This window comes from Cupriavidus sp. 01L43 (genome assembly GCF_056399925.1).
In genome coordinates this window covers 1-56,694 of sequence record NZ_JBFTSH010000005.1, presented here as the reverse complement: position 1 = coordinate 56,694, position 56,694 = coordinate 1, and the positions used below count along the sequence as shown (strand labels likewise).

Below are 56,694 nucleotides of genomic sequence, written 5' to 3'. Positions count from 1 at the left end.
CGTGGTGCTCTACGGCACCCTGAGCAGCGTGCGCCAGCAGGGCATCAACGCCAAGCGCGTGGTGATCCTCGGCTACGGGCCGCTCGGGCACGACATGTTCCGCCGCGTGGCGCAGATTCCGGGCGCCGGCTACGAGGTGGTGGGCATCTACGACGAAGCCGGCACCGACGACCTCCCCGAAGGCGTGGCCCCGCTGCGCTCGCTCGATCAGGTCTGCACCTTCGTACACGCCCACCGCGTGCGCGAGATCTGGCTGACGCTGCCGATGGCGGCCTGCCGCGACCTCTACGACGTGGTCTTCCACTTCCGCAACGATCTTGTCGATATCCGCTGGGTGCCGGACATCATGTCCGTCGAGCTGCTCGGCCATCGCTTCTCCGAGTTCATGGGCCTGCCCGTGATCGACCTCAACAGCCCGCCCGACTCGGGCGTGACCGGCCTGGTCAAGGCCAGCTTCGACCGCGTGTTCGCGCTGGCGGTGCTGCTCGGGTTGTCGCCGCTGCTGCTCGCCATTGCCCTCGCCGTGCGGCTGTCCTCGCCGGGGCCGGTCCTGTTCCGGCAGGCGCGGCTCGGCATGGACGGCCAGCCGTTCCACGTCTTCAAGTTCCGGTCGATGGTGGCGCACACCGATGCCGGCGTGACGCAGGCCGCGCCCGGCGACCCCCGCGTGACGCGCGTGGGCGCCTTCCTGCGCCGCACCAGCCTGGACGAGCTGCCGCAGTTCCTGAACGTGCTGCGCGGCGAGATGTCCGTGGTCGGCCCACGCCCGCACGCCATCGAGCACAACGAGCTCTACAAGGAGATCGTGGACCGCTACATGCTGCGCCACCGCGTGAAGCCCGGCATCACGGGCTGGGCGCAGATCAACGGCTGCCGGGGTCGCACCGACACGGTGGAGAAAATGCGCCGGCGTACCGAGTTCGACATCTTCTACATCCGCAATTGGTCCTTCGTCCTGGACCTCCGCATCATCGGCCACACCGCCGTCTACGGCTGGACCGGCCGGGACGCCTACTGACGGCTGACCCGGCGCGGCAATGTGACCTGTCGCGCGTGCCCCGGGGAGTTTGTTGGACACCGCACCGAAGCCGTGCCCCCGCTGCGGCCCAATGGCACCGTGAGCAGGAACCGATCCTAAACAGGCGCCCGCCACGGCCGCCGCCACACCTGCCTTCTGACCAGGAGATATGCCATGAAGGAAACCATCCGACAGATCCTTGCCGAAGTGGCCCGCCTCGACGTCCCCATCGAGACGCTGGACGATCAGGCCGACCTCTACCAGGCGGGCCTGTCGTCGCTGGCCACGGTGCACGTGATGCTGGCCATCGAGAACGCGTTCAACATCGAGATTCCGGATCACATGCTGACCCGCCAGCTCTTCAAGAGCGTGAACTCGCTCGCGGCGGCGGCCTCGCAACTGCAGGAGGCTGCGTGATGAACCCCGTTCTCGCCGCGGTGGACCAGGCGTCGCCGCATCCCGCACCGGCGGACCCCGCCGCCCTGATCGCCGCCGCCCAGGCTGCCGCCGCCGTCGCCGCCACGCATGCCGATGCGGTGGACCGCGACGCGCGCTTCCCGGATGAAGCCTTCGTCACGCTGCGCGAGCACGGCCTGCTCGGCGCGATGATCCCGACGCACCTCGGCGGCGCCGGCGCCACGCTCGATACCGTGGCCGCCATCTGCCGCGTGCTGGGCGGCGCCTGTGCCGCCACCGGCATGGTCTACGCGATGCACCAGATCCAGGTGGCGTGCGTGCTCGAGCACGGCATGGGCAGCCCGTGGCACGAGGGCCTGCTGTCCCGCGTGGCGGGCGAGCAGCTGCTGCTGGCCTCGGCCACCTCGGAGGAAGCCATTGGCGGCGCGCTGCGCAACAGCGGCTGCGCGGTCAACGCCGAGGGCGAGCGCTTCCACCTGCTCAAGATGGCGCCGACGATCTCGTACGGCGCGCACGCGGACGGCATCCTGATCACCGCACGCCGCAGCGCCGACGCCGCGCCGTCCGACCAGGTGCTGGTCTGCGCGCTGAAGGCTGACTACACGCTGCAGAGCCTGAACACCTGGGACACGCTCGGCATGCGCGGCACCTGCAGCAATGGCTTCCGCCTCGAAGCGGCGGGCGACGTGGCGCAGATCCTGCCGGTGCCGTTCGGCCAGATTGCCGACGAGACCATGACGCCGGTGTCGCACATCGTCTGGAGCGCACTCTGGCTCGGCATTGCCGGCGATGCCGTGCAGCGCGCCAAGACCTTCTTCCAGGGCCAGGCGCGCGCGCGTCCGGGCTCGATGCCGCCGTCCGCGCCGCGCGTGGCGGAGGCCGTGAGCCTGCTCCAGATGATCGAGGCCCGGCTGGACCTCGCGCTCGCCCACCAGCGCGCGCGGCATGTGGCCCAGGGGGTGTCGTCCTTCACCCTGGCCGCCGAGATGAACGGGCTGAAGACGGCCGTCTCCACCATGGCGCTCGAAGTCGTGCAGCAGGCCATGCTGGTCTGCGGCATGGCCGGCTACAAGCACGGCACGCCGTTCAGCCTGGGGCGCCATCTGCGCGACCTGTGGTCGGCGCCGCTGATGATCAACAACGATCGCATCCTGTCCAACACGGCCAACCTGCTGCTGGCCGACCGGACCTGAGAGAAGTCGAAACAAGGAGCTTCCATGGACGCCCAAACCGTAACGGCAGACGCGCAGGCCATCGGCGGAGCCGGTGGCAGCGCGGCTGCGCCCACCTTCCTCGAGCAGCTGACCGAGGCCGGGCTGCTGATTCCCAGCGGCGTGCTCGGGCTGTATGGCCGTAGCGAGACCTTCGAGGCCATCGCCGAAAGCCTCAACCGCATGGTGATGCGGCTGGGCGCGGATCACCATGCCGAGACGCTACGCTTCCCGCCGGCCATCGGCCAGCACGACTTCGAGACCAGCGAGTACCTGAAGAGCTTTCCGCAGCTCGCCGGCACCATCCACAGCTTCTGTGGCGACGACCGCGGCCATCGCCGCCTGCTGGCCCGGCTCGAGGACAAGGAAGACTGGACCGACCAGCAGCAGCCCACCGGCGTGGTGCTGACGCCGGCCGCCTGCTATCCGGTGTATCCGGTCGTCGCTCGGCGCGGGCCGCTGCCGCCCGAGGGCAAGATCATCAACGTGATGTCCTACTGCTACCGGCACGAGCCGTCGCTGGAGCCCACCCGCATGCAGCTGTTCCGCCAGCACGAGTTCGTGTGCATGGGCTCGCCCGAGCAGATCATCGCGTTCCGCCAGTTGTGGATGGATCGCGGCCAGGCCGTGGTGCAGGCGCTGGGCCTGCCGATGGAGGTGGAGGTGGCCAACGACCCGTTCTTCGGGCGCGGCGGCAAGATCGTGGCGGACAGCCAGCGCGAGCTGAAGCTCAAGTTCGAACTGCTGATTCCGGTGAACGACGGGCTGGGGCCCACCGCCTGCGTGAGCTTCAACTACCACATGGACCACTTCGGCGCGCTGTGGGGCATCCGCACCGCCGATGGCGGCACGGCGCACACCGGCTGCGTGGGTTTTGGCATCGAGCGTCTCACCTTGGCGCTGCTCAAGCATCACGGGCTGGATCCGGCCCGTTGGCCGCAGTCGGTACGGGAAACGCTCGGAGGCCAGTAAATGTACGGTGACGGCAGGCTTCGGCCGCGGGGCGGCCCGGCATTGCATGGTGGCAATCCGGTGTGGGCACACGCCAATCGCCATATCGATCTCTGGGTCGAGCTGCTGCATGGATGGGAGCTGGAGCCCGTGGCGGCCCTGCCGTTCGCCGTGACACAGGATTTCGAGGGCGACCAGTTCACGCTGTCGAGCTTTCCGCCTGGGGATCTTGAGCGCCTGTACGGCATCCACACCAACGAGTTGTCCACCTACGACAAGCTCGAGACCCACGTGGCCGCGCAGACCTGCCGGGGCAACGTGGTGCTGCTCGAAGTGGACGGCTTCTACCTGCCGCAGCCGCCCAATGCCTACCGCCGCCAGCACACGCGCTCGGCCATCGGCATCGACGTGCTGGTACCGGAGGCCAATGCCGTGGGCTTCTATCATGGCGATGGCTACCACACGGCCAGCGGGGACGACTACACGGCCATCTTCCGTCAGGCGACCATCGCCCCCGAGTGGGAGGCGCCCGCGTTCCCCCATGCCGAGGTCGTGCGCCGGCGCTTTCCGGCGCAGGCGGGGGAGGCGCTGGTCGCGGCCTCGCTGGAACTGCTGCGCCATCATCTGGCGTGCCGGCCCCGCCAGAACCCGATCACCGCGTTCCGCAGCGCGTTTCCCGCGCACCTGGAGCAACTGATGGCGCGCGGCGAGCCGAACTTCCAGGTCTACGCGGCCAGCGTGCTGCGGCAGCTTGGCGCCAACTTCGAGCTGCTGGGGCGCTATCTGCGCTGGCTCTCGGAGCACGGCCAGCCGCAGCCCGACGCGATCTGCGAAGCCTGCTACACGATGGCGTCCGAGGCGATGGTGATGCAGTTCCGCCTGATGCGCGCCGTCATCAGCCACAAGCCGGACCCGTGCCAGGACTGCCTCGACCAGCTCGAACTGTCGTACGAAGGCACCGTGCCGGCGCTGGCCGCTTATTTCGGGGAGACCGTCTCATGACTGCGCGTGATCCGGAACCGGCGCTGCAACCTGTCCTGTGGTCCGGCGTGGCCGTGGGCGATGCGCGGCTGGAGGGCGACTGGACCTTCCTGGAGACGCTGGCCGGCGCGGCCACGCATCCCCGTGAACTGGGCGAGGACGGGCACTGGCTGCCCGCGCCGGTGCCGGGCACGGTGGCCAGCGCGCTGCGCGCCGCCGGCCGGTGGGACGAGTCCGCCCCGCCCCCGCTGCACCAGCACGACTACTGGTACCGGCTCCACTTCGCCGGCAGTGGCCGCCGCGTGCTCCGCTGCAACGGGCTGGCGACGCTGGCCGAAGTCTGGCTCAACGGCGTGCAGGTGCTCACCACGCGCCATATGTTCGTGGCGCACCAGGTGGCGGTGCAACTCCAGGGTGCGGACAACGTGCTCCATATCTGCTTCCGCGCGCTGCATCCGTGGCTGCGCACGCAGCGCGGCGCGGTGCGCTGGAAGCCGCGCATGATCCAGCCGCCCACGCTGCGCGCGGTGCGCACCACGCTGCTCGGCCATATGCCCGGTTGGTGCCCGCCCGTGCACGCGGTGGGCCCGTGGCGCGACATCGAACTGCTGCACCCCGAAGGCGCGGACGTCGTGCATGGCGCGCGCGCCGTGCTGGCCGGTCATCTCGATGGCCGCGACGGCGTGGTGGCACTGCAACTCCACTTTCCCGGCCCGGCGCCGATGCAGGGCAGCTTCCGGGCCGAAGGGTCCGATGGCGGGGTCTGGCAGGGCGAACTGCGCCGTGTGGGCGCGCATTCGCTGGCCGGCACCCTGCGCGTGCCCGATGCCCGGCGCTGGTGGCCCCATACCCACGGCGAGCCGGCGCTGTATCGCGTGCAGGCCGAAGTGGGTGGCCATGCCATCCCCTGCGGCCAGACCGGCTTCCGCACCATCACCGAAGATCGCGACGGCGAGCCCGGCGCGTTTGCGCTGCGCGTGAACGGCGAGCGCGTGTTCTGCCGGGGCGCCTGCGTCTCCAGCCACGACCTGCCGGGCCTGGCCGACACCGACGACGCCGTGGCCAACTGGCTGCGGCTGGCGCGCGATGCCGGCGCCAACATGGTCCGCGTCAGCGGCGTGACCTGCTATCCCGGCGAAGCGTTCTACCGCCAGTGCGATGCCCTCGGCCTGATGGTCTGGCAGGACTTCATGTTCGCCAATTTCGACTATGGCAGCGAGACCAGCGCGTCGCCGGCCCTGATGGACGACGCCGCGCGCGAGGTCGCCCAGTGGCTGGCCGGCACGCGCGCCCATGCCAGCCTCGCCGTGCTCTGCGGCGGCAGCGAGGCCGAGCAGCAGGCGGCCATGCTCGGCACGCCGCGCGGCGCGTGGCGCCAGCCGCTGTTCTACACCCTGATTCCCGCGCTCGTGGCCGAGCATCGCCCCGATGTGGTCTATGTGCGCAATTCGCCCAGCGAAGGCGCCTGGCCGTTCCAGCCCGATACCGGCATCACGCACTACTACGGCGTGGGCGCCTACCAGCGCCCGCTGGCCGATGCCCGGCTGGCCAACGTGCGCTTCACCTCCGAGTGCCTGGCCTTCGCCAACGTGCCGTGCGCGCGCACGCTGACCGAGGCGGGGCTCTCGCAGCCGCTGCACGACCCGCGCTGGAAGGCGCGCGTGCCGCGCGACGCCGGTTCCGCCTGGGATTTCGAGGACATCCGCGATTTCTACCTGCGGGCGCTGTACGAGGTCGATCCGCCCCGCCTGCGCTACGAGCAGCCGGCGCGCTACCTCGCGCTCTCGCGCGCCGTGGTGGCCGAGATCATGACCGACGTCTTCAGCGAATGGCGCCGCGCCGGCTCCACCTGCATGGGCGGGCTGGTCTGGCAGCTCCAGGACCTGTTGCCGGGCGCCGGCTGGGGCATCGTCGATGCCCGGGGCCGGCCGAAATCGGCCTGGCATGCGCTGCGGCAGGTCTGGCAGCCGCTCCAGGTGCTGATCACCGACGAGGGCCTGAACGGGCTGCACGTGCACGTGGTCAACGAATCGGCCACGCCGCGCACCGTGCAACTGACCTTCCGCTGCCTGCGTGATGGCGAAATCGCCACCGTCCACGCCACGCAAACGCTCACGCTGGCCCCGCGCGAGACGCGCCGGCTCGTCGCGGCGGAACTCATCGATCACTTTTTCGATTTCACCTACGCCTACCGCTTCGGCCCGCCCGCGCACGACGTCGTCCTGGCCACCCTGCACGACCCCGCGGACAGCAACGCGTTGCTCAGCCAAGCGGCGTATTTGCCGGACCGCCGCGCCGCCGCGCTGCGCGCGCCAGGGTTGAGTGCCCAGGTGGAACAGGTGGAGGGCGTGTGGTGGCTGACCGTCAGCGCGCAGCGCTTTGCACGCTGGGTGCACATCGAGGACCATGCGTACCGCCCGGAGCAGGACTGGTTCCACCTCGGACCGGGGGAATCGCGGCGTATCCGCCTGATGAATGAGGGCGGGGGAGGGGGCGGGTCGGACGCCATTCCTTCAGGCGAGATCTCCGCCCTGAACGCCGAGCGCCCGCTCTCCTACGACGCCTGATCTCATCCTCTCAACCCCTGCCCGCTGCGCCATATGCGGCGCGGCAGGGCGGCATATCCGCCGGCTCCGGCCCGTCGCGCGTCATCCCCGCGTCATCCCCACCTCTCCGCCGTTTGCATCCTCCTTCCCTCCCAAAGCATGACCGCCGCACCAACCGTCTGCCTACTGTCGATTCTGATCTGCATGGCCCTTAATAGAGTCAACAACGAGATAGCAAAACCGGGGCCCGCGAGGTGCCGGGGGTAAAGAGGGTGGCAGCTACGGGGCTGCCAGAGATCGCCAGAAAACGCAAACGGGTGGAGCGGCGAGATCGGGTCACAGCCTGCATGGAGATTGCCATGCGGGGTGGAGGACCGATGCTGCTCCCGGGTCAGAGGGAGGAGAATCACCATGATTACGCATCGATCAGACTTGCATGTCAATCACCTGCTCAACGCGTTGCCGCGTCACGAATGGGAAACGCTTTCGCGGCATTTCGAACTGGTCCGGCTCCGCGCCGGTGAGCTGCTGACCGACTCGGGCCAGCGCATCGTCCACGTGTACTTCCCGACCACGTCGGTGGTTTCGCTGCTGTCGCTGCTCGAAGACGGCGCCACGGTGGAATTCGCGGCCGTCGGCAACGAAGGACTCGTCGGCATTCCCGTGGTCACCGGCGGCGACACCATGCCGAGCCGCGTGGAAGTGCGCAGCCCCGGCTTCGCCTACCGTATCCCCGCCCGCGCCCTGCGTGCCGAACTGGCCCACATGCCCGCCCTGCAACGCGTGACCCTGCTCTACGTGCAGGCCGTGCTGACGCAGATCGCGCAGACCGCCGCCTGCAACCGCCACCATTCGCTCAACAAGCAACTGTGCCGCTGGCTGCTGCTGGCCATCGACCGCATGAGCTCCAACGAACTGGTGATCACGCAGCAGGTCATCGCCAACATGCTCGGCGTGCGCCGCGAGGGCGTGACCGAAGCGGCGGGCAAGCTCGAGGACCTGGGCCTGATCCACCATAGCCGTGGCCACATCACGGTGCTGGATCGCTGCGGGCTGGAGAAGCATTCCTGCGAATGCTACAAGCTCGTCAAGCGCGAGTACGACCGCCTGCTGCCGGCGCTGGTGCAAGCCTGATTTCCGCAGGGCGATGCGGCGCGGCATCACGCCGCGCCGCATCGCATTCCTGCCGAAGGATCCTTGCGCCAACCGGAGAGCCCGCTATGACGGTCACCTCGCTTGACTTGCCCGACCTCGATGCCAAGCCGGGCGGCGACGCCCAGGCGGCAGTCGTCCCGCTACGCATCGGCCTGCTGCTGGATAGCCCGCAGGCGTTGCATCACCTCTACCAGCTCGTGCTCTGGGCCCGCAAGCAGCCGGGCCTGGCCATCACCCATCTGATCGTGCACGGGCCCGTGCAGGGCGGCGTCTCGCCGTGGGACCGCCTGCTCGCGGCCACGCTGCGCGGCCTGATGCGGGCCGAAGGCACGGTGCTGCGCGGTACCTATCGCGGCCACCTGACCCGCCACGACCTCGCGCGCTCGATCCCCGAGCGCCTGGACATTGCCGCGCCGATGCCCGGCGCCAACGGTCACATACAGTTCGACGTCGCCGCGGTGGAACAGGTACGCGCCCTCGGGCTGGACCTGCTGCTCGGCTTCGGCCCCGCCACGGTCGATGCGCGGATTGCGGCTGCCGCGCGCATCGGCACGCTGTGGATGCGTTATGGCCGGGGCGGCGTGGCGCCAGCCGCCGGTTTCGACGAATGCCGGCACGCCGAGCCGGCCACCGGCTTCGCCATCGAACGCATCGACGGCACGCGCCGCGTGCTGCGCGCGGGCCGGGTGGGCACGCGCGTGAGCTACCTCGAGAACCAGGCCCACCTGTACCGCAAGGCCGATGTGCACCTGCGCGCGCTGCTGACGGGCATCGCCACGACGGGCACGCTGCCCTCGCCGGCCGGCGCGCCGGTTCCCGGGCTGGCCCGGCCCCGTGCGCGCGACCTCGTCGGCTACGCGGGCCGCCTGTTCAAGCGCGCGGCGATCAAGGGCACCCAGCGCGCGCTGCACATGCGGCGCAAGTTCGGCATCTCGATCCTGCAAGGCTCCTGGCGCAACGCCGATCTGCGGCAGGCCGTGGAGGTGACCGCGCCGCGTGGCCGCTTCTGGGCCGATCCCTTCCTGTGGACCGGGCCCGATGGGCGCGTGGTCTGCTTCGTGGAGGACTACCGCTACGCCACCGGCCGCGCCCATATCTCGGCGCTGGAAATCGTCGGCCATCGCGCGGTGGACCTTGGCGCGGTGATCGTCGAGCCGTACCACATGTCGTTCCCGTACCTGTTCTCGTACGAAGGGGCGCTATATATGTGCCCCGAATGCTCGGGGTCCGGACAGATCCGCGTCTATCGGTGCGCCGAATTCCCGCTCAAGTGGGAGCTGGCCGCCGTGCTGATGGACAACGTCTCCGCCGCGGACACCGTGCTGTTCCCGCGCGACGGCAAATGGTGGATGCTGACCAGCATGGACCCCGCCGACGTGAAGGACCATTGCAGCGAGCTGTACCTGTTCTCGGGGCCGTCCCCGCTCGGCACGGACTGGACGCCCTGCGCGGCCAACCCGGTGCGGATTGACCCGGCCGGCGGGCGCAATGCCGGCCTGATCATGGACGGCGGGCGCATCTACCGGCTGGCGCAGCGCCAGGGCTTCGACCGCTACGGCGAAGGGCTGATCGTCAACGAGGTGCTGGCGGTCTCCGACGAGGCGTACCGCGAGCGCGAGGTGCGCCGCATCGACCCGGACTTCGGCCGGCGGCTGATCGGCTCGCACCATATGACCAGCACCGGCACGGTCACCGTGGTGGACCACGTGCGGCGGGAGTTCGTGTTCTGAGTGCCTTGGGCGCCCGGCTACGGGCGCCCGATCGACCGCTGTACCGCCTTGGTTCAGCGCAGCGCCGGCTCCGGATCGATGCCGGCCACGAGGGCCGCGATGGTGTCCGCGTCCTCGCAGAAATGGGTACGCAGGTACTGGTCGAGCATGGCGTAGACCGCCTCGCGCGCCGCGTAGGACCGCAGCGCGTGGTCCACTTCATCCGAAATCACGCACTTCACATGACGATAGCGCCGCAGTTGCCGCCCGCGCGCGCCGAAGTGCGTGGCGAGTTCCCCCAGGCCCGGATCGTAGCCGCCGAAGACGAGCCACACCGGCACGCTGCGTTCATCGAGCCGACGAATGAGGCCGTGCACCTGACGCACTGGCGTATCAGCGCGAGTAATCCACGCGGCCAGTGTCTGCGCCCGCGTGCGCACGCGGGCCACGATGCGGCGGCTCAACTCCATGGCAATCGAGCCGATTTCCGCGTCGCCCTTGAACACGCGTACCCATTTCTGCGTGTCCAGCGCGGCGGTCAGATACACGCGCGTGGCCGCCTGGCGCGGGCTGGGGCGCTGCTGCACCACGTCCTGGATGCCGAGCCCTTCGGGCCACTGGAACTTCTGCACGTTGACCAGCACCGCGCCCGCCACGTGCTCGCTGCCGGTGGCCGCGTGCAGCCCCACGAAGGCGCCCGAGCAGATGCCGAACAGCACCACCCGGCCGAAGCCCTGCGCGGCCAGCCACGCGGCGGCGGCGGTCACGTCGCGGCGCAGGTGGCTGCCGTAGGGCTGGAAGGCGTACTGGGGCAGCGCCAGCGAGACGCTGTCGCCAATCCCGCCCAGATCCATCCGCATCGACGCAATGCCGCGCCGCGCAAGGTAGCGCGCGCAGAGCACGCCCATGCGCGCATCGCCCACATGATGGCCAGCGCCGGTGTTGATGATGAGCACCACCGGCGCGCCGTCGCCGCGCGCGGCGGCAGGCGGCTCGCACAGGATGCCGAACAGGCCGTCGGCGCCGTAGTGCGCGCGGCGCTCCACGAAGCGGTCGCCGTGCAGCACCGGCGCGTCGTCGGCGGACAGGCGGCGCACGCGCGCGTTGTCGGGCTCGCGCACATCGGTCTCGGGTACGCCGGCCAGCCACGCCGTGGTGTGCCGGAACGCCTGCCAGGGCAGGTCGTTCAGCTCGGGGTAGCTGACATAGGTCTCGTATTCGTCGAACGGCGCCTGCGTCACGTCGCAGCCGAGCGCGGCGGCGCTCTCGGCCAGCCGCCCGGCGCCGTCGAGCGTGCTGGCCGACAGGATCAGCATGCGTGCGGCGGGGCGCTGGTGCAGCTGCCCGGGTTTGCCGAGGTCGCACGTCTGGATGGCGTCGATGGTGTCGCGGTAGAAGCGGTTGCCGACCACGGTCATGAAGTCTTCGGTCTCGGCCGGATCGAGCTGGTCGGCCGGGGACGATCGCGCGGTGCTCTGCAACGCGCGCAGTTCGCGCAGATGGTCACGCCCACGCACCACCGGCGCCAGCAGCACCAGCGCGTCGATCGCCTCCGCCTCCATCTCCTGCGTGGCGAGCACCGCCAGCAGCGCGCCGAGGCGGATGCCGCACAAGGCCACGCGCGTCACGCCGGTACGTTCGCGCAGTACGCGCACGGCGGCCACGATGCTGGCCGTCCACGCCTGCAGCCGAGCAGGATCGCTTTCGTCGCCATCGGAATCGCCGGTGCCGTGGTAGTCGAAGCGCAGCGCCGGCATGCCGTTGGCGGACAACGCCGTGGCGAGGTAGCGCCAGCCACGGTGGGTCATGATCGCTTCCTGCCCGAACGGGTTGCACAGCACCACGCCGCAGGGATCGGCAGAAAGGGGGGCAAGGGGGACGATGGGCCGGTGCAGCCAGCCGTAGCACCCGTCGAACAGCAGCGGTTCCATCACCGCGTGCACCATCCCCGGGCCATGCGGCCCGTGGCCGCCGTGTCCGTCCCCGTGTCCGTCCTCGTTCGGACCGTCGCCCGCGCCGCCCATGGCGCCGCCGCCCTCAGGCACCCGCATGGACGTGCACCGGCCCCGCCGCGCCGAACGTGGCCACCAGGCCAGACAGCGTGCGGTCGTAGGCGGACTCCAGCACATCCAGGCAGTCCGAGCAGGCATCGGTCCGGCCGCGCGCCACCGCGCGGGCCAGCCGGAACTGCAGCACCTTGGCTTCCGTGGCGATGCTGTGCGCCGCGTCCACCACAGGCTCGGGCACCTTGTGCCCCTGCCGCGTGAGCCACGTCAGGTAGTGATGCAGCATCTCGAAGTTGGCGCCGAGCTGGCGCGGCACGTTGAAGGTGTACTGGTGGAAGTAGGCATCGCCGCGCGCCAGCATCCGCTCCATATGCGACGGAAACACCGCGCGCAGCCGGCTCACCGGGTTGGCGGCGGGGCGCCGCGCCAGATGCTCGCGCAGCAGCCGCACCGAGGCATCGGCCAGCATGCCCGGCGCCACCGGCGCGCGCACGCGCTTGGCGCACTCGGCGTAGGGAAACAGCAGGTCCGGATTGCCGGAGAGTTCGGGCGTCAGGCGCAGCAGGCCCTCGTAGTCGTCGCCATTGACCGTGTGGTAGCCCAGGCCGTGGTAGTAGCCCAGCCGGCGCGCCTGCGCATCGATCATGTCCACGCCGATCGACGTCTTGACGTGTTTCTGCCGATAGGAAGTGGCCTTGGTGTCCGGCAGGTAGTAGCTGTCCACCTCCACCAGCACCGTGTGGCCGCGCCCGACCTGTTCGACCAGATGCGCCTCCAGCGCATCGTAGAGCGCCATCTCCTGCACCACGGTGCCGTAGAGCCGCTCGATGTCGTTGGTCGGGTATTTGAAGAAGGTGAAGTGATCGCCCTCGAAGTCCTGCGTCACGGTGAACGGCAGCGCGGCGCGCGGTTCGAGCCCCCAGCCGTTGAGCAGTTCGATCCACAGGTCGATGTAGCAGTTGGTCTCCTGCCAGATCACGTCCTCGCCATGCAGCGCATGCGGCGCGGGCTGCGGCGTGCTGCGTGCCAGGGTCGCCGTGACATTCATATGGATTCTCCTCCGCTGTGTAGGCATGCCGCGCAGCCGGGCGCGGCCAGACGGTCTCCATTACAGCCCCAACCGCGCCAAAGATTGGTGCGCGAGGCAACACAGGCGCCGCAGCAAGGTGCACGTTTGCGCGCATGCTGGCGGGGCACCGGCAAGGGGCAGGCCGCGTGCAGGCAGTGGCACTTTTCCCGGCCTTTTCGCGCTCTGATGGGCACGCCACCGCACGCCGGGCAAGGTGTGCGGAAGCGTACAGAGACGGCGAGGGGCCGTTCCTACACTGCAACTCATGGATTGGGACGCGTGCCGCCAGCGTTGCGGCGCGCGCATTGAGAGACAGCGGTGAGCATGGGGAGCGTGAGCGCAGTGCGCAGCGCCGTCCATGCCTTTGGACAGACCAGGAAGGCGGGCATGAACTGGGTGGACAAGGAATTCAGCGAGCTGACCACGCGGGAGCTGTATCAGATCCTGCGCGTGCGCAGCGAGGTCTTCATCGTGGAGCAGGGCAGTCTGCTGCTCGACGTCGACGGCAAGGACATCGTCGGCACGCACGTGCTCGGCGTGGAGCCGGCCGAGGACACACAGCAGGTGGTGGCCTACGCCCGCCTGCTCAAGGGGGAAGGCAGCGAGATCCGGATCGACAAGTTCCTCACGCGCATGTCGCGTCGCGGCGACGGCACGGCCGAGGCATTGATGCGCAGCGCGCAGGAGGCCATCCAGACGCGCTGGCCCGGTGCGCCGGTGGGCATCCAGGTGCCGTTCTACCTGCGCGAATTTTGCGAGGGGTTCGGCTTCAGCAAGCGCGAGGGCCCGTACCTGGAACACGGTACGCATTTCATCGGCATGGTCTGGCAGCCGCCCCGCGCGCGCGCCCGGCTGTTCCGCCTGACACGCTGAGCCGCATGCGGCCCGGCCGGGAGAGCATTCCATGAACCAACCGATTCCGGTGGGCCTGCCGCCCGTTACGCTCGGCGCAGCCCTCGCGCCGCCCGTGACCGCGGCACTGCCCGTCATCCAGTTTCCGATCCAGCCCGTGATCATGGCCGGTGGCGCCGGCACGCGGCTGTGGCCGCTCTCGCGCGAACAGTTTCCCAAGCAGCTCCTCAACCTCGTGGCGGAAGACACGCTGCTGGAGGCCACCGCGCACCGCTTCGACGGCGTGGCGGTGCTGGCAGGCCGCCCGGCCGGCATCGAGCCGCCGCAGTTGGTGGTCTGCGGCGAGGAACATCGCTTCATGATCGCGGACATGATGAAGCGCGCCGGCAAGCCCGCGCGCCTGCTGACCGAGCCCTGCGGCCGCAACACCGCCCCGGCGCTGACCGTGGCGGCGCTGCACGCGATGGCGGCTACGGACGGAGGCGATGTGGTGCTGGTGGTGACGCCGGCCGACCACAGCGTGACGGACGTGCCGGCGTTCCGCCAGGCACTCGCCACGGCGGTGCGCCATGCCGACGCCGGTGCCATCGTCACGCTCGGCGTGGTGCCGGTCTCGCCGGAAACCGGCTACGGCTATATCCGCGCCGGCGGCACGGCGGTCGATGGCGCCTACACGCTGGAAAAATTCGTCGAGAAGCCGCACCTGGAACTGGCCCGCTACTACGTGGACTCGGGCGGCTACTGGTGGAACAGCGGCATCTTCGTGGTGCGCGCGGCAGTGTGGCTGCGCGCGGTGAGCCAGCTCCAGCCCGAGATGTATATGCAGTGCCGCGCCGCCTACGAGGCTGGCGAGGCGGGCGGCGACACGTACAAGCTGAACCGCGAAGCCTTCGGCGCGTGCCAGTCGGATTCCATCGACTACGCCGTGATGGAAAAGCTCGAAAGCCTGCCCGACGTGCCCGGGCGCGTGGTGCCGCTCGATGCGGGCTGGTCCGATGTCGGCTCCTGGGCCGCGATCTGGGACATCGCGCCCAAGGATGCGCTTGGCAACGCCGCGCGGGGCCGCGTGGTGTTCGATGGCGCGACGGCCTGCCTCGCCCACTCGGAAGGCCGGCTGATTGCCTGCGTGGGCGTGCATGACGTGGTGGTGGTGGAAACCGCCGACGCCGTGCTGGTGGTCGACAAGGCCCACGTGCAGGACGTGAAGAACGTGGTGCAGCGCCTGCGCGCCGAGCATGGCAGCGAGGTGGTCAACCATCGCAAGGTGCACCGCCCGTGGGGCTGCTACGACGCCATCGACCATGGCGACCGTTTCCAGGTGAAGCGGATCGTGGTTGAGCCGGGCGCCAGCCTCTCGCTGCAGATGCACTACCACCGCGCCGAGCACTGGGTGGTGGTGCGCGGCACCGCACGCGTCACCTGCGGCGAGACCGTCAGCATCCTCAGCGAGAACCAGTCGACCTACATCCCTATCGGCACGCTGCACCGGCTCGAAAACCCGGGCAAGACGCCGCTGGAGATCATCGAGGTGCAGTCGGGCGCCTATCTGGGGGAAGACGACATCGTGCGCTTCGAGGACAACTATGGCCGCAAGTAAGGAGATGCCGCGATGACCGGGCTGATTGCCTGCGCGCTGGACCTGCTGCTGGTGGCGGGCAGCGCGCTGCTGGTGCACCAGCTCATGGTGCCCGCCGCGCTGCCGGGCCATGGCCTGCCGCTGGCCTGGTCGGACACGCAGACCATGCTGGTGTTGTTCAACGCCCTGCTGGCGGTGGTGCTGTTCGCCGCGTTCGGGGTCTACGGCCAGTGGCGCGACCGCTCGCTCAGCCAGCTCACCCACCGGGTGCTGGCGGCCTGCGGCGTGGTGGCGCTGGCCGGCATGGCGCTGCTGTGCACGCCGCGCCTGGAGAACGTGCCGACCTCGTGGTTCATCGCCGTGACCGCCGCCTCGGCGGGCATGCTGGTGCTGGCGCGGCTGGTGCCGGGCTGGGTGGCGCGGCGGCTGGGCCGGGCGGCCACGCGCACGCGCACGGTGGCCGTGGTCAGCACGCGCGCCCATGCCCGCAACATGCTGGCGCAGCTGGCCCACGCGCCGGGCGCGCAGTATCGGGCGGTGTGCGTCTATGACGAGAGCGACGATGCCCCCGAGTGGCTGCACAACGTGCCGGTCTGCGCCAACTTCCGCGACTTTGCCGGCATGGTCCGCGCGCGCGCCATCGACGAGATCTGGCTGGCGCTGCCGCTGGCGGACCAGCATCTGGTGCGCCGCTTCGTGCGCGAGTTCCGCAACGACTTTGTCGACATCCGTTACATGCCGGACCTGCGCGGCCTGCCGCATCTGCAATGCTCGGTGGACAAGGTGCTCGGCTATCCCACGCTGAACCTGGCCGTCTCGCCGGCCGACGAATACCAGCTCTGGCCGAAGGAGATCTTCGACCGCGTGGCGGCTGCGCTGGCGCTGGTGGCGCTGGTGCCGCTGTTCGTGGTGGTGGCGGCGCTGGTCAAGCAGTCCTCGCACGGGCCGGTGTTCTTCCGCCAGCGCCGCAAGGGCTACGACGGCCGCGAGTTCGAGATCCTCAAGTTCCGCACCATGTGCCTGCACGACGAGGCGCCCGGCACGGTCACGCAGGCGCGGCGCGGCGATCCGCGCGTGACGCGCGTGGGCGCGGTGCTGCGGGCGCTGTCGATCGACGAACTGCCGCAGCTGCTCAACGTGCTGCGCGGACAGATGTCGCTGGTGGGGCCGCGCCCGCATGCGCTGGCGCACGACGATCTCTACAAGAACCTGGTGGAGGGCTACATGCACCGCTACCGCATCCGCCCTGGCCTGACCGGCTGGGCGCAGGTGAACGGGTATCGCGGCGAGACGTCCACGGTGGAAAAGATGGAAACGCGGGTCAAGTTCGACCTGTTCTATATCCGGAACTGGTCGTTCTGGTTCGACATGCAGATCATCCTGCGCACGCCGGCGTGCATTTTGCTCCGGCGCAATGCCTACTGAGAGCAGCGCGGGCGTACTGAGACACGGTATGTGATGTGGCGGCAAGGCAGCGCGGCAATGGAGCCCGCCCGCTGATCCGCCGGGGGACGCCAAGATGGACCTATCGGTAATCATTCCCAGCTACAGGCGCTGCGACGACCTGGACCGCTGCCTCCGCGCGCTGGCGCGTCAGCAGCGCCCCGCCGACGAGGTGGTGGTGGTGGCGCGCGCCGACGACGCGCCCACGCTGGCGCTGGTCTCGCGCTGGCTCTCCACGGCCAGCGCCGACACCCTGCCGGGCCTGCGCCTGGTGACGGTGGACGAGCCGGGCCAGGTGGCCGCCAACAACCGCGGCTTCGCGGCTGCGCGCGGCGACATCCTGTGCCTGACCGACGACGACGCCGCGCCGCATCCAGACTGGCTGGCGCGTATCGGCGGCCATTTCGCGCGCGACGCCAGCCTCGGCGGCGTGGGCGGGCGTGACCGCGTGCACGAAGGTGGCCGCGTCCTGCAAGGCGCGGCGAACTGCGTGGGCCAGGTGCGCTGGTACGGCCGCGTGATCGGCAATCATCACATCGGCGCCGGCGCGCCGCGCGACGTGGACGTGCTCAAGGGCGTGAACATGGCGTGGCGGCGCAACGCGGTGGCCGGGCTGCGCTTCGACACGCGGCTGCGCGGCGCGGGCGCCCAGGTCCACAACGACCTCGCCTTCAGCCTGGCCGTGCGCCGTGCGGGCTGGCGGCTGCTGTACGACCCGGCGCTGTGTGTCGATCACTTTCCGGCGCCGCGTGCCGATGCCGACCAGCGCGCGGTCTTCAACGCCGAGTCCTATTACAACGCCAGCTACAACCTCCACCTGGTACTCGACGAGCACCTGCGCGCCACCGGCGTGCCGGCCAGCCGCCGGGCGATGGCGGGCGCGTGGCAGGTGCTGGCGGGCTCGCGCAACTATCCGGGCTGGCTGCGCGCACTGGCGCTGTGCCTGGGCGGCGAGGGTGGCCGCGCGTGGCGGCGCATGGCGCTCGCGCAGCGGGCGCGGGCCGACGCCCTGATGGCGCTGCATGCCCCCGACGCCATGCGGCGCATGCCCCACGTGGTGCCGCCCACGTCCGGTGTGCCCGAACGTGCGGAAACAGACGTCCGCCCCGATGCCGGCGGCGCTTCAATGACTCCCATCGGTATGCAGCAACAAGGGCGCGCAGGCGCCGACAAGGAGAAGCTGCCATGGTAAATCGATTCCTCCCCCGCCTCGTTACGCTGGCCATGCTGGCCGCGCTTGGCGGCTGCACCTGGGCACCGGGGCCCGCACTGGACAGCAGCCGCATCCAGGACGACCTGTCCGCCAAGACCGGCACGGATGTCTATCCGGTCAAGCTGATCACCGCCGACGTGGTGCGCGCCCAACCGGACTCCATCGCGCTGGCCGCCGCCGTGCCCGATTCGCCGGCCCGCACGGGCAAGCTGGGCGACGACCTCGACGGCTACGAATACCTGATCGGACCGCAAGACCTCGTCGGCGTGACCGTGCTCGACCACCCCGAGATGAGTTCCGGCCTGCTGACCGCCCCGGTCACCGGCGCCACCGCGCCCGTGCCCGGCGTGCCGCAGGTCACCCCGACCGGGCTGCCAACGGACCAGAGCGGCTACCGCGTGGACCGTACCGGCGAGATGTACTACCCGCCGGTGGGCAAGCTGCGCGTGGGCGGCAAGACCGTCGACCAGGTGCGCGCCATGATCACCGGGGCGATCAAGAACACCGTGCGCGACCCGCGCGTGGATGTGCGCGTCATCGCCTACCGCAGCAAGCGCGTGGACGTGACCGGGCAGGTCCGCACGCCGGGCATGCTGCCGGTGACGGACGTCCCGGTGACGCTGGTCAACGCCATCACGCGGGCCGGCGGCTTCGCGCCGGAGGCGGACGTGCAGAAGGTGCGCCTGACCCGTGACGGCAAGCTGTTCGAGTTCGACCTCGAGGCGCTGATCGAACGCCGCAACGGCGCGCATGACTTCCTGCTGCGCGGCGGCGACGTGGTCTACGTGCCGGACCGCCTGTCCAGCCGCATCTTCGTGCTCGGCGAGGTGGCGCGCCCGCAGTCGCTGCTGATGAACAAGGGACGGCTGTCGCTGGCCGACGCGCTGGCAGGCGTGAACAGCATCGACGTGAAGGCGGCCGACCCGCGCCAGATCTTCGTGATCCGTGGCATGCGCGACAAGCCGCAGACGCCCGACGTGTACCGGCTGGACATGACCCAGGTGGACGCGATGCTGCTGTCCACGCAGTTCCGGCTCGAGCCACTTGATGTGGTCTATGTCGGCACCTCGGACGCCGTGCGCTTCAACCGCGTGCTCGACCAGATCACCCCTACCATCCAGACCCTGTTCTTCACAGTGGAACTGGCTCGCTAGCCTCGTCAGGACGGAGCCGACATGAATACCCCTTTCCAGCGTCCCTACGGTACGCCACTGCCCCTGGAGGACGACGAGTTCATCCTGCGCGATCTGGTGCGCATGGTGCGCCAGCAGCTTGGCTGGGTGATCGGCATCACGGCCGTGGTGGCCGCGGTGGCCACGCTCTACGCCTACTCGCTGCCGGCGATCTACGCGGCGGATGCGCTGCTCCAGGTGCAGGCGAAGAACTCGGACAGCCCGCTGTCGCGTGCCTCGCAGGTGATGGGCGGCACCTCGCAGCTGGGGACCGAGACCGAGATCGAGATCATCCGCAGCCGCTCGGTGCTTGAGCCGGTGGTGAACGCGTTCCGACTCAACGTCTCGGTGTCGCCGGTGGTGATGCCCTATCTCGGCAACCTGGCGCGGCGCTTCGCCAAGTCGGGCGAGCCGGCGCCGGCCTGGTTCGGCCTGTCGCGCTACGCCTGGGGCGGCGAGCAGATCGACCTGGAACTGCTCGGCGTGCCGGCGGCGCTGGAAGGGGTGCCGCTGACGCTGCGCGCGCTCGGCAACGACAGCTTCGCGCTGTACGACCCCGAAGGGGTGAAGCTGCTGACCGGGCAGGTGGGCGAGATTGCCGACGACGGTCCGCTGCAGATCCGCATCGGCAAGCTCGTGGCGCGGCCCGGCACCGAGTTCACGGTCACGCGCTCGAACCAGCTTGCCGCCATCGGCGGGCTGGCCAAGTCGCTGCTGGTGCTGGAGCAGGGCAAGCAGACCGGCATCGTGCAGATTTCGATGGAGAGCAGCGACCGCGTGCGCGCCATGCAGATCGCCAACGCGGTGGTGCAGTCCTACGTGCGGCAGAACCTGGAGCGGCATCAGGAGGAAACCGCCCGCACGCTCGACTTCCTCAACGCCGAGGTGCCGCGCGTGCGCGCGGACCTGGAGAAGGCCGAGGACGCGCTGGCCGCGCTGCAACAGCGCCAGGGCGCGGTGAAGCCGACGTCGGAAGCCCAGTCCTACCTCGCGGGCGGGCTGGAGCTGGATCGCCAGATCGCCCAGCTGAACCTGCAGCGCACGCAGCTGCTGCAACGCTTCATGCCGGGCCATCCGCAGGTGCAGACCATCGACACGCAGCTCGGGCAGCTGCGCGCGCTGCAACAGAAGCTGGAATCGCGCTTCCACGACATGCCCGCGTCCGAGAAGGCCGGCGTGCGCATGGAGCGCGACGTGAAGATCGCCCAGGAGATCTACATCTCGCTGCAGAACAAGACGCAGGAGCTGATGATCAACCGCGCCGGCATGGTCGGCAATGTGCATGTGCTGGACGAGGCGCTGGTGCCGTCGTCGCCGGTCAAGCCCAAGCGGGCGCTGATCATCGCGGCCGGGCTGATCCTCGGGCTGGTGCTGGCCGTGCTGACGGTGTTCATGCGCCGCGCGGTGTTTGGCCGCATGCACGAGATGGAGGAGATCGAACGCCGCCTGGCGCTGCCGATGTTCGGCGAGATTCCGTTCAGCCCGGCGCAGAGCTGGCTGGAGGACTACTCGCGGCTCGAGGCCACGGCCCCGCCCGAACTGCCGCTGCCGGTGGAACTGGCCGGCGCCGAGCACGTGCCCGTGACGCCCGAGCGCGCCGAGGAATGGCTGCCCGCCGCCACCCGTCCGGTGCTGGCGGAGAGCCGGCCGCACGACGAGGCCATCGAGGCGCTGTGCGGCATCTGCACCCAGTTCCAGTTCACGCTGGAGCAGATGGGCCACCGCGTGGTGGCGATGGTCGGGGCCACCTCCGGGGTCGGCAAGAGCTTCGTCACGTCGAACCTCGGCACGCTGCTGGCCAAGTCGAACCGCCGCGTGCTGCTGATCGATGGCGACCTGCGCCGCCAGCGCCTGTCCGGCTACTTCAACCGGGCCGCCGGCATGGGCCTCTCGGAAATGCTGGGCGGCCGCATCGACGCCAACCAGGCCGTGGTGCCCACGGGCGTGTCGAACCTCTGGATCGTGCCCGCCGGCAACTTCGGCGCCACGCCGGCCGAGCTGCTGATGAACACCCGCTTCCGCCAGGCGCTGGACACCTACTCGCGCACCTACGACCTCGTCATCATCGACACCCCGCCGGTGCTGGACCACAACGATGCGATGGCCGTCTCCGCGCTGGCTGGCGCCACCGTGATGGTGCTGCGCACGGGCGCCCATACCGAGGAACAGATCGTCGATGCGGTCAAGCGGCTCAAGCGCGCTGGCGGCAATGTGGTGGGGGGCATCCTCAACACCGTGGTCGGCGAGGCCGTGCCGCAGTCCGACAGCCTGAGCGACACGCTCGCGCGCGCGTCCGGGCAGCCCGCCTGATGCGCCGCCCCGCACGTCACGCACACCACGCACCCCTCCCGGGAGCCCGCCCGTGATGACCCTCGCCCTCGACGGCCCCCGCCGCGCCAACCGCCAGCTCCACCCGGCGCTGGTGCCGGGGCTGTTCTTCGCCTTCGTGCTGGTGCTGATCCTGCTCAGGCTGGGCCGCGTGGTGGAGCTGGCGTACCCGGTGGGCGCCGTGCTGGTGGGGCTGATGTGCTACCGGCGCAACCCGGCCGAGTACGTGTCCTTCATGTGCTGGCTCTACTTCCTCTCGCCCGAGGTGCGCCGCATCGCCGATTTCTTCAACGGCGCCTACAACCCGATCAGCCCGATCCAGATGGCGCCGGTGCTGGTGGCCATCCTCAGCGGCCTGACCGTGCTCACCCACTACCGCGTGGTGGCGACCAAGCGCGCCTTCCCGTCGCTGCTGATCGTGCTGGCGATGACGTACGCGCTGGTGGTGGGATGCATCCGCAACTCGGTGCCGTCCGCGCTGTTCTCGTTCGGCTACGCCATCATCCCGGTCTTCGTCGGCTTCCATGTGCTGGCCACCTGGAAGCACTTCCCGGTCTATTCGCGCGTGCTGGTCTCCACGTTCAGCTGGGGCATGTTCGTGATCGGCATCTACGGGGTGATCCAGTACGTGCTGATGCCGCCCTGGGACGCCATGTGGATGCTGAAATCGGGCATCGGCTCGGTGGGCGAGCCGCTGCCGTTCAGCTTCCGCGTGTTCAGCACGCTCAACTCGCCGGGGCCGCTCGCCACGGTGCTGATGGGCGGCCTGCTGTTCATGCTGGCCGGGCGCGGCAAGGTGGTCTGGGTGGGCGCGGTGTCCGGGCTGGTGGTGCTGATGCTCACCGCCGTGCGTTCGGCCTGGGGCGGGCTGATCATCGGCGGGATCTACGCGCTGGCCTGCATCGACGCCCGCACGCGTGCCCGGGTGATCCTCGCCATCCTGATCGTGTCCGCGCTGTCGGTCCCGATGTTCGCCGTCGAGGAGTTCGCCAAGCCGGTGCTGGACCGCATGGAGAGCGTCACCTCGATCAAGGACGACCGCAGCTTCCAGATCCGCATGCGCTTCTACGAGTCCTTCCTGGCCGCGGCGACCAGCGACATCGCCGGGGCGGGCATGGGTTCGGTCGGCATCGGCACCAAGCTCGATTCCGCCACCAGCCAGCTCGGCAAGTTCGGCGTGTTCGACAGCGGGCTGATGGAGATTCCGTTCGTGATGGGCTGGCCCGGCACGCTGCTCTACCTCACCGGGCTGCTGTGGATGATTGGCCGGGCGATGAAGCGCGGGCTGGCGATGAAGTCCAACCGGCTGCTTGCCGCCGCCGTGGGGACGTCGATCGCGCTGGTGTCGATGCTGGTGTTCAGCAACACGCTGAACGCGTTCGACGGCATCCTGTTCCAGCTCGGCGTGACGCTGCCCGTGATCGGCCATCGCTACGCGCGCATGCTGGCCGCATCGGGCGGGGCCACGCCATGATGCCGGCATCCGCCACAGGGGCCTCGGCAGTGTCGGCCGTGCCGCCGCTGCGTGTCGCCATCGTCACGCACGTGGTGGACCGCAACGACGGGCAGGGCCGCGTGAACCACGAGATCGTGGCGGCGGCGCTGGCGGCGGGCTGCGAGGTGACGCTCGTGGCCAGCCAGGTGGCGGCGATGTGGCGCGAGCATCCGCGCGTGCGCTGGCACGCCGTGCCCGAGGCGCGGCTGCCCACGGCGCTGCTGCGCTACCAGGCCTTCGCCGTGGCGAGTGGCTGGTGGCTGGCGCGGCACCGCCGGCAGTTCGACATCGTCCACGTGAACGGCTTCATCACCTGGGCCCATGCCGATGTGAACACGGCGCACTTCGTGCACCACGGCTGGCTCCATTCCGGCTACTACCCCTACCGCCTGCGCGACGGCGCGCGCGCCGCCTACCAATGGGCCTACACGCGGCTCAACGCCCGGCTGGAGCGCATGGCGTTCCGCCGCGCGCGGGCGGTGGTGGCGGTGTCGCCGCGCATCGTGGCGGAACTGCGGGCGACCGGCGTGCCGGTGGATGGCATCGAGGTCATCCCGAACGGTGTGGACACCGCCGAGTTCGCCCCGGGCAAGGTCTGCCGCGCGCGCTTCCGGCTGCCGGTGGGCGTGCCGCTGCTGCTGTTCGCGGGCGACCTGCGCACGCCGCGCAAGAACCTGGATACCGTGCTGGCGGCGCTCGCCCAGGTGCCGGAGCCCGTGGCGCTGGCCGTGGCCGGCAACGCCGAAGGCAGCCCCTATCCGCAGCGCGCCCGCGAACTCGGGCTGGCTGACCGCGTGCACTTCCTCGGCCATGTGGCCGACATGCCCACGCTGATGCGCAGCTGCGACGCGCTGGTGTTTCCGTCGCGCTACGAGCCGATGGGGCTTGTGGTGCTCGAGGCCATGGCCAGCGGCATGGCCGTGCTGACCGCGCGCTCCACGGGCGCGGCCGGACTGGTGCCGGACGGCGCCGGCATCGTGATCGACGACCCCGACGACGCCGTGGCGCTGGCCGCCGCGATCCGCCACTTCACGGCCGACCCCGGTGCGCTGCGGCGCATGGGGCAGGTCGGCCGCGCCGCGATGCTGGCGCAGGGCTGGGACGCGATGGGCCAGCACTACCTGCAGCTCTACCGCCGCCTGGCCGTGCGGCCCGTACCCATCCGATCGGAGGAATCCGACATGACGCTGAAGGGAGAGACCCGATGACCGCACGACTGGCGATTGGCGACCTGACTGCACCGCATCATCCCCCTGGCGCGCTGCGCGTGCAGCCGGGCGCGAACGACGCCGGCCCCGAGACGCTGGCGGCACAACTCGCGCAAGCCGCGCGCCCGCCGCTGTCCGCGTTCCAGATCGGCATGCACTGGTTTCCCGAGCGCGCGGGCGGGCTGGACCGCATGTACCACGCGCTGACCGGCGCGCTGCCGGCAGCCGGGGTGGAGGTGCGCGGCATGCTGGCCGGCTCCGGCGCGGCGGCGGCCGACACCCACGGCGCCATCAAGGCGTTCGCGCCGGCCGACGCGAGCGTGCCGATGCGGCTGCTGCGTGCGCGCCGGACGCTGCGCGCGATGCTGGCGCAGGAGAAGCCCGATGTCATCGCCTCGCATTTCGCCCTCTACACCTTGCCCGGGCTGGACCTGATCCGCGACTACCCGACCGTGATGCATTTCCACGGCCCCTGGGCCGCCGAGAACCAGGCCGAGGGCGTGGCGGACGCGGCCAGCCGCATCCAGCATCGCGTGGAGGCCGCCGTCTATGCGCGCTGCCGGCTCCATATCGTGCTGTCGATGGCCTTCGGCCGCGTGCTGCAAACGCGCTACGGCGTGGACCCGGCGCGGATCCGCATCGTGCCGGGCTGCGTCGATGCGGCGCGCTTCAACGTGCCGATGGACCGCCGCGCCGCGCGCCAGGCGCTGAACCTGCCGACCGATCGCCCGATCGTGCTGACGCTGCGCCGGCTGGTGCGGCGCATGGGGCTGGAGGATCTGATCGATGCGATGGCGAGCGTGCGCCGGAGCGTGCCGGATGCGCTGCTGCTGATCGTCGGGCGCGGCACGCTCGATACCGAACTGCGCGAGCGCGTCGCCGCCATCGGCCTGCAGGATCACGTGCGGCTGCTTGGCGCGCTGCCGGATGCCCAGTTGCCGCTGATCTACCGCGCGGCGGACGTGAGCGTGGTGCCCACGCTCTCGCTGGAGGGATTCGGGCTGACCACGGTGGAATCGCTGGCGGCCGGCACGCCGGTGCTGGTAACGCCGGTGGGCGGGCTGCCCGAGGCCGTGCGCGACCTGTCCGAGGCGCTGGTGCTGCCGTCCAGCGGCATGAGTGCGCTGGCGGCCGGCCTGACCGATGCGCTGCGCGGCAACCTGCGGCTGCCGGACGCCTACGCGTGCCGCCGCTACGTGCGCGAGCGCTTCGACGTGCCGGTCATCGCGGCGAAGGTGGCCCAGGTGTACCGCGAGGCGGTCAATCAATGCGAATGAACAGGCCAGCAGGATCGAGGGAGTAAAGATGAAAGTTGCAGTGGTCCATGACTGGCTGGTGGCCTACGCCGGCGCCGAACGGGTGCTCGAGCAGATCCTGCGCTGCTATCCCGAGGCGGACGTGTTCAGCCTGATCGACTTCGCCGAGGAACGCGCCTTCCTGCAGGGGCGGCCCGTCACCACCTCGTTCATCCAGCGGCTGCCGTTCGCGCGCACGCGCTACCGCGGCTATCTGCCGCTGATGCCACTCGCCATCGAGCAGCTCGACGTGTCCGGCTACGACCTGGTGATCTCCAGCTCGCACGCGGTGGCCAAGGGCGTGCTGACCGGCCCCGACCAGCTCCATATCAGCTACGTCCACACGCCGATCCGCTATGCGTGGGACCTCCAGCACCAGTACCTGCGCGAGAGCAACCTCCAATACGGGCTGCGCTCGGTGCTGGCGCGCATGCTGCTGCACTACATCCGCAACTGGGATGCCCGCACGCGCGATGGCGTGGACCACTACATCGCCAACTCCGCGTTCGTGGCGCGGCGCATCCGCAAGATCTACGGCCGCCATGCCAGCGTGATCCATCCGCCCGTGGACGTGGAAGCCTTCGTTCCCGGCGGCCCGCGCGAGGACTACTACGTCACGGTGTCGCGGCTGGTGCCGTACAAGCGCGTGCCGCTGATCGCCGAGGCCTTCGCGAAGATGCCGGACCGCAAGCTGATCATCGTCGGCACCGGCCCGGAGCTGGACAAGGTGCGCCAGGCGGCGGGGCCCAATGTGCAGGTGATGGGCCACCTGCCGTTCGAGGCCATGCGCCGCACCATGCAGCACGCCCGGGCCTTCCTGTTCGCGGCCGAGGAGGACTTCGGCATCTCGGTGGTGGAGGCGCAGGCCTGCGGCACGCCGGTCATCGCCTATGGCCGGGGCGGCGCGCTGGAGACGGTGCGCGACGAGAAAAGCGCCATGCCCACCGGGCTGTTCTTTGCCGAACAGACCGTGCCGGCGATTATCGACGCCGTGGAGCGCTTCGAGCGCCAGCCCGAACTGTTCCGCCCCGAGTATTGCCGGCTCAACGCCGAGCAGTTCTCGGCCGACCAGTTCCGCGAGGCGCTGCTGGGCTTCGTGGCGCGGGCGCGGGCCATCGCCGCCGGGGGGAAGTCGTCCGGCGGGGGCGACGATGCCTCCCAGCCCGTGCGCGATGACCAGCTCGACGGCTTTGCGGGGTGGCGCGATGGCTGATGCGCACCGGGTGCCGCCCGCGTGCGTGCCCCGGCCAGGCCAGACGCGTTTCGGTCCCTGTCTCGGTTCCTTCCTCGCCACGCTGGGGCTGATCGTCCTGCTGCTGCTGTGCACACCAGTGGGCGCGGTGGGGCTCGACTACCGCACGTCCTGGGTCGGCAATACGCTGGGGTTCGGCAATGGCCGCTGGGTGCCCAACGCCGTGGAGGACATCGCCGTCACGCCGGAGGGTGTGGTGGTGACCAACACCGAGTGGGACGAGGCCGGCGGCGAGATCACGCTCATCCGCGACGGCAAGGTCGATGGCGTGGGCGACCACACCCACGGCTGGGGCAACTTCGGCGGCGACGCGATCGCCGTGGGCGACGGCTACGCCTTTACGGCGGCGCGCATCGAGAATGCCGGCGGCAAGCTGGCCAACCGGCCCGGCTATCCCGAGAAGAACACGGTCTGGTTCGGCCTGATGCGGCGCGAACTCGACCACCTGTCGCGCGGCGCGCCGTTCGAGGGCGGGGTGGGCAATGCCGACGACGTGAACCCGAGCCCGGTGCTGAACAGCTTCCTGCGTATCACCGCCGTGCGCGAGGGCGAGGACGCCGCCGTGCGCGGGCTGGCGGTGCAGAACAACGTGCTCTATGCGGCCACGCCGCTGCGCAACCGCGTCGACCGCTTCGACACGCGCACCATGCGCCGGCTGGGCACCTGGGAGGCCGAGCAGCCGGGCAAGATGGCGCCGGACGGCGCCGGCAACCTGTGGGTGATCCTGCGCACGGCGGGCACGCAGGGCCGGCAGGTGGTGCGTTTCGACGCCGACGGCAAGCGCACCGCGCAGGTGCCGCTGCCGGCCGGCACCCTGCCGGTGGACATCGCCGTGGGCGTGGACGGCCGCCTGCTGATCGCCGACAACGGCCCGAACCAGAACCTGCTCTGGTTCCAGGTGGAGGGCAACACCGTGACCCCGGCGGGCGAGCTGGGCGAGCGCGGCGGCGCCTACAGCACCCGCAACGGCGCGCGCGCGGGCAGCGTGGGGCCGCTGCGCTTCCAGGGCCTGACCAGCGTGGGCCTGGATCGCAAGGGCAATATCTACGTGGCGATGAGCGGCATGGGCCCGCGCCCGGTGGGCCATCGCCCCTACCATTTCGGCGCCGTGCTCGAAAGCTACACGCCGGACGCCAAGCCGCGCTGGCGGTTGGAGGGCCTGCTGTTCCTCGACACCGTGCATGTCGATCCGGGCGACCCCGGCTGGGCCTACACCGGCACCCGGCGCTTCCGGCTCGACTTCGACCACATGGACCCCGGCAGCGAGTGGCGCTACACCGGCATCACGCAGGACCCGTTCCGCTACCCGCAGGACGCCGCCTTCGCGGCGGGCCCCGAGGGGCGCGGCTTTCCGCTGATGCGGCGCATCCAGGGCCGGCTGTTCGGCTTCTTCACGGACCGCCACGCCAAGTACCTCAAGATCTATCGCTTCGATCCGGCCCGCTCGGAACTGGCCGTGCCGGCGGGGTTCATCTCGACCCGGCGCATCGAAGGCAACTGGCCGCCGTTCCAGCCGCCATCGGGCGAATGGATCTGGCACGACGACAACGGCGATTCCCGCTTCCAGGCCAACGAGTTCGAGCGCAACAGCGGCCGCGACGCGCCCGCCATGCAGGCCTGGTGGGTGGACGACCGGGGCGACGTCTGGGCCGGCTCCTACGACCAGGGCATCCGCCGCTTCCGCCTGCGCGGGCTGGACCGCCAGGGCAATCCCGACTACAGCTTCGACACCGTGGAGCGCGAGCCGATGCCGGCGCCGTTCACCAAGGTGCAGCGCCTGCAATATTTCCCGGAGACCGACACCATGTACCTGACCGGCGCCACGGCCGCCAAGCCCTATGACCCCGGCCAGTGGGACTCGATCGGGCGCGTGGTGGCGCGCTACGACAACTGGCGCGGCACCAGCCGCAACACCGTGCGCAAGCCGCGCTACGTGGTGGAGCTGGACAGCCTGCCGGGCCGCCGCCCGACGCAGGGCATCGAGGGCATCGCCGTGGCCGGCGACTACATGTTCCTGGTCGAGGCCGAAAAGGCCCATGTGCGGGTGCTGGAGAACCGCACCGGCCGGCATATCGGCGTGATGACGCCGGGCGGCGAGGTCGGCAACGAGAGCGGCTGGGTCGATGTGCCGATGGGCATCACCGCGCTGCGCCGCCCCAATGGCGAGTATGTGGTCTTCGTCGAGGAAGACGCGCGCGGCAAGAACCTGATGTACCGGTGGCGCCCGGCGGCGGTGGCGGCGGCATCGGCCGGGGAGGCGAAACGGCCATGATGGACGTCACCCTGCGGCGCAACCTGCTGATCAACCTGACCGGGCTCGCCCTGCCGACGCTGGTGTCGCTGGTCACCGTGCCGCTCTATATCAAGGTGCTGGGCGTGGACCGCTTCGGCGTGATGACGCTGGTCTGGGTGCTGGTGGGCTATTTCACGCTGTGCGACTTCGGCATCAGCCTGGCCGGCGAGAAGCGCATCGCCCGCGCGCTGGCCGTCGCCGACCGCGCCGACATCGCCCTGACGTTCTGGAGCGCGCTCTGGACCAGCCTGGTCACCGGGCTGATCGGCGCGGTGATCCTGTGGGGCGTGGCCGGCGCCTATTTCCACTGGGCCACGCACGCGCCCGAGGCGCTGCTGAACGAGGTGACGCGGGCGCTGCCGTGGATCGCGCTGTCGATCCCGGTCGGCAACGTGGCGCTGGTGTTCGCCGGGGCCATCAGCGCGGCGGAGCGCTTCTCGGTCTTCAACATCAACCAGACCATCGGCACGGTGATGTTCCAGGTGCTGCCGGTGACGGCGGCCTTCGTGTTCGCGCCAACCCTGCAGGTGGCGCTGTGCACGGCGGTGATCGCCCGGGCCATCAGTGCGCTGATGCTGGGCGTGGCGGCGGTGCGGGTGCTGGAGATCGACACCGTCCAGCGGGCCCAGCGCGCCTGCGTGCGCGCGCTGTTCGGCTACGGCCGCTGGCTGCAGCTGACCGTGGCGGCCAACATGATCGGCGAGTCGCTGGACCGCGTGGTGGTCGGCGCGCTCCAGCCGCCGCGCTTCGTCACGTACTACGCGGTGCCGCAGAACCTGGTGTCCCGGCTGAACCTGCTCTCGGGTGCGCTCTCGCGCACGCTGTTCCCGCGCCTGGCCGCCGCCCCGCGCGAGGAGGCGGTGGAGATCGCCCATCATGCGCTCGGCTTTCTCCAGACGTTGCTCACGCCGGTGACGATTGGCGCGCTGTTCGTGCTGGAGCCGTTCCTGCGCTCGTGGGTGGGGCAGGAGCTGTCGTCCAGCTCGGGCGAGATCGGCCGGATCATGATCCTGGGTGTGTGGCTTGGCGGACAGACGACCGTGGCGCGCAACCTCATGCTGGCCCAAGGCAAGGAGGCGGGTGTGGCGCACGTGTCGCTGCTGCTGCTGCCGGCGTTTGCGCTGCTGCTGTGGGGCGGGGTCTACGTGTTCGGCATCCAGGGTGCGGTGATGGCGGTGCTGGTGCGCGGGGTGGCCGAGTATGCGGCGCTGCTGCGGCTCTGCGGCATGCGCGCAAGGCCGCTGGTGCATGAGATGGCGCCGCACCTGGTGTTCGTCTCGCTGGCGCTGCTGCTGGCATCGCACGTGGACGGCTGGCTCCCTTGCCTGGCGGCGGGCACGGCGCTCGCCCTTTGCAACATGGGATGGTCGCTGCACAGCTCGGCTACGTTCCGGGATGTGGCGAAGTCGGCCTGGCGGCGCGTGTCGCCGCGCCCCACGCCCGATGGCGCGGCACCGGATGTCGCCGCGCCCGCTAACCACGAAGGGAAGACATGAGGATCCTTCACCTGGCCAACCACGCCCGCGATGTCGGCAACGGCATCGTGAACGTCATGGTGGACCTGGCGGTGGCGCAGGCCGCGGCCGGGCACGCGGTCACCATCGCCTCCGCCGAATGCGGGTTTGGCGAACTGCTGGCCGGCTCGGGCGTGCGGCACGTGACGCTGGCGCAGCGCAAGCCGCTCGCGCTGCCGCTGGCGGTGCGCGAACTGCGCCGCCTGACGCGGGAGACCACGCCGGACATCGTCCACGCGCATATGGTGTCCGGGGCGCTGGTCGGCGCGCTGGCGCGCCGCGCGGGCGGCGGGCGCTACGCGCTGGTGACCACGGTCCATAACGAATTCCAGCGCAGCTCGGACCTGATGCGCCTGGGCGACCGCGTGGTGGCCGTCAGCGGCGCCGTGGCGGCGTCGATGATCGGGCGCGGCATTCCGGCGGACAAGATTCGCGTGGTACGCAACGGCACCATCGGCTCGGCGCGGCTGGCGCGCCTGCCGGCGGCACGAAAGACGCTGGCGGGGCCGTCGATCGTCACGGTATCCGGCCTCTACGCGCGCAAGGGCGTGCTCGATCTGATCGATGCCTTCGCCGATGTGCACCGCGCCGTGCCGGGCGCGCAGCTCTATCTGGTCGGCAACGGCCCGGACCGCGCCGCCTGCGTGCAGCTGGCGGAGGATCTGGGCGTCAGCGACGCCGTGCACCTGCCCGGCTTCGCGCGCGACCCCCGGCCGTGGATGCGGGCCGCCGACGTATTCGTGCTGGCCTCGCACTCGGAGTCGTTCCCGCTGGTGCTGAGCGAAGCCCGCGAGGCGGGCTGCGCCATCGTCGCCACGGCGGTGGGCGGCGTGCCCGAGGCGCTCGGCTACGGCGCGGCGGGCCTGATCGTGCCGGCCCAGCGGCCCCGCCTGCTGGGCGAGGCGCTGTCGAGCCTGCTGCGCGACCGCGACACGCTCGACGGCTGGCGCGCGCGCGCCGCACAGGACATCGACTGGCTGCGCGTGGACCGCGTGGAGCGCGACTACGGCGCCATCTACACCGAATTGCTGGCCGAGCAGTTGGCGGAGGCGCGACCGCCCCAGCACGGCCCCCACGCCCCCCATGCCCCCCTTCCCGTCGCCGGCGTGACCGAGCCCGCCAAGGAGCTTGCGCGCCATGGCTGAACAGGACCCCCCACGTATGCTGCACGTAGACCTGCTGGCCCATGGCGCCAGGACGGGCAACCATCAGCCGTCGCCTGCACGGCGCGTGCTGTTCGTCGACCAGAGCGGCGAGATCGGCGGTGCGCAGCTCAGCCTGCTCGACATCGCGCGGCATCGCCGGCATGACAGCGAGGTGGTGCTGCTCGCCGACGGCCCGTTCCGCGAGCGCCTGGCCGCGCAGGGCGTGGTGGTGCGCGTGGAGGCGAGCGACGCCGTGGCGGCGCTGCGCCAGCGCGGATTCGGCGCGAGCGCGCTGCGCGGCCTGCTGGCGCTGCCCTCCCTGGTGCGGCGTGTGGCCCGGCGTGCGGCTGGCGCGGACGTGGTCTACGCCAACACGCAGCGCGCCATGGCGGTCTGCGTGCTCGGCAAGTGGCTGCACCGCCGCCCGGTGGTCTGGCATCTGCGCGATATCGTCGATGACAGCTTTTTCGGCGGCACGCAGTTACTGGCGATCCGCTGGCTGTCGCGCGGGCTCTCGCGCGTGGTGGCCAACTCGCAGGCCAGCGCGGACGCGTTCCGCAGGCTGGCCGGCGAAGGCGTGCCGGTGGACGTGGTGCATAACGGCATCGATCCCGCGCCGTTCGACGCCGCGCTGCAGCGCGACCGCATGGCGCTGCGCGTGGCGAACGGCCTGCCCGCCCGGGGCCTGGTGGTCGGCCTGTTCGGCCGGCTGACGTCCTGGAAGGGCCATCGCGTGCTGATGGATGCGGTGTCGCGCATGCCCGACACCACCATGGTCGTGGTGGGCGGGGCGCTGTTCGGCGAGCACGCCTACGAGGCGTCGCTGCGCGAGCGCGCGGCGCAGCCGGACCTGGCGGGGCGCGTCCATTTCACCGGCTTCCGGGCCGATGTGGCCGAACTCATGCACTGCATGGACGTGGTGGTGCATGCCTCGACCCGCGCCGAGCCATTCGGCCGTGTGGTGGTGGAGGGCATGCTGGCGGCGCGCCCGGTGGTGGCGACGGCGGCCGGCGGTGTCACCGAGATCGTCGACGATGGCGAGACCGGCATCCTGATCCCCTGCGACGATGCCCCGGCGCTCGCGGCGGCCCTGACCCGGCTGGCTGACGCCGCCGAGCGCGACCGGATGGGCGTCCGCGCCCGCGCGGCAGCGGTGGCGCGCTTCTCCCCCCAGGCCATGCTCACGGCCGTGGACCGCATCGTGGCCGACGTGGCACGCCGAGACGGCGTGGCGCAGGACGCGCCCGCCGTCTGACTTCCTTCCTGACTAATTAGATAGATCAGCGTGGCGTGATGGTTGCCGAAACGGTTGCCGAACCGGTCGCCGAGTCGGCGGTTATCGGGGTCACGCCGCCGGTGGTGCCCGCGCCGCGCGCGTGCCGGTGGATGTAGCCGCAGGCCAGCCGCGTGGTGCGCCACGCCTCAGCCACGCCGCGCAGCCCCTGCTGGCGCACGTTGTGGGCCAGGTTGTGGGACACGGCCGCCATCAGGAACACCGCGGCCTTGGCCGGGCGGCGTTCGCTCCAGCCATAGCGCTTGAACGTGGTGTAGATGCGCGAGGCGTGCAGGAACGGCCGGTAGTAGTCGCGGTTGGCTGGCGACGGGAAATGATGATTGGCCGCGCTGGCCAGCCATTCGATGCGGAAGTTGTGCTTGAACACCGCCCGGCTGGCCAGGTCGATCTCGTCGTAGCCATAAACCAGCTGCTCGTCGAAGGCCACGTGTTCGAACAGCTCGCGCGGAAACACGGTGCTGTTGATCACGATCGAGTACATGCGCTCGCCGCAGCGGTAGTTGTGTTGCTGGAAGCCGAGGAAGGCGCCCTTGTGCGGCCGGACGCGCTCGCCGTGGCAGACCTCGGTGCCGGTCAGGATCAGCCGGTTGGCGGGCCCGCCGGCGGCCACGTGGTGCACGTGGTCGTCGAGCAGCCGTTCGGCCATCTGCTGGAGGAAGGTCTCGCCCAGCGTGGCGTCATCGTCGATAAACAGCACGTGCGTGCCCGTGGCGGCAGCCAGGGCGCGGTTGCGGTTGGCGCAGAGGCCGCGGCGCGGCCCTTCGACGTAGGTGATGGCCGGGAACTCGCCCAGCATCATGTCGCGCGTGCGGTAATCCGTGCTGTCGTCGGAGACGATCAGCTGGTGCACGGGCGTCGTGGAGGTCTGGACCGATTGCAACGCGCGGCGCAGGTCGTCGGGCCGGTTTCGCGTGCAGATGCACAGCGAGAACGTCGGCAGGAAGCTGGCTGACATGGCGATTTCTCCCGTCGGGCTGGTGCCCGTATCGTCGTTTGCAGCCTGTGCGGCTGTCTTCGTCAGTCTGGGAGGCGCGGCCACCGGGGTCTGTACGCTCGCTCACTCACTCCCCGGCTCCCGCGCCTGCGCGCGGGGAGCCCCGGGGAGGGGGGAGCAAACGCGGCTCAGATGCCGGGCTGCGTGGGGAAGGACGCCTCGCGCCGTACCGCCGGCGCCGCGCGCGTGGCGCGCTCGTCGCCGCTGACCCAGTCCAGCGTGGCGCCGCGTTGCAGCGCGGCGTAGACCGCTTCGCCCTTGTTCTTGACCTTCAGGCGCTGGTACAGCGTGCAGGCGTGGCTCTTCACCGTGGCCACCGAGATATTGAGCATGCGGCTGACCGTCTTGATCGGATAGCCGCGTGCCAGCAGCACCAGCACCTCGTACTGGCGCGGCGTGATCTTGAGCATCTCGGCTTCGTCGTAGCTCGGTTCGTCCTCGGTCAGCGGCTGGGCCGTGGCACGCAGGGCGCCCATTGCGGCGCGGGGCGTGGCGGCGCAGGCGGCCAGCGCGTGCGGATCGGTCTGCACCGTGGCGGTCAGCGGCAGCGGCGCAGCCGAAGCCAGCGACAGCGTGGCCGGCAGCGCCGAACGCGAGGCGGCCGGGGCGGTCGCCACGGCGGCCGGCAGGGCATCGCCCGCGAACATCAGGCCCTGCACGCTGGAGATGGCGAGCCGGATGGCGGCTTCGATCACGGCCAGCGAGGCCGATTTCGGCAGGCAGCCGCAGATACCCCGCGCGGCGTCAGCCGTGGGCGCATGCAGCGGCAGCTGGTCGGACAGCACCAGGATGCGTTGCGGCGCAAGCCGTTCGCGCGCCAGTTCCAGTTGTGTCCAGCCGGCGAACTCGTCGGCGGGCATACCGAAGACCAGCAGGTCGGCATTGCGGTGTGGGGTGTCCAGTTTGCCGATGTCGGCCGGCGCAAGCGCCAGTACATGTCCGGATTCCTGGATGGTTTCGAGCATCTGCAACAGCCCGAGGCGGAGCAGTGGATGCTCCTCGATCAGCAAGGCGTTCATTATTCTTCACTCCCCGTTGGCGGGTGAGCTGCGGGCGCTTTGCGTAAGGGAATATCACCGGCAGGGCGGCCACCCATGACAGATGCCGCGAAGACCGCTTGAACCCCGTGCTTCCGTGTCAGTCGATGTCCAGTTGTGAGATTGGACTTTGCCGCGCGACCGGAAGGTTGACCCGAACCCTAACCCGAAAAAATCTCGCTCCTAAATTCGGCTTAAATTCATCTTATGGGCTGGTTCATCCGAAAGCAAGCGGGTGGAATTCAGCGTCTGCTGAGGTGGAATGAAAACGAACTCATAATCCGTTACTAAACCGAGCCACCCCTCATGCGTTTGGGCGGCGATGTTCGCCAAACGCCATCTGGCACAGGCTGGCCGCCCGGTTGCAGGCCTGATACAGGCGGTCCCGAATATGTTTCATCACTGCAACCATATTGAATAAAAGACACACGATAAATGGAAAAAGCTCACCCGACTGGGGGGTATGGCATTAACGAAAGTCTGCTTTATGCGCCAGTTTTGCAACCATTACAAAATGACTGGCGGATGGCGGCAGGAGCAGTTCTCCTTTCGTGGGGAGTCTCGTGGCCTAGTGCAAAAGGATGAGAGTGAAATCCCACCTCCGGAGGAAAGTAATCGAGGGTGTTAAGGGGGCGGCGCCCGGCTTGCCACCCACCTTCGTGGGGATACACCCCACCTCCCGGGGGAGGGCTGAAAGCCCGATGGACCGATTGCCGGAATAGGAAAAGGAAGGGAAACGAAAAGGAAACGGGCCGGACCACATGCCCATGGTCCGGCCCGTTTCCTTATTCAATGGCTACGCTTAGCGCGCCCAATACCCTGGACGCCTCACCCAGCCGCGGGGGCTCTGCACCCAGCGGTCCGGCACATAGCGGTAGCCGGGGCGCGCCGCCTGGTAATAGCCGCCGCGCCAGGCGTAGTTGCCCTGCACGCGGTCGTAGTGGCCGGGCACCCAGACCTTGCCGGGCCGCGGCGCCGGGCGCACTTCATGGCGCGGCGGCGGCGGGCGGTCGTCGTAGCCATTGCCATGGGCCTGGGCGGGCGACATCAGCCCGAAGGCACTCCCGGCGGCAAGGACAGCGGCGGCAAGCATCAGTTGGCGTTTCATGGTGGTTCTCCTTCTACCGGGTCATCCGGTCAGGTAAAGCAAGCTGCGGGATTGGGTTTGTTCGATGAAGTCCGACGCCGTGGCCGATCAATAGCGGCCGCGGTCGTGGTAGTGGTAATGGCCGCCGCGCGGCGGCACGACGATGCAGGCCGAAAGCAGGGCGCTCGTGGTGGCCAGCAAAAGGGTCAGGGCGATGGCGCGTTTCATGTGGGACTCCGTATGCGATTCGCTCGGTGGCGGTTCGCGTTGAACACGGCTTCACTGTAGCGACGCACCCCCGCCCCGCGCGGTTGCACTTGTAAGGCAGTCTTCGCGCCGGATGCGGCGAAAACGCCTCCCAATCGGCTTGGCCCATCGCCCGCCAGCCCTTGTCGGATAAGGCTTTGCGGCGAAGTGACGCCTACGCCCGCGGCGTGGCTGGTTGGAAGGCCCAGGGTAATGTGGCGTTACATCGGAAATGTCTGCTGCAAAGATTTGCCCGGGGGCAGCGCTGTCCTGATCCATTGACGTCGCCACGCTTCGCGCAGAAACGGGTACGCTTCAGCCTGTGCGCCCCGCACGGCGGGCTTCCCCGCAACGGTGCGCACCCCGCGCCGACGCCCTCGCCGGTCTCCGAAAACGCCCCACGGTGCGTCATCGGCAGCCGATTCCGGGGCCGCGCGCGTGGCACGAAGCTTGCGCCAGTCTGTTCGCCGTATTCCCGAGGGAGGACGTCATGCCGGTCATGTTCATCGTGCTGATCCTGCAGGCGCTCGAAGGCCTGAGCCCGCTGTCGGTGCCGCGTTTCGCGCGGATGCAGTTCGAAGACAGGGGCGATGCCGTCGCGGTCATGGAGCGCTCCAGCGTGCCGTGACCCCATCCGCCGTTCTCTCCCGGGCCAATGCCAAATACCAACGGAGGGAACATGAATCGCAGTGACGTGACCGATCTGATCATCGAAGCCAAGGTCAGGCGCGGGATTTCCTGGGCGCAGGTGGCCGAGCGCGTGGGCAAGAGCAAGGAATGGACGACGGCCGCGTGCCTGGGCCAGATGGTGTTCGACGAAGCCGGCGCGCGCGCCGTGATGGAGATCTTCGACCTCCCCGCCGAAGCCGAGCCGTGGCTACGTACCGTGCCCTACAAGGGCTCCCTGCCCACCCAGGTCCCCACCGACCCGCTGATCTACCGCTTCTACGAGCTGGTCAGCGTCTACGGCACCACTTTCAAGGCGCTGATCCATGAGGAATTTGGCGACGGCATCATGAGTGCCATCGACTTCCGCATGGACCTCCAGCGCGAAGCGGACCCCAACGGGGACCGCGTCCGGATCGAGATGTCCGGCAAGTTCCTGCCCTACAAGACGTATTGAAGGGCGCCGGGGCGGGCAGGCCGCCCCGGCATTTCCGTGTGTCGGATCGCACAGAGGCCGCGCGCCTCCCCTCGCCAGAATGCAGGAAACTGCCATGCGGCAACCCAGGGGGAGACACGGGCCATGCAGATCACTTACGACAAGCAGACCATCAACGCGTCCAACCCGCTGGCACGTTTTGCGCACCGGAGCCGGATCGCGCTGGGCCTCGGCATGGTGTCCGCCCGCTGCCCGCACGGCGGCACGGTAGTGGACTTCGGCGCGGGGCCGGGGTTGTTCCTGCACCGGCTTGGCCAGGCGCGGCCTGACCTGTCGCTGGCCGGACTCGACCCCTACAAGACCCCGGACTACCCCGAGATCCGCTATCTGGCCGAAATGGACGCCCAGCCCGCCGACTCGGTGGACATGCTGACCGCGTTCGAAGTCTGCGAGCACCTCTATGCGGACGAGGTCGACACCTTCCTCGACGACGCCCTGCGCATCCTGCGCCCCAGCGGCACGCTGATCATCTCGGTGCCGGTGATGTATGGCGTCGCCATCGTGCCGAAGCTGCTCAACGGCATGGTCAGCGAGCGCACGTTACGCATGGATCACACGCCGGGCGAGGCACTGCGGGCGCTGATGGGGTTGCCGGTCACGCGGCCGGACAATCCCCGCCATACCCACAAGGGTTTCGACTTCCGCAAGCTGCGCGCGCAGGTGAGCACGCGCTTCGACGTGGAAGCCGAATCCACCAGCCCGCTGCGTCAGCTGCCGTGGTGGCTCAGTTCGCAAGTCTTCATGATCTGCCGGCCACGCGAGGCCTAGGGCCCCGGAGGCTGGCTTCAGCCGAAGAACTCGTTGTAGTAGCGCGTGCAATGGCCCGATTGGCGGAAGGTGTAGGGCAGTTCCGCCATGGCGGCTGCGTCGAGCGAGCCGAAGGGGATGTCGAGGTCCAGGTCGTGCTGGGCGGTCTGGTCGTCGGTGCGGGAAGTCTGTTGCGGATTCACGGTAACGCTCGCTCAAGTCAATGACGCGTTCTGGGCGCCGGGGTCTGGAAGTTCGACGGGCGGGATCGCCGCCACGGGTTGAATCCTACGCAAGCAATGCGTATCGATCATCGGGGCGCGCCTCAAAACACTATTTCACGATCGCCATCAATCGTCGGGACCTATCGGGCCGATAGGGTCCACCCTTCCCCCATCACTCGCCCCAGAAAGCGCCGCCGCCTTCCCGTGACGGGTCTATAGTGGGCTGGGGAGCCGCTCCCTCGCGGCGCCTGTCCCCCTGTCCTTCCAGTCACCGCCAACGCCTGCGGGAGCACGCCATGACACTACCGCCGTGCTATGCCGACCGCCGCGAGGCGGGCATCTATCTGGGCCGGGATCTCGCCGAACGCGGGATGGGCCATACCGATGATGGCCAGCCGGCGCTCGTGCTGGCGCTGCCGCGCGGTGGCGTACCCGTGGCTTTCGAGGTGGCGCGCGCGCTGGACGGCGCGCTGGACGTGCTGCTGGTGCGCAAGATCGGCGCCGCCGGCTACCCGGAACTGGCGCTGGGCGCGGTGGTGGAGGGCGATGCCAGCGGCGGCGAGCCGCATACCGTGGTCAATGACGATCCGTGGGCGCAGCGTTCGGTGGAGTCCGGCGCCTTCGATGCCGAGCGCGGCCGCCAGCTCAACGAGATCTGCCGGCGCCAGCAGCGTTATCGCGGCGGGCACGCCGTGACGGCGATGCAGGGGCGGCAGGTGATTGTCGTCGATGACGGCGTGGCCACCGGCGCCACCATGCGCGCGGCCCTGCACGCGGTGCGGGCCGCCGGCGCGGCGCGGATCGTGGCGGCCACCCCGGTCGGGGCGGCGGACGGGCTCGATTCGCTGCGCGAAGTGGCCGACGAAGTGGTGTGCCTGAAGACCCCGGACAGTTTCGGCGCCGTGGGCGCCTTCTACCTCGACTTCACGCAGACCAGTGACGAAGAGGCGCTGACCCTGCTGCGTGAGGCGCAGTTGTCAGCGATCACCGCCGCGGGCAGCCAGCCGGGCCTTCAGGTGCGGCACCAGCCCACCCGCCCGTAGCAGCGCGCGCAGGAAGTCCGGCATCGGCTCGCACGCCAGGTGCGTGCCGTCTTCGAGCCGGATACGCGCGCCGTCCAGATCCAGCGTGGCGCGCGCGCCATCGGCCAGCAGCGCCGCCTCGGCGCACACCATCACCGGCAGGCCAAGATTGAGCGCGTTGCGATAGAACAGTCCCGCGAAGGATGGCGCGATGACGGCGGCCACGCCGAGGTGGCGCAGCGCCTGCGGGGCCTGCTCGCGCGAGGACCCCATGCCGAAGTTGCTGCCGGCCACGACAAGGTCGCCGGGCCGCACCGAGGCCGGAAACTCCGGCCGCAGCGAGGCGAGGCAATGCTGGGCGAGCACGTCGATGCCGGCCTTCATATAGGTGCCGGGCGCCATGGCGTCAGTATCGACATCATCGCCAAAGCGCCAGATCCGGCCGGCTTGCGGCAGGGGGAATTCGGGGGCGGGGGGCATGTAACGCGTTGTCTGTCTCTTTCTGGTTTTTATGGGGATGCTACGGATGATGCGGGTGCAGCGAGTCAGGCGAGCAGCGTGCGGGGATCGGTAATGCGCCCGGTCACCGCGCTGGCAGCTACGGTCATCGGGGAGCCCAGCCAGACTTCGCTGCCGGCATCGCCCATCCGTCCCGCGAAGTTGCGCGCGGTGGAGGCGATGGCGTGGCTGCCGGCCGGGAAGCGGCTCGCGCCATAGCCGGCACAGGCGTTGCAGGCGTTGGGCAGCAGCGCGGCGCCGGCATCGGTCAACACTTGCAGCGTGCCTTCGCGCGCGGCCTGTTCCTGGTCACGCAGGGAGGCCGGGGCCACGCGCAGCGACACGCCGGGCGCCACCTTGCGCCCGCGCAGCACGCTGGCCGCCATGCGCAGGTCCTCGAGCTTGGCGCCGGTGCAGGCGCCCAGGTAGGCAATCTCCACCGGCTGGCCGGCGCTGACTTCCACCGGCGCGCTGTTGGCCGGCGAATGCGGCGCGGCCACCTGCGGCGCGAGCGTGCTGGCATCGAAACAATGGGTGGTCAGGACCGGCGCACCGGCGTCGCTGCGCCAGTGGCGGGTGTCGATGGCGGCCAGCGCGGCGGCATCCACGCCGGCTTCGGCCAGCCATGCGAGCGTGGTGGCGTCCGGCGCAACCAGCCCGGTCTGCGCGCCCAGTTCGGTACTCATATTGCACAGCGTCATGCGTTCCTGCATCGGCAGGGCGGTGACGGCGGCGCCGGTGTACTCGATGGCCTCGTAGTGGCCGCCGGCCATGCCGAGCTGCGCGCACAGGAACAGCATCATGTCCTTGGCGCAGACGCCGGCGCCCAGCGCGCCGCGCCAGTCGATGCGGATGGTCTGCGGCACGCGCAGCCAGATCTCGCCGGTGGCCAGCACGCCGGCCATCTCGGTGGCGCCGATGCCGAACATATAGGCGCCGAACGCGCCGCCGGTGGGCGTGTGGCTGTCGCCGCCGACGATGAAGCGGCCCGGCAGCACGTGGCCCTGCTCGGGCAGCACCACGTGGCAGATGCCCTGGCCATCGATAAAGTTCGAAATGCCGGCCTCGCGGACCCAGTCGCGCGTAAATTGGACAATGGCCTCGGCCTCGGCGTCGGGGTCGGCGGCCGGCACGTAGTGGTCGGTCACCACCACGAAGCGCGTGGGATCCCACACCTTGACGCCCAGCTCGCGCAGCAGCGGCGCCACGCGGCGCGGGCCGCTGGAGTCGTGCGCCATCGCCAGATCGACCTTGCACATCACCACCGTGCCGGGCGTGACGTGCGCCACGCCGGCGGCCCGGGCGACCAGCTTCTGCGCCAGCGTGGCCGGCGGGGGGGCGGGGGGCTCGGCGGCGTGGCCGCTCGGCAGCGTCATTCCGGCTGGGCTCCCGAGTACTTGACCACGGTGGCCCAGCGCTTCACGTCCTGCTTGACGAAGGTGGCGAAGGCGTCCGGCGCCATCGCGCTCGGCTGGGCGCCGTCGTTCTCGAGCCGCTTGCGCACCGCTGGCGATTCCAGCCCGTGGCGCGCGGCCTGATACAGCGCCTGGGTCACCTCCGGCGGCAGGTTGGCCGGTCCGAACAGGCCGAACCACGCGCTGGACTCGAAACCCTTCACCGTCGCGCCAATCGGCTGCGCGCCCGGGAACTGGGGCAGCGGCGCGGGGCTGGTCACGCCCAGCACCTTGAGCTTGCCCGCCTTCACGTGCTGGGCGACGTTGAGCGTGCTGGCGAACATCAGGTCCACCTGCCCGGCGAGCAGGTCCGTGATGGCCGGCGTGGTGCCCTTGTAGGGGATGTTGACGATATAGGTACCGGTCATCATCTTGAACATGTCACCGGCCAGATGCACCGACGAGCCAACCGAGCCGATGCCGAAATTGAGCTTGCCCGGCTCGGACTTGGCCAGCCGGATCAGTTCGGGGATGTTGTTGGCCGGCAGTTTCGGCGTGGCCACCAGCACGCTCGGCACCGTGGCCACCAGCGTGATCGGCGTGAAATCCTGGATCGGATCGAACGGCAGCTTCTTGTAGAGCGTGGCGTTGATGGTATGGCTGGTGAAGCTCATCAGCAGCGTGCTGCCATCGGCCGCGCTCTTGGCCACCATTTCCGCCGCGATGTTGCCGCCGGCGCCGGGACGGTTCTCCACCACCACCGGCTGGTCCAGCGACTGCGACATTTCCTGGGCGATGGTGCGCGCGAGGGTGTCCGTGGTGCCGCCGGCCGGCGCACCCACGAGGATGCGGATCGGCTTGCCGCCGGCTACCGCGGCGTGCGCGCCGGCGGGCAGCACGAGTGCCACGCACAGCGCCGCCGAGGCCGAGGCCGAAGCCATCAGCGCGGCGGGAAGGCGTTGGAACAGACGATGGAAGGGGCGAAGAACAGCAGCGCGGGCGGGCGGACAGGCAGGCGGACAAGCGAGCTGGTGCGCGCGCGGGCGGACGACTGGCATGACGGTAGCTCCTCGACAGTGTGATCAGGAGTGCGCAGTATCGCCCGGAATCCGCCGCGCGCGGCAGTGGACAGGAGGGGGGTCAGTCGCGCAGGCCGGTGCGGGTCTCGTTTTCCACCCACACGTTGGCGCTGTCTCCGCCCATCGGCGACAGGTCCATGCGGTACTCATAGCGGTCGGGCCGGTACTGGCCCAGCAGCAGCTGCACCGGGCGGCCGGCCTTGTCGAGCACCACGCGGCGCACGGCCAGCAGCGCGCCACCCACGGGTACGTCCAGCAGCGGGGCCACCACCACGTCGGCCAGGCGCGCGGTCAGCACCTGGCTGGCGCGGCCAAGCTCCACGCCGGCGGCCTCCAGCAGGCGCAGGATCGGCGTGCCTTCCAGATCCTTGCGTTGCAGCGGGCGGCCCAGGTCCACGGGCAGGTAGACGGTGATATGCGAGAGCGGACGGTCGCGGTAGTGGCGCACGCGCACGACCTTCACCACGGGGTCGCCCGGTTCGATCTTGAGCGCCTCGGCCACATCGGGGGTGGCGTGCACTTCGTCGATCGAGATCACCTTGACGGCGGTCTTCTCGCCCATGTCGATGATGTTGCCGAGCAGGCTGGTGGTGCGCTCTTCGGTGGCGGCCGGCTTCACCGGATGCGGGTTCACGAAGGTCCCCAGGCCACGATGACGCCGCACGAGACCTTCCTGCACCAGGCGGTCGAACACGCGGCGCATGGTCACGCGGGAGGCGTGAAACTGCTTGGCGAGGTCGATCTCGCCCGGCAGCGGGCCCTGCCCGAAACGGCCTTCCACGATCTGCTGGCGGAGGACTACGTAAATCTGGTGATACAGGGGAACGACGGCTTCACTCATGGTTTCCCTTGCGGATGCGCTGACAAGTCCTAGACGAGACTAATGTACGTTAAATCAGACATAGAGCCTAGCATGAAACAGGCTGGCGGCGCTCTGAGCACTCCGTACGCCCGCATTTGTTGCGGTCCCGCATCGCCGGCGCGGCGCGCGCAAGAAAGGCCCGCCGCCGGGCGGGATTCCCTCTGAAAGCCGGTGCTCACGTCGCACTGGCGCCGGGGCGCGGGGTAGGGTGCCTATCAGGGATTGCAATTCTTGACATATCAGGCACTTCGCACAGGCCATGTGATTGCGTAGCGGTCACCTCGGCCCGGCTGTTTCACCGCCGTAACGGGCCGCAGCGTTGCGGGGTTCCCCTAGGCGCCGCGCCAAGCCACTGAAAAATCACGGTTTTTTCGCAATTGCACGGGTCCCCCACGCAGCCATGCGGCTGGCGGTGTCTCAACGGTGTGACATGTCTACTGCGGTTCACAGCATCGCAGCATCGCCGGAGATGGGTGGCCGCTAGAAAAGTTCCCGGTCACCGGTTGGTAGCCCTTGTATTTCAACGGATTACACGGCGCGGGGCGCCCGCTGGCACTGTTTGTGCGCAAGGGGAGGCTGGTCTGGTCCCGTGCCGGACCTGAACCTCCAGCCGATGTTCTCGAGAGCGCCGGCCGGAGGCTGAGCCGCAGCACAAACTTCCTGGGAGCATCGTATGAAAAAGACATTACTGGCGTCGGCGATCACATTGGCCTTCTTTGGTAGCCAGGCCTATGCGAACCCGACAACCAACAACGACTCGGGCGAGGGCGACAACACGCAGACCGCCACCGCAACTTCCACCCAAGGCGATGGCGCCAACGCCAACGAAAATTCCACTGCGACTCAGGACAACAGCACCACTACCACCAACAGGACTTCGAACAGGACCGCCACGCTGACGCTCAACAAGACGTCCACCCGCGTCAGCACCCGCGTTCGCCAGAGCGTGGATGGCTACGGTAATGCCGCGGCGGCCAATGGCGGCACGGCCACGTCGTCGATCGCCAACTCCTTCAACTCGACCAAGGCCATCGCCGTCAGCCGACTCAGCGGCACGGTGTCCGGCAATACCATCAGCAACATCGGCAACTATGCCACCAACAGCGGCAATGCCAATGGCGCTACGGGTGGTGCAGGCGGCCGTGGGGTTGGCGGCACCGGCGAAGGCGGCAGCGGCGGCAATGGCGGCAACGGCGGCAATAGCGGCAATGGCGGCTCGGGCGGTTCGGGCGGCAGCGCCACCAACGGCAGCGCCAACAACGGCAGTGCCACCAATGGCAGCGCCACGGCAGGCAATGGCGGTCGTGGCGGCAACGCCAGCGGCAGCGCCGGTGATGGCGGCAACGCCCGCGCGAGCGGCGGCAGCTCCCTCAGCGCCAGCCTTGGCGTGGGTGGCCGTGGCGGCTCGGCCCTTGCGGGTGCTGGCGGCGGCTACAGCGGCGCGATTGGCGGCGACGGTGGCCGTGGCGGTGGCGCACTGGGCGCCGGCGGCAGCGCACTGGGCGCTGGCGGCGGGGCACTGGGCGCAGCCGCGGCACTGGGCGGCAGCAGCGGTGCCGGCAGCGCGGCCAGAGAGCGCGGCGATGGCGCTGGTGGCTCCAGCACGGCCACGGCCGGCGCAGGCGGCACGGGCACGACCGGTGCGGTATCGGCGAGCGGTGGTGCCGGTAGCGGCACGGGCGGCTCGGGTTCGGGCACGGGCGGCGCAGGCGCGGCCGGCGGCACGGGCACCTCGACGGCAGTGGGCGGCACGGCCACGGGCTCGGGCGGCGCCGGCGGCGCAGGCACGGGCGGTGCGGCAACGGCCACGGCTGGCGCGGCAACGGCCTCGGGCGGCGCAGGCGGCGCGCAAACCAGCACTGCCGGCAACGGCGGCACGGGCGGCGCGGCGGCCAATGGCAGCGCCACATCGTCGGCCTCGAACGGTAGCGCCACGGCCGGCAACGGCGCTGTGGGTGCCGCATCGGGCACGGGCGGTGCAGGCGGCGCCGGTGGCGTGGGCAATGGCGGCGCGGGCGGTACCGGCAACGGTGCAGTCGGCGGCGCTGGCGGCAACGGCGGCTACAACGTCGTCGATGCTGGCGCCTTCAACATGTCCAACACCATGACCAGCGTCGGGCAATCCGCCGCAGGCGTCATGATCGCCAGCCAGAACAGCGGCATGGCGTCGCTGGTGCAGCAAAGCGTCAACGTCCAGGCGAACGTGAATGCCGGTCGCTAAGTCCGAGTGAGTCCTCCGGCTTCGGCCGGAGGCTTGCACGGTTGGCATTCGAGATGACGGGTATCCCGGCGCCTGCAAGGGCCGGGATGCTTGTCTGTCGAGGTGCCTGGGAGGTCCGATACCGTGGCCCGGATGGGAGCCGCGAGGTCGGAACAAGAGGGAGACGCACCATGTGTTCGCATCGCTCCGCTGTCATGGCAGTCACGACAGCTCTCCTGGCCTGGCCGTTCGCCCAGGCTGTAGCAGGACCACCGACCGCCGAGGCATCGGCCGTGGCGGTGGCCAGCAGTGAATCGGGCGCAGCCACCGCGGTGGCCGGCGCAGCGGCAAGCGTCACGGCGGTCAAGCCGGACGCGGCACCCAGGAACAATCTGTTCGGCACCACGGCACGCGCGGTTGGCAGCGACAAGCTGGACGGCGTACGCGGCGGCTCCGAACTCGTCGTCAACGACATGCGCCTGCACGGCACCGTGGCGGACAACGCCGCCATCAACACGCTGTCTGGCAGCAACATCGTTTCCGATGGCGCGTTCTCGAACGCGGCGGGCTTGCCCACCGTGATCCAGAATTCGGGCAATAACGTGCTGATCCAGAACGCGACCATCCTCAACGTCCAGTTCAAATGATCATGCGCCGCCTGTTGCTGGCCGCCGCTACCGTGGCGGCGACGCTGGGGAGCTTCTCCGCTGCCCGCGCCGACTACATCAACGTGCCCGCCGACGGCGGCAAGAACTACTACGTGCCGGTCACCAGCCTCCGCGAGGCCCGGTATCGCACCACCATCCGCCAGCAGTTCGACTTCAGTTGCGGCTCGGCCGCCATCGCGACGCTGCTGACCTACCAATACGGCTACCCGGTCACGGAGCAGGTGGTCTTTGCCAACATGTACGTCAACGGCGACCAGGCCAAGATTCGGGCCGAAGGGTTCTCGCTGCTCGACATGAAGCGCTTTCTGGAGTCGCGCGGGTTCCTGGCCGATGGCTACGAACTGCCGCTCTCCAAGCTGGAGGAAACGCAGGTACCGGCGATCGTGCTGATCGTCGAGAACGGCTATCACCACTTCGTCGTGGTGAAGGGCGTGAAGGGCAACCGCGTGCTGATCGGTGATCCGGCACGTGGCACGCGCGCGCTGGAGCGGGAGCATTTCGAGCGGATCTGGGACAGCCAGCTGCTGTTCGTGATCCACAACCGCACAGAAAACGCGCGCTTCAATCTGGTGTCCGACTGGCGCGTCGCGCCCTCGGGCCCCTACTCTTCGGGGATCAACCGCGACAGCCTGTATTTCACCGTCATGCCCAAGCATGGCGTGAACGATTTCTGAGTCGAGGAGCAGTCATGGTCCTGACAACCGCTTCACCCGCACTCCGGCGCAGAGCCGGCAGTGCGGCGGCGATGGCCTTGCTGGGCGCGGGTCTGGCCTGCGCCGGCAATGCCTACGCCGACATGGGTGCGCCCATGCCCGATACGGCAATCGACATCGCGCTGAGCGCGACCGCCGACGTCCCTACCGTGCCCGCAGCGCCGGAACTCCCGGCCGTGGCCGTGTCCCATGCCATCGATCTGCCAGCGATGCCCACGCAAGTGGAGCTGGCCGCCGATATCCCCGTGCCGCCGCCCGTTGAACGCGTGGCGGCACCTTCCGTTAACCCTGTTGTCCCTGTTGCCCAAGCGCCTGCGTCCGAGGGACCGGTGGCCAGGGCCCCCACGGCGAAGCACCGCGCAGCCGAGGATCCGCTGGCAAAGGCCATGACCGTTGCCACGCGCGACCCCGACGCGCCGGTGACCGATGCACGCGGCGGCATGGCCAAATGGAAACCGGTGGCGCAGGCGCGGCTAGACAAGCAGCGTGGCGGGTTTGACGTGGCCGGCCTGCAGGTCAGCTTCGGCATCGACCGCGCGGTCTTCGTCAACGGCGCGCTGGCCGTGGCGACCAGCATCAACATTCCCGATGTGAGCCGCATCACGGCGGCGCAGGCGCAGCAGCTGCAAGCCACGCTGGGCGGCGTGGCGGCTGCCGTAGCCAACGCCAACAACGCCGCCACCGGCGCCGTGGCAGCCGCCAATGCCGCGGCCGCCAATGCACAGGGTGCGGCGGGCGCGGCGGGGCAGTCGGCCACCGCCACGGCCAATGGCGCGACGGCCAGCGCGCAGGGCGCGGCAGGCACGGCCCAGGCAGCCGCCAACGCGGCGGCGCAGGGTGCCAATGCCACGGCGCAGGGCGCGGCGGGCATGGCCTCGCAGGCCGTGGCCACGGCCACCGGCACGGTGACCACCAATGGCCTGTCGAACGTCGTGCAGAACGGCGCAGGCAATACGGCCAACGTTGGTGCGATGGCGAACATGCCGAGCACGGTGATCCAGAATACGCTTAACAACCAGAGCATCCAGAGCCTGATGACAATCAACGCCAGCGTGAACACGCTGGCGGCGTTCCGCACGCAGATGGCAAATACTGCGCTGAACAGTGTCATCCAAAGGACAGCCAGCATGAGGTAAGTCGCGAATACGCGGACAAGCGGTACAGGTTGCGGGCTCCTGCGAGACAGCCCGCCGTCCCCGGGGGAGGAAGACGTCATGAAGAAGCGTTCGCTGCAGGGCATCCGTTTTGCCGGCTGCTCGACGATGCTGTTGCTGGGCGGCATGAGCCACGCCCAGACACCGCCGGACGCGGGGCCACCGGCCGCCGCCCGGCTGGAGACGCTGCAGAAGGAGCTGACCGAACAGTCCCGGCAGCTCGAAGCCATGAAGCGCGCGCTGGCGGAGCAGGAAGCCACCATCCGCGAGCTGCGCAATACCATCAGCCCCGACTCCCTCGCGCGCAAGCGCGGCGGCCAGCGTACCGGCGCCGATGTGTCCACCAACTCGGCCGCCGCGGCCGCCGGCAGCAGCGCCACCCAGATCAACAACACGGTGCAGCAGGGCATGCAGCAGCAGGCCCAGCAGCAGCCTGCGGGGCCGGGCGATCCGCAGAACCAGGCCCCGCCAGACAACGTGGCGCAGGGCGCCCAGCAGGGCGAGTCCCTCGCCGGCGCCGAGGAGCCGGTGGGCCGCGCGCCGGTGTCGGACGGCCGTCCGCCCGAGATCGCCCCGATCTTCGACCAGCCTGGCGTGCTGACGGCCCAGGGCAGCCTGGTGGTGGAACCGAGCTTCCAGTACGGCTATTCGTCGAACAACCGCGTGGCGCTGGTCGGCTACACGGTGATCCCGGCCGTGCTGATCGGCCTGATCGATGTGCGCGAGGTGAAGACCACCACCTACCTCAGCGCGGTGGCGTTCCGCTACGGCCTGACCAAGCGGCTCGAGATCGAAGCCAAGGTCCCCTACGTCAGCGCGAAGTCGCAGACCGTGAGCCGGGAAGTCTTCACCGGCAGCGCGTTCGACAACGTGTTCAACTCCAGCGGCAACGGCCTGGGCGACGTGGAGGCGACGCTGCGCTACCAGCTCAACTACGGCAACGAGAAGATGCCGTACTTCATCGGCTGGCTCCGCTACAAGTCGAATACCGGGAAAGATCCGTTCGAAGTGGTGACCGATTGCGTGACGCGCTGCGTCAGCAATACCACCGGCACCGGCCTGCCGCTGGGCATGCCGACGGGTACCGGCTTCCAGGCGATCCAGCCGGGCGTGACCTGGCTGCTGCCGACCGATCCGGCGGTGTTCTTCGGCACCTTCAGCTACCTGCACAACTTCGCGCGGGACAACGTCAGCCGCACCGTGCTGAACGGCCAGACCGAGTCGCTGGGCAAGATCGCCCCGGGGGACATCTTCCAGTTCAACTTCGGCATGGGCCTTTCGCTGAACGAGCATGCCTCGTTCAGTATCGGCTATGACCAGAGCATCATCTGGCCGACCAAGCAGAACGGGCAGACCATTCCGGGCTCGGTGCGCATCACGCAGGGCACGTTGCTGGTGGGCTACTCGTACCGCTTCAGCCAACGCTATACCCTGAACCTGTCGGTGGGCGCCGGCCTGACCCGCGACACGCCGGACCTGACTGTCACGCTGCGTCTGCCGATCACATTCTGACGCAGGCAGATAGCGCGAGGTGACGCGCGGCGCGCATGCGCGATGTTTCAAGCGCGCGTCACCACGGAGCGTGCCGCAGCGCGCCTTGCAACCGGTCTGCGAACGGAGTAGAACGAACTATCCCGTCCCGCACCGACGGATACCCAAGCCGGGGCGGCCTGAGCCTGAAGAGGAGACTAGCCATGCGCAAACGCATCTTCTGGTTGTTGCCCGACCTGCCAAGCGCCCGCCGCACCATGGACGACTTGCTGCTGGCCCGCATCGAGAATAGCCACATCCATTTCGTGGCGCGCGATGGGTCAGACATGACCGGATTGCATGAGGCGAACCTGTTCCAGACCTCCGACATCGTCCACGCCGCCGAGATGGGGCTGATGGTGGGCGGTGGCGTGGGGATCGTGGCCGGTGTGGTGGTGGCGATGTTCCCTATCGTCAGCGACACGCCGCAGTGGGGCCTGGTCGGCGTGCTGGCCGTGCTGGGCGCGGTGTTCGGGGCCTGGGCCTCGAGCATGATCGGCAGTTCGGCCCCCAACAGCCGGCTGCGCGCCTTCGAGAAGGACATCGAGGACGGCAAGCTGCTGCTGATGGTGGACGTGCCGCGTGGCCGCATCGAGGAAATCGAGATGCTGCTCCAGCGCGCCCATCCGGAAGCCCGCTTCGCCGGGATGGACCCCGCAGTGCCGGCGTTCCCCTGAGCCCTTCCTGGGCTCTTCACGGAACGCTTCGCTGCATTGCAACGCTTAGCCTGCGCGCCCCCGTGGCGCGCCCCGGCGCACGGCTTGTCGTGCGCCATGCTGCGGCCACACCCGCGCCGTCACCCGGAGCTTTCCCGGCAAACGGTGTGCTGCCGCAGCAACACCCCTCCCGACCCTCCCCCCCTGGATGTTTGAACATTTACCCCCGTTGAGGTAAGTTGCGGGCATCGCACGGTCGTCCCCACGGGGCGCGCCGTGTGCCGCAGCGGCAAAAAATTACTAGTCAGCCAGCAGCTTTTGGAGGGGTCACAATGAACGCAAGGAGCTTTGCGTGCGGCATGCTTGCCGCCACGCTGGGGTTTGTCGCGCCCGTGGCGGTGCACACCGCGCACGCGGAACCGGGGATCAGCAAGGGCACCATCCGCATCGGCCAGTCGGCTGGCGTGACCGGCCCGGTAGCCGGCTCGGTCAAGGAGCAGATCGCCGGGGCGCAGGTTTACCTGAAGACCGTCAACGCCAACGGCGGCGTGGCCGGGCGCCGCATCGAGCTGGTGACCTACGACGATGGCTTCGACGCCAAGCGCACCCCCGACAACGTCCGCAAGCTGATTGCCGAGGACAAGGTCTTCGCGCTGTTCATGGTGCGCGGCACGCCGCAGAACGAAAGCATCCTGCCGATCATCGGCGCGGAGAAGGTGCCGCTGGTGGCCCCGCTGACCGGCGCCATCACGCTGCATCGCCCGGTCAACCGCTACGTGTTCAACGTGCGCGCCAAGTACCAGGACGAAGTGGCCCGCGCCATCAACCACCTCGCCACCTCCGGCATGAGCCGGATCGCCATCTTCTACGCCAACGACGGCTTCGGGCAGGACGTGTTCGAAGGCTTCACCACCGCCCTTCAGGCGCGCGGCGTGCAGCCGGCGGCGGCGGCCTCGTTCAACCGGCCGATGGGCGATATCGGCCAGGGCGTGGCCAACGTCCACAAGGCCAATCCGCAGGCCGTGATGGTGATCGGCTCGGGTTCGGAAGCCGCGCGCATCATCAAGGAACTGAAGCGCGCCGGCAGCGAGGCGCAGTTCGTCACGCTCTCCAACAACGCCGCCGACTCCTTCATCAAGGAACTGGGCGATGACGGGCGCGGGCTGATCATCACGCAGGTGGTGCCGGGCATGAACTCCAGCCAGATGAGCATCGCCAGCGAGTACCGCAGCATGGCCAAGGCCCAGAACGTGGAGCCGAGCAACGCGGGCATGGAAGGCTTCATGTCGGCCAAGGTGCTTGTGGAAGGGCTGCGCCGCGCCGGCGCGGAGCCCACGCGCGAGAAGCTCGTGACCGCGCTGGAAGGCCTGCGCGACTACGACCTCGGCGGCATCCTGATCAGCTACAGCGCCACGCGCCACACCGGCTCGTCGTTCGTCGAGATGTCGATCGTCTCGTCGACGGGCAAGCTGATTCGCTGACGCATCAGGGAACCCCCGGCGCCATGCCGGGGTGTTTTTCCGGCTGCTGCGCTGCGGTATAGTCGCCGCATGCCGATTTCCACCGCAGTCTCCCCGTCCCCCTTTTCTCTCGATGGCCGCGTCGCGCTGGTCACCGGCGGCGCGCAGGGCCTTGGCCGCGCGATTGCCGCCGGCCTGGCCGCCGCGGGCGCCCACGTGCTGGTCTGCGCGCGCAGCGCCGACCGCGTGGCGGACACCGTGGCGCAGTTGCAGGCCAGTGGCGGCAGCGCCGAAGCCCTGCCGCTCGACATCACCGACGAAGCCGCCGTCGCCGCCACCTTCGCGGCGCTCGCCACCCGGCCGGGCCGGCTCGACATCCTGGTCAACAACGCCGGCACCCGCAACCGCGCTTCCATGGTCGATCTCGACGCTGGTGACCTGCGCGCCATGCTCGAGACCAATCTTGTCGCGCCCTACACGCTGTGCCGCCACGCTGCGCAACTGATGCAGCGCGGGCAGTACGGGCGCATCGTCAATGTCTCGTCGATCGCCGGGCAGGTGGCGCGCGCCAACGACGTGCTCTACCCGGCCACCAAGGGCGGGCTGGACGCCCTCACGCGCGCCATGGCGGCCGATCTGGGCCGCCACGGCATCACCGTCAACGCCATCGCGCCCGGCTACTTCGCCACCGAGCCGAACCAGTCGATGGTGGCGGACGGCACGGTCGCCGAATGGCTGCGCAACCGGACCTCGCTGGGCCGCTGGGGCCAGCCGGACGAAGTGGCCGGCGCGGCGGTCTTCCTCGCCTCACCGGCGGCATCGTACGTCAGCGGGCAGGTGCTGGCCGTCGATGGCGGCTACCTCGGCCACTTCTGACGCAGGCAGTCGATCATCGCCGCCGCGGCGGGCGAATCGCCCCGCTCCTTGAGCCGCACCAGGCAGATGTCGCGCACCAGCGACGGCATCTGCAACGGCCGCACCGCCAGCCCCTCGCGCCGGAACTGGAACAGCGCCAGCGCCGGCACCACCGACACCCCCAGCCCCGCCTCCACCAGCGCCGCCACTGTGGCCAGATGCTCCACCTCCATCACGCCATTGACCCGCAGCGGGTGTAGCGCCGCATCCAGGTGCTGGCGCACGCTGCTCGTGCGGGAGAGCTGGATGAAGGGCAGCCCGGCCAGCGCCTGCGGCGCGATGCGCCGCTTTGCCGCGAGCGGATGGTCTGCCGGGCAGACCAGATGGAAGTTGTCGTGGACCAGCGGCTCGATGCGCAGGTCGGCATCCTGGGCCGGCGCCGGGGCCAGCGCGAAGTCCGCCTGCCCGCGCCGCACGAGATCGATGCAGCCATCGGCCAGTTGATCGTGCAACTCCAGCGAGATGCCGGGGTAGCGGCGATGGAAGTCCGCGAGCAGCGGCGGCAGGTCGCCGCCCGCCAGCGAGGGCAGGGCGGCGATGGCCACGCGGCCCTTGCGGCGCTCGGCGTGGTCGCGCAGGTCCTCGAACGCCGTCTCGAAGTCGGCCAGCAGGCGGCGCGCCACTTCCTCGAAGCGGCGGCCGTCCGCGCTCAGCTCCACATGGCGCGTGGTGCGCTCGAACAGCCGGCTGCCGGCCTGCTCTTCCAGCGTCTGCACCAGCGTGCTGAAAGCCGACTGGGAGAGGTGGCACGCCTGCGCCGCGCGCGTGAAATTGCGGTGCGTGGCCAGCGCCACGAAGGCGCGCAGGTGCTTGACCGACAGGTTCGGGATCATGGCGGGCTGGATCTATCCACAGAACCGATAGATTAATCCAAATGATCTGTTTGATGGTGGGAGCGGCGAAGCCTAGAATCGGATCGCCTTCCCCCCTCTTCCGCGAACGCCCATGACTGCTCCCCTGCTGATCGGCTCCGGCGCCGGCTTCTCCGGTGACCGTACCGATGCCGCCTTGCCCGTGGTGCGCACGCTGATCGCCGCCGGCGGCCCGGCGGCCCTGATTTTCGAGACGCTGGCCGAGCGCACGCTGGCGCTGGCGCAACTTGCGCGGCGCAGCGATCCCGAGCATGGCTACGAGCCGCTGCTCGACCAACTCCTGACGCCCGTGCTCGGCCTGTGCCTGGGCAACGGCATCCCCATCGTCGGCAACTTCGGCGCGGCCAACCCGCGCGCGGCGGCGCGCCGTATCGGCACGCTGGCGGCGCAGCTTGGCCTCGCGGCACCGCGCGTGGCCGTGGTGGAGGGCGACGACCTCTCGCACGACGCCGGCCGCGCCGTGCTGCGCGGCATCGTGGGCCCGTCCTTCCCGGAAGCGCGCTTCGTCTGCGCCAACGCCTATATCGGCGCGCGCGGCATTGCCGATGCCCTGCGCGACGGCGCGCAGGTCGTGGTCTGCGGCCGCGTGGCCGACCCCGCCCTGGCCGTGGGGCCAGCCATGGCGCACTTCGGCTGGGCCTGGGACGACTGGGACCGCCTGGCCGCCGCCACCATGGCCGGCCACCTGCTCGAATGCGGCGCCCAGGTCAGCGGTGGCTACTTTGCCGATCCGGGCATGAAGGACGTGCCCGACGTGCACGCGGTGGGCTTCCCCATCGCCCAGCTCGACGCCGACGGCCGCATCGAGATCTTCAAGGCGGCCAACACTGGCGGCTGCGTGGACCTCCGCACGGTGAAGGAGCAGCTGCTGTACGAAGTCCACGACCCGAGCGCCTACCTGACGCCGGACGTGGTGGCCGACATCGGCGCCGTGACCGTGTCCCAGATCGGCCCGGACCGCGTGGCGGTGCGCAACATCCACGGCCACCCCCGGCCCGAGCAGCTCAAGGCCAACCTGTTCTATCAGGGCGGATGGTTCGCGGAGGGCGAGATTTCCTATGCGGGGCCCAACGCGGCGGCGCGCGCCCGGCTGGCGGCCGACATCCTGCGCAAGCGGATGCAGGGCCTCGGCCACGATGTGCCGATTCGCTTCGACCTGATTGGCGTGCTGAGCGTGTTTGCCGACGATGGCGGCGCCATGCTGGCGGCGCCCCAGCCGGGCGAGGCGGCCGCGCAGGACGTGCGCCTGCGCGCCGCGCTCGCCCACGAGGACAAGGCGGTGGCCCAGACGCTGCTGCGCGAGGTCAACGCGCTCTACACCTGCGGCCCGGCCGGCGGCGGCGGCGTGCGCACCGCGCTGCGCGCGCGGCTCAATGCGATGTCGTGCCTGGTGCCGCGCGATGCGGTGTCGCCCACCCACGTCCTCGTTGCCTGACCGGAGACCGCCATGACTGCCACCACCGCCGCCACCGCCCCGCTCTACCAGTTTGCCCACGGCCGCACCGGCGACAAGGGCGACCGCTCCAATATCAGCGTCATCGCCTACGACGCGCGCGACTTCGATCACCTCGTGACCCATGTGACCGAAGACGCCGTGCGGGCCCTGTTCGCCCACCGCCAGCCCACGGCGGTGAAGCGCTACGTCGTGCCGTCCATCCAGGCGATGAATTTTGTCATCGATGGCGTGCTCGACGGCGGCGTCAACGACGCCCTCAATCTCGACACGCACGGCAAGGCGCTCGCGTTCCTGCTGCTGGGCCTGCCGATTCCCGTGCCGCCGCGCCTTGCCGCCGGCACTTCCTGATCGATTCTTCGCTTTTTTCTGATCTAGCGACCTCTTACAACAAATCGAGGAGACAACGATGTACGGATTCCGCAGCCCGCTTACCCTGGTCGCGCTCGCCTGCCTGGCCCTGCCGGCCGGCAGCGCCTGGGCCGAATACCCCGACAAGCCGATCCGCTTCGTCGTGCCGTTCGCGGCCGGCAGCGCCACGGACCAGCTCGCGCGCGCCGTGGGCCAGGCCATTACCGTGGACAGCAAGGTCACCGTGGTGGTGGACAACAAGCCCGGCGCCAACGGCTTCATCGCCGCCAGCGACGTCGCCAAGGCCAGCCCGGACGGCTACACGGTGCTGATCACCACCAACACCACCCACGCGGCCAACGAGCACCTGTTCAAGAAGCTGCCCTACGACCCCGTGAAGGACTACGCGCCTGTGACGGCGCTGGGCCGGGGCGGCCAGATCATGGTGGTGAACCCGCAGGTGCCGGCCAAGACCGTGGGCGAGTTCATCGCGCTGGCCAAGAAGGAGCCGGGCAAGCTGAGCTTCGGCAGCGGCAGTTCGTCGTCGCGGATCGCGGGCGAGCTGTTCCAGCAGATGGCACACGTGCAGCTGCTGCACGTGCCCTACAAGAGCAATCCGCTGGCGATTACCGACCTGCTCGGCAACCAGATCCAGATGATGATCACGGACACCGCTACCGGCCTGCCGCAGGTGAAGTCGGGCAAGCTGCGCGCGCTGGGCGTGTCGGGAAAGGCGCGCTCGCCGCTGGCGCCGGACGTGCCGACCATCGACGAGGCAGGGGTGAAGGGCTACGAGATGAGCTACTGGTTCGCGGCCTACGCACCGGCCGGCACGCCACCGGCGGTGGTGACCAAGCTCAACCAGCTGCTGGTGAAGGCGGCGAAGAGCGACACCGCGTCCACGTTCTATCAGTCAACCGGGACCGAGGTGTTCACGAGCACGCCGGCCGAGCTGGCCAAGTTCCAGGGTCAGGAATCGGCCAAATGGGGCCGGATCATCAAGTCGGCGAACATCCAGCCGGAGTAATCCGCCCACGCAGAAACGGGTACGCCCGCTGCTATGAAAAGACGCCCGCTATTGTGAACTGACCCCCAGAAGTTGGACGGTTGATGGCTAGGCCGGAAAGGGCTGAGTCCTGTATTGCACGGGACTCAGCCCTTTTAGTTTGAGCTTGATGCGGTCATGATTGTAGTAGTGAATGTATTGGCGCAGTCCATCCTGCAGTT

General features: G+C 69.5%; 48 protein-coding genes and 1 pseudogene (1 of these 49 only partly in view). 37 read left to right on the top strand and 12 right to left on the bottom strand.

Annotated features, from left to right (window positions below; all coding sequences use genetic code 11):
- The 8 genes from AC1DP9_RS10910 to AC1DP9_RS10875 all read left to right on the top strand — a co-directional run.
- Positions 1-1,018 carry the 3' portion of an undecaprenyl-phosphate glucose phosphotransferase gene (locus tag AC1DP9_RS10910; RefSeq protein ID WP_092294206.1) on the top strand. 389 nt of this gene lie to the left of the window's left edge, so 1,018 of the gene's 1,407 nt are visible here — the last part of the coding sequence; the start codon falls outside the window, past its left edge; the stop codon is at positions 1,016-1,018.
- 174 nt (positions 1,019-1,192) lie between these two features.
- Entirely contained in the window at positions 1,193-1,435 is a 243-nt protein-coding gene (locus tag AC1DP9_RS10905; protein ID WP_092294208.1) for an acyl carrier protein, read from the top strand.
- Complete coding sequence (locus AC1DP9_RS10900) at positions 1,435-2,628, top strand: acyl-CoA dehydrogenase family protein (RefSeq protein WP_441591187.1); 1,194 nt, start codon at positions 1,435-1,437, stop codon at positions 2,626-2,628. The genes AC1DP9_RS10905 and AC1DP9_RS10900 overlap by 1 nt, the downstream gene beginning before the upstream one ends.
- A gap of 24 nt (positions 2,629-2,652) precedes the next feature.
- Positions 2,653-3,618, top strand: a complete 966-nt coding sequence (locus AC1DP9_RS10895) for an amino acid--[acyl-carrier-protein] ligase (protein WP_477107333.1) — start codon at positions 2,653-2,655, stop codon at positions 3,616-3,618.
- Positions 3,619-4,599, top strand: a complete 981-nt coding sequence (locus AC1DP9_RS10890; RefSeq protein WP_477107332.1) for a DUF1839 family protein — start codon at positions 3,619-3,621, stop codon at positions 4,597-4,599. It abuts the gene before it with no gap.
- On the top strand, positions 4,596-7,145 hold the full coding sequence (locus tag AC1DP9_RS10885) for a glycoside hydrolase family 2 protein (RefSeq protein ID WP_477107331.1): 2,550 nt from the start codon (positions 4,596-4,598) through the stop codon (positions 7,143-7,145). The genes AC1DP9_RS10890 and AC1DP9_RS10885 overlap by 4 nt, the downstream gene beginning before the upstream one ends.
- Before the next feature lie 390 nt (positions 7,146-7,535).
- Positions 7,536-8,258: a Crp/Fnr family transcriptional regulator gene (locus AC1DP9_RS10880; protein ID WP_092294220.1), complete on the top strand. Its 723-nt coding sequence runs from the start codon at positions 7,536-7,538 to the stop codon at positions 8,256-8,258.
- An 86-nt stretch (positions 8,259-8,344) separates the two neighbouring features.
- Positions 8,345-10,009 (top strand): glucosamine inositolphosphorylceramide transferase family protein, encoded by a 1,665-nt coding sequence (locus tag AC1DP9_RS10875; RefSeq protein ID WP_441591185.1) that lies wholly within the window; start codon positions 8,345-8,347, stop codon positions 10,007-10,009.
- A 53-nt stretch (positions 10,010-10,062) separates the two neighbouring features.
- Here AC1DP9_RS10875 and AC1DP9_RS10870 read toward each other — a convergent pair whose 3' ends face one another.
- Both AC1DP9_RS10870 and AC1DP9_RS10865 read right to left on the bottom strand, forming a co-directional pair.
- On the bottom strand, positions 10,063-12,039 hold the full coding sequence (locus tag AC1DP9_RS10870; protein WP_477107330.1) for a serine aminopeptidase domain-containing protein: 1,977 nt from the start codon (positions 12,037-12,039) through the stop codon (positions 10,063-10,065).
- On the bottom strand, positions 12,026-13,042 hold the full coding sequence (locus tag AC1DP9_RS10865; protein WP_255370795.1) for a DUF1839 family protein: 1,017 nt from the start codon (positions 13,040-13,042) through the stop codon (positions 12,026-12,028). Before AC1DP9_RS10865 ends, AC1DP9_RS10870 begins: the two co-directional genes overlap by 14 nt.
- Before the next feature lie 408 nt (positions 13,043-13,450).
- On the opposite strand from AC1DP9_RS10865, the gene AC1DP9_RS10860 reads away from it, so the two are divergent.
- From AC1DP9_RS10860 to AC1DP9_RS10795, 14 genes and pseudogenes are all read left to right on the top strand, one after another.
- A complete protein-coding gene (locus tag AC1DP9_RS10860; RefSeq protein WP_092294228.1) occupies positions 13,451-13,936 on the top strand; it encodes a GNAT family N-acetyltransferase in 486 nt (161 codons plus the stop codon).
- A 31-nt stretch (positions 13,937-13,967) separates the two neighbouring features.
- The gene (locus AC1DP9_RS10855; protein ID WP_477107329.1) at positions 13,968-15,512 is read left to right on the top strand and encodes a mannose-1-phosphate guanylyltransferase/mannose-6-phosphate isomerase; all 1,545 of its coding nucleotides are present in this window, start codon (positions 13,968-13,970) and stop codon (positions 15,510-15,512) included.
- 12 nt (positions 15,513-15,524) lie between these two features.
- Positions 15,525-16,916: an undecaprenyl-phosphate glucose phosphotransferase gene (locus AC1DP9_RS10850; RefSeq protein WP_092294230.1), complete on the top strand. Its 1,392-nt coding sequence runs from the start codon at positions 15,525-15,527 to the stop codon at positions 16,914-16,916.
- A 94-nt stretch (positions 16,917-17,010) separates the two neighbouring features.
- Entirely contained in the window at positions 17,011-18,126 is a 1,116-nt protein-coding gene (locus tag AC1DP9_RS10845) for a glycosyltransferase (RefSeq protein ID WP_477107328.1), read from the top strand.
- Positions 18,120-19,301, top strand: a complete 1,182-nt coding sequence (locus tag AC1DP9_RS10840) for a polysaccharide biosynthesis/export family protein (RefSeq protein ID WP_477107327.1) — start codon at positions 18,120-18,122, stop codon at positions 19,299-19,301. Before AC1DP9_RS10845 ends, AC1DP9_RS10840 begins: the two co-directional genes overlap by 7 nt.
- A 21-nt stretch (positions 19,302-19,322) precedes the next feature.
- Positions 19,323-21,629 (top strand): polysaccharide biosynthesis tyrosine autokinase, encoded by a 2,307-nt coding sequence (locus AC1DP9_RS10835; RefSeq protein ID WP_092294236.1) that lies wholly within the window; start codon positions 19,323-19,325, stop codon positions 21,627-21,629.
- Between the two features lie 55 nt (positions 21,630-21,684).
- Entirely contained in the window at positions 21,685-23,121 is a 1,437-nt protein-coding gene (locus AC1DP9_RS10830) for an O-antigen ligase family protein (RefSeq protein ID WP_092294238.1), read from the top strand.
- A gap of 47 nt (positions 23,122-23,168) precedes the next feature.
- Positions 23,169-24,350, top strand: a complete 1,182-nt coding sequence (locus AC1DP9_RS10825; protein ID WP_477107493.1) for a glycosyltransferase family 4 protein — start codon at positions 23,169-23,171, stop codon at positions 24,348-24,350.
- A gap of 152 nt (positions 24,351-24,502) precedes the next feature.
- Complete coding sequence (locus AC1DP9_RS10820; RefSeq protein ID WP_255370805.1) at positions 24,503-25,627, top strand: glycosyltransferase family 4 protein; 1,125 nt, start codon at positions 24,503-24,505, stop codon at positions 25,625-25,627.
- Positions 25,608-26,753, top strand: a pseudogene (locus AC1DP9_RS10815) (glycosyltransferase family 4 protein); the annotation flags it as partial. The gene AC1DP9_RS10820 and the pseudogene AC1DP9_RS10815, both read left to right, overlap by 20 nt.
- A gap of 97 nt (positions 26,754-26,850) precedes the next feature.
- On the top strand, positions 26,851-29,169 hold the full coding sequence (locus tag AC1DP9_RS10810; protein WP_477107326.1) for an NHL repeat-containing protein: 2,319 nt from the start codon (positions 26,851-26,853) through the stop codon (positions 29,167-29,169).
- Complete coding sequence (locus AC1DP9_RS10805) at positions 29,166-30,686, top strand: oligosaccharide flippase family protein (protein ID WP_477107325.1); 1,521 nt, start codon at positions 29,166-29,168, stop codon at positions 30,684-30,686. Before AC1DP9_RS10810 ends, AC1DP9_RS10805 begins: the two co-directional genes overlap by 4 nt.
- Positions 30,683-31,849: a glycosyltransferase gene (locus AC1DP9_RS10800; protein ID WP_477107324.1), complete on the top strand. Its 1,167-nt coding sequence runs from the start codon at positions 30,683-30,685 to the stop codon at positions 31,847-31,849. The genes AC1DP9_RS10805 and AC1DP9_RS10800 overlap by 4 nt, the downstream gene beginning before the upstream one ends.
- A gap of 16 nt (positions 31,850-31,865) precedes the next feature.
- Entirely contained in the window at positions 31,866-33,104 is a 1,239-nt protein-coding gene (locus AC1DP9_RS10795; protein WP_441644630.1) for a glycosyltransferase family 4 protein, read from the top strand.
- Positions 33,105-33,129: 25 nt separating this feature from the next.
- Here the strand turns inward: AC1DP9_RS10795 and AC1DP9_RS10790 are convergent, their stop codons facing one another.
- The 3 genes from AC1DP9_RS10790 to AC1DP9_RS10780 all read right to left on the bottom strand — a co-directional run bounded on the left by AC1DP9_RS10790 (position 33,130) and on the right by AC1DP9_RS10780 (position 36,282).
- On the bottom strand, positions 33,130-34,098 hold the full coding sequence (locus AC1DP9_RS10790) for a glycosyltransferase family 2 protein (RefSeq protein WP_477107323.1): 969 nt from the start codon (positions 34,096-34,098) through the stop codon (positions 33,130-33,132).
- A gap of 167 nt (positions 34,099-34,265) precedes the next feature.
- Positions 34,266-35,156, bottom strand: a complete 891-nt coding sequence (locus AC1DP9_RS10785; RefSeq protein WP_092294254.1) for a helix-turn-helix transcriptional regulator — start codon at positions 35,154-35,156, stop codon at positions 34,266-34,268.
- Positions 35,157-35,976: 820 nt separating this feature from the next.
- Positions 35,977-36,282 carry a YXWGXW repeat-containing protein gene (locus AC1DP9_RS10780; protein WP_092294256.1) on the bottom strand — a complete coding sequence of 102 codons (306 nt, stop codon included), beginning with the start codon at positions 36,280-36,282 and terminating at the stop codon, positions 35,977-35,979.
- 715 nt (positions 36,283-36,997) lie between these two features.
- Here AC1DP9_RS10780 and AC1DP9_RS10775 point away from each other — a divergent pair.
- The 3 genes from AC1DP9_RS10775 to AC1DP9_RS10765 all read left to right on the top strand — a co-directional run bounded on the left by AC1DP9_RS10775 (position 36,998) and on the right by AC1DP9_RS10765 (position 38,437).
- Positions 36,998-37,135, top strand: a complete 138-nt coding sequence (locus AC1DP9_RS10775; protein WP_177219904.1) for a hypothetical protein — start codon at positions 36,998-37,000, stop codon at positions 37,133-37,135.
- A gap of 51 nt (positions 37,136-37,186) precedes the next feature.
- Entirely contained in the window at positions 37,187-37,630 is a 444-nt protein-coding gene (gene cynS, locus AC1DP9_RS10770; RefSeq protein ID WP_092294258.1) for a cyanase, read from the top strand.
- Positions 37,631-37,753: 123 nt separating this feature from the next.
- Entirely contained in the window at positions 37,754-38,437 is a 684-nt protein-coding gene (locus AC1DP9_RS10765) for a class I SAM-dependent methyltransferase (RefSeq protein WP_454757495.1), read from the top strand.
- 17 nt (positions 38,438-38,454) lie between these two features.
- Here the strand turns inward: AC1DP9_RS10765 and AC1DP9_RS10760 are convergent, their stop codons facing one another.
- The gene (locus AC1DP9_RS10760; protein WP_177219905.1) at positions 38,455-38,619 is read right to left on the bottom strand and encodes a hypothetical protein; all 165 of its coding nucleotides are present in this window, start codon (positions 38,617-38,619) and stop codon (positions 38,455-38,457) included.
- A gap of 317 nt (positions 38,620-38,936) precedes the next feature.
- On the opposite strand from AC1DP9_RS10760, the gene AC1DP9_RS10755 reads away from it, so the two are divergent.
- Positions 38,937-39,683 (top strand): phosphoribosyltransferase, encoded by a 747-nt coding sequence (locus AC1DP9_RS10755; protein WP_477107322.1) that lies wholly within the window; start codon positions 38,937-38,939, stop codon positions 39,681-39,683.
- Here the strand turns inward: AC1DP9_RS10755 and AC1DP9_RS10750 are convergent.
- The 4 genes from AC1DP9_RS10750 to AC1DP9_RS10735 form a co-directional block, all read right to left on the bottom strand.
- Complete coding sequence (locus AC1DP9_RS10750) at positions 39,618-40,142, bottom strand: LeuD/DmdB family oxidoreductase small subunit (protein WP_092294261.1); 525 nt, start codon at positions 40,140-40,142, stop codon at positions 39,618-39,620. The genes AC1DP9_RS10755 and AC1DP9_RS10750 overlap by 66 nt on opposite strands.
- 65 nt (positions 40,143-40,207) lie before the next feature.
- Entirely contained in the window at positions 40,208-41,536 is a 1,329-nt protein-coding gene (locus AC1DP9_RS10745; RefSeq protein ID WP_477107321.1) for a 3-isopropylmalate dehydratase large subunit, read from the bottom strand.
- Positions 41,533-42,495 (bottom strand): tripartite tricarboxylate transporter substrate binding protein, encoded by a 963-nt coding sequence (locus AC1DP9_RS10740; RefSeq protein ID WP_477107492.1) that lies wholly within the window; start codon positions 42,493-42,495, stop codon positions 41,533-41,535. Before AC1DP9_RS10740 ends, AC1DP9_RS10745 begins: the two co-directional genes overlap by 4 nt.
- A 199-nt stretch (positions 42,496-42,694) precedes the next feature.
- On the bottom strand, positions 42,695-43,474 hold the full coding sequence (locus tag AC1DP9_RS10735) for a GntR family transcriptional regulator (RefSeq protein ID WP_092294266.1): 780 nt from the start codon (positions 43,472-43,474) through the stop codon (positions 42,695-42,697).
- A gap of 694 nt (positions 43,475-44,168) precedes the next feature.
- Between AC1DP9_RS10735 and AC1DP9_RS10730 the strand changes: the two genes are divergently transcribed.
- From AC1DP9_RS10730 to AC1DP9_RS10695, 8 genes are all read left to right on the top strand, one after another.
- A complete protein-coding gene (locus AC1DP9_RS10730) occupies positions 44,169-45,716 on the top strand; it encodes a hypothetical protein (protein WP_477107320.1) in 1,548 nt (515 codons plus the stop codon).
- Between the two features lie 170 nt (positions 45,717-45,886).
- Positions 45,887-46,342 (top strand): hypothetical protein, encoded by a 456-nt coding sequence (locus AC1DP9_RS10725; RefSeq protein ID WP_092294269.1) that lies wholly within the window; start codon positions 45,887-45,889, stop codon positions 46,340-46,342.
- Positions 46,339-47,037, top strand: a complete 699-nt coding sequence (locus tag AC1DP9_RS10720; RefSeq protein WP_092294271.1) for a C39 family peptidase — start codon at positions 46,339-46,341, stop codon at positions 47,035-47,037. Before AC1DP9_RS10725 ends, AC1DP9_RS10720 begins: the two co-directional genes overlap by 4 nt.
- Before the next feature lie 14 nt (positions 47,038-47,051).
- Positions 47,052-48,212, top strand: a complete 1,161-nt coding sequence (locus AC1DP9_RS10715) for a hypothetical protein (protein WP_477107319.1) — start codon at positions 47,052-47,054, stop codon at positions 48,210-48,212.
- A 78-nt stretch (positions 48,213-48,290) separates the two neighbouring features.
- A complete protein-coding gene (locus tag AC1DP9_RS10710; protein WP_477107318.1) occupies positions 48,291-49,742 on the top strand; it encodes an acetate kinase in 1,452 nt (483 codons plus the stop codon).
- A 182-nt stretch (positions 49,743-49,924) separates the two neighbouring features.
- Complete coding sequence (locus tag AC1DP9_RS10705) at positions 49,925-50,437, top strand: DUF1269 domain-containing protein (protein ID WP_441644634.1); 513 nt, start codon at positions 49,925-49,927, stop codon at positions 50,435-50,437.
- 311 nt (positions 50,438-50,748) lie between these two features.
- Positions 50,749-51,897 (top strand): ABC transporter substrate-binding protein, encoded by a 1,149-nt coding sequence (locus AC1DP9_RS10700; protein ID WP_441593789.1) that lies wholly within the window; start codon positions 50,749-50,751, stop codon positions 51,895-51,897.
- A gap of 69 nt (positions 51,898-51,966) precedes the next feature.
- Entirely contained in the window at positions 51,967-52,752 is a 786-nt protein-coding gene (locus AC1DP9_RS10695; RefSeq protein WP_092294281.1) for an SDR family oxidoreductase, read from the top strand.
- Here the strand turns inward: AC1DP9_RS10695 and AC1DP9_RS10690 are convergent.
- The gene (locus AC1DP9_RS10690) at positions 52,734-53,624 is read right to left on the bottom strand and encodes a LysR substrate-binding domain-containing protein (RefSeq protein WP_477107317.1); all 891 of its coding nucleotides are present in this window, start codon (positions 53,622-53,624) and stop codon (positions 52,734-52,736) included. The genes AC1DP9_RS10695 and AC1DP9_RS10690 overlap by 19 nt on opposite strands.
- 112 nt (positions 53,625-53,736) lie before the next feature.
- Between AC1DP9_RS10690 and AC1DP9_RS10685 the strand changes: the two genes are divergently transcribed.
- From AC1DP9_RS10685 to AC1DP9_RS10675, 3 genes are read left to right on the top strand one after another with little or no spacing between them, the layout of a single operon-like run.
- Entirely contained in the window at positions 53,737-55,098 is a 1,362-nt protein-coding gene (locus AC1DP9_RS10685) for an acyclic terpene utilization AtuA family protein (RefSeq protein WP_477107316.1), read from the top strand.
- A 12-nt stretch (positions 55,099-55,110) separates the two neighbouring features.
- Positions 55,111-55,467: an AtuA-related protein gene (locus AC1DP9_RS10680; RefSeq protein WP_092294287.1), complete on the top strand. Its 357-nt coding sequence runs from the start codon at positions 55,111-55,113 to the stop codon at positions 55,465-55,467.
- Positions 55,468-55,525: 58 nt separating this feature from the next.
- Positions 55,526-56,494, top strand: a complete 969-nt coding sequence (locus tag AC1DP9_RS10675) for a Bug family tripartite tricarboxylate transporter substrate binding protein (protein WP_441593784.1) — start codon at positions 55,526-55,528, stop codon at positions 56,492-56,494.
- An 87-nt stretch (positions 56,495-56,581) separates the two neighbouring features.
- Here AC1DP9_RS10675 and AC1DP9_RS10670 read toward each other — a convergent pair.
- Positions 56,582-56,694: IS3 family transposase (locus tag AC1DP9_RS10670; protein WP_284454490.1), on the bottom strand; the 113-nt coding region annotated here is incomplete at its 5' end.

Coding starts and splice junctions, on each gene's coding strand:
- AC1DP9_RS10885 (WP_477107331.1), top strand. CDS start 4,596: ATGACTGCGCGTGATCCGGAACCGGCGCTGCAACCTGTCCTGTGGTCC.
- AC1DP9_RS10765 (WP_454757495.1), top strand. CDS start 37,754: ATGCAGATCACTTACGACAAGCAGACCATCAACGCGTCCAACCCGCTG.
- AC1DP9_RS10780 (WP_092294256.1), bottom strand. CDS start 36,282: ATGAAACGCCAACTGATGCTTGCCGCCGCTGTCCTTGCCGCCGGGAGT.
- AC1DP9_RS10810 (WP_477107326.1), top strand. CDS start 26,851: ATGGCTGATGCGCACCGGGTGCCGCCCGCGTGCGTGCCCCGGCCAGGC.
- AC1DP9_RS10785 (WP_092294254.1), bottom strand. CDS start 35,156: ATGAACGCCTTGCTGATCGAGGAGCATCCACTGCTCCGCCTCGGGCTG.
- AC1DP9_RS10870 (WP_477107330.1), bottom strand. CDS start 12,039: ATGCGGGTGCCTGAGGGCGGCGGCGCCATGGGCGGCGCGGGCGACGGT.
- AC1DP9_RS10905 (WP_092294208.1), top strand. CDS start 1,193: ATGAAGGAAACCATCCGACAGATCCTTGCCGAAGTGGCCCGCCTCGAC.
- AC1DP9_RS10830 (WP_092294238.1), top strand. CDS start 21,685: ATGACCCTCGCCCTCGACGGCCCCCGCCGCGCCAACCGCCAGCTCCAC.
- AC1DP9_RS10875 (WP_441591185.1), top strand. CDS start 8,345: ATGACGGTCACCTCGCTTGACTTGCCCGACCTCGATGCCAAGCCGGGC.
- AC1DP9_RS10895 (WP_477107333.1), top strand. CDS start 2,653: ATGGACGCCCAAACCGTAACGGCAGACGCGCAGGCCATCGGCGGAGCC.
- AC1DP9_RS10880 (WP_092294220.1), top strand. CDS start 7,536: ATGATTACGCATCGATCAGACTTGCATGTCAATCACCTGCTCAACGCG.
- AC1DP9_RS10680 (WP_092294287.1), top strand. CDS start 55,111: ATGACTGCCACCACCGCCGCCACCGCCCCGCTCTACCAGTTTGCCCAC.
- AC1DP9_RS10690 (WP_477107317.1), bottom strand. CDS start 53,624: ATGATCCCGAACCTGTCGGTCAAGCACCTGCGCGCCTTCGTGGCGCTG.
- AC1DP9_RS10705 (WP_441644634.1), top strand. CDS start 49,925: ATGCGCAAACGCATCTTCTGGTTGTTGCCCGACCTGCCAAGCGCCCGC.
- AC1DP9_RS10795 (WP_441644630.1), top strand. CDS start 31,866: ATGCTGCACGTAGACCTGCTGGCCCATGGCGCCAGGACGGGCAACCAT.
- AC1DP9_RS10890 (WP_477107332.1), top strand. CDS start 3,619: ATGTACGGTGACGGCAGGCTTCGGCCGCGGGGCGGCCCGGCATTGCAT.
- AC1DP9_RS10860 (WP_092294228.1), top strand. CDS start 13,451: ATGAACTGGGTGGACAAGGAATTCAGCGAGCTGACCACGCGGGAGCTG.
- AC1DP9_RS10805 (WP_477107325.1), top strand. CDS start 29,166: ATGATGGACGTCACCCTGCGGCGCAACCTGCTGATCAACCTGACCGGG.
- AC1DP9_RS10900 (WP_441591187.1), top strand. CDS start 1,435: ATGAACCCCGTTCTCGCCGCGGTGGACCAGGCGTCGCCGCATCCCGCA.
- AC1DP9_RS10850 (WP_092294230.1), top strand. CDS start 15,525: ATGACCGGGCTGATTGCCTGCGCGCTGGACCTGCTGCTGGTGGCGGGC.
- AC1DP9_RS10695 (WP_092294281.1), top strand. CDS start 51,967: ATGCCGATTTCCACCGCAGTCTCCCCGTCCCCCTTTTCTCTCGATGGC.
- AC1DP9_RS10820 (WP_255370805.1), top strand. CDS start 24,503: ATGCACTGGTTTCCCGAGCGCGCGGGCGGGCTGGACCGCATGTACCAC.
- AC1DP9_RS10865 (WP_255370795.1), bottom strand. CDS start 13,042: ATGAATGTCACGGCGACCCTGGCACGCAGCACGCCGCAGCCCGCGCCG.
- AC1DP9_RS10685 (WP_477107316.1), top strand. CDS start 53,737: ATGACTGCTCCCCTGCTGATCGGCTCCGGCGCCGGCTTCTCCGGTGAC.
- AC1DP9_RS10700 (WP_441593789.1), top strand. CDS start 50,749: ATGAACGCAAGGAGCTTTGCGTGCGGCATGCTTGCCGCCACGCTGGGG.
- AC1DP9_RS10790 (WP_477107323.1), bottom strand. CDS start 34,098: ATGTCAGCCAGCTTCCTGCCGACGTTCTCGCTGTGCATCTGCACGCGA.
- AC1DP9_RS10845 (WP_477107328.1), top strand. CDS start 17,011: ATGGACCTATCGGTAATCATTCCCAGCTACAGGCGCTGCGACGACCTG.
- AC1DP9_RS10755 (WP_477107322.1), top strand. CDS start 38,937: ATGACACTACCGCCGTGCTATGCCGACCGCCGCGAGGCGGGCATCTAT.
- AC1DP9_RS10855 (WP_477107329.1), top strand. CDS start 13,968: ATGAACCAACCGATTCCGGTGGGCCTGCCGCCCGTTACGCTCGGCGCA.
- AC1DP9_RS10840 (WP_477107327.1), top strand. CDS start 18,120: ATGGTAAATCGATTCCTCCCCCGCCTCGTTACGCTGGCCATGCTGGCC.
- AC1DP9_RS10675 (WP_441593784.1), top strand. CDS start 55,526: ATGTACGGATTCCGCAGCCCGCTTACCCTGGTCGCGCTCGCCTGCCTG.
- AC1DP9_RS10720 (WP_092294271.1), top strand. CDS start 46,339: ATGATCATGCGCCGCCTGTTGCTGGCCGCCGCTACCGTGGCGGCGACG.
- cynS (WP_092294258.1), top strand. CDS start 37,187: ATGAATCGCAGTGACGTGACCGATCTGATCATCGAAGCCAAGGTCAGG.
- AC1DP9_RS10735 (WP_092294266.1), bottom strand. CDS start 43,474: ATGAGTGAAGCCGTCGTTCCCCTGTATCACCAGATTTACGTAGTCCTC.
- AC1DP9_RS10715 (WP_477107319.1), top strand. CDS start 47,052: ATGGTCCTGACAACCGCTTCACCCGCACTCCGGCGCAGAGCCGGCAGT.
- AC1DP9_RS10775 (WP_177219904.1), top strand. CDS start 36,998: ATGCCGGTCATGTTCATCGTGCTGATCCTGCAGGCGCTCGAAGGCCTG.
- AC1DP9_RS10800 (WP_477107324.1), top strand. CDS start 30,683: ATGAGGATCCTTCACCTGGCCAACCACGCCCGCGATGTCGGCAACGGC.
- AC1DP9_RS10745 (WP_477107321.1), bottom strand. CDS start 41,536: ATGACGCTGCCGAGCGGCCACGCCGCCGAGCCCCCCGCCCCCCCGCCG.
- AC1DP9_RS10750 (WP_092294261.1), bottom strand. CDS start 40,142: ATGCCCCCCGCCCCCGAATTCCCCCTGCCGCAAGCCGGCCGGATCTGG.
- AC1DP9_RS10835 (WP_092294236.1), top strand. CDS start 19,323: ATGAATACCCCTTTCCAGCGTCCCTACGGTACGCCACTGCCCCTGGAG.
- AC1DP9_RS10740 (WP_477107492.1), bottom strand. CDS start 42,495: ATGGCTTCGGCCTCGGCCTCGGCGGCGCTGTGCGTGGCACTCGTGCTG.
- AC1DP9_RS10730 (WP_477107320.1), top strand. CDS start 44,169: ATGAAAAAGACATTACTGGCGTCGGCGATCACATTGGCCTTCTTTGGT.
- AC1DP9_RS10710 (WP_477107318.1), top strand. CDS start 48,291: ATGAAGAAGCGTTCGCTGCAGGGCATCCGTTTTGCCGGCTGCTCGACG.
- AC1DP9_RS10725 (WP_092294269.1), top strand. CDS start 45,887: ATGTGTTCGCATCGCTCCGCTGTCATGGCAGTCACGACAGCTCTCCTG.